The organism is Streptomyces sp. O3 (genome assembly GCF_054788135.1).
The window spans coordinates 1-48,551 of record NZ_JBTVYK010000055.1 but is presented as its reverse complement, the minus strand read 5'-3'; the positions used below and the strand labels follow the sequence as shown (position 1 = coordinate 48,551).

At 72.7% G+C, this 48,551-nt stretch carries 40 protein-coding genes and 1 pseudogene; 24 read left to right on the top strand and 17 right to left on the bottom strand.

Annotated elements, in window-relative coordinates; all coding sequences use genetic code 11:
- Window positions 1-173 precede the first annotated feature (173 nt).
- From ACX6XY_RS24365 to ACX6XY_RS24350, 4 genes are all read right to left on the bottom strand, one after another.
- Window positions 174-1,199, bottom strand: a complete 1,026-nt coding sequence (locus tag ACX6XY_RS24365) for a ketoacyl-ACP synthase III family protein (RefSeq protein WP_460334678.1) — start codon at window positions 1,197-1,199, stop codon at window positions 174-176.
- A 3-nt stretch (window positions 1,200-1,202) separates the two neighbouring features.
- Window positions 1,203-2,390 carry a cytochrome P450 gene (locus ACX6XY_RS24360; protein WP_460334675.1) on the bottom strand — a complete coding sequence of 396 codons (1,188 nt, stop codon included), beginning with the start codon at window positions 2,388-2,390 and terminating at the stop codon, window positions 1,203-1,205.
- A gap of 143 nt (window positions 2,391-2,533) precedes the next feature.
- Window positions 2,534-3,304, bottom strand: coding sequence for a thioesterase II family protein (locus ACX6XY_RS24355; protein ID WP_460334672.1), 771 nt, complete (start codon window positions 3,302-3,304; stop codon window positions 2,534-2,536).
- Between the two features lie 136 nt (window positions 3,305-3,440).
- A complete protein-coding gene (locus ACX6XY_RS24350; RefSeq protein WP_460334670.1) occupies window positions 3,441-3,929 on the bottom strand; it encodes a GbsR/MarR family transcriptional regulator in 489 nt (162 codons plus the stop codon).
- Between the two features lie 131 nt (window positions 3,930-4,060).
- Between ACX6XY_RS24350 and ACX6XY_RS24345 the strand changes: the two genes are divergently transcribed.
- From ACX6XY_RS24345 to ACX6XY_RS24325, 5 genes are all read left to right on the top strand, one after another.
- The gene (locus tag ACX6XY_RS24345; RefSeq protein ID WP_460334667.1) at window positions 4,061-4,990 is read left to right on the top strand and encodes an ABC transporter ATP-binding protein; all 930 of its coding nucleotides are present in this window, start codon (window positions 4,061-4,063) and stop codon (window positions 4,988-4,990) included.
- 105 nt (window positions 4,991-5,095) lie between these two features.
- Entirely contained in the window at window positions 5,096-5,866 is a 771-nt protein-coding gene (locus ACX6XY_RS24340; protein WP_460334664.1) for an ABC transporter permease subunit, read from the top strand.
- A gap of 103 nt (window positions 5,867-5,969) precedes the next feature.
- Window positions 5,970-7,016 carry a vWA domain-containing protein gene (locus ACX6XY_RS24335; protein WP_460334661.1) on the top strand — a complete coding sequence of 349 codons (1,047 nt, stop codon included), beginning with the start codon at window positions 5,970-5,972 and terminating at the stop codon, window positions 7,014-7,016.
- A gap of 171 nt (window positions 7,017-7,187) precedes the next feature.
- Window positions 7,188-8,009 carry a class I SAM-dependent methyltransferase gene (locus ACX6XY_RS24330; protein WP_460334659.1) on the top strand — a complete coding sequence of 274 codons (822 nt, stop codon included), beginning with the start codon at window positions 7,188-7,190 and terminating at the stop codon, window positions 8,007-8,009.
- Between the two features lie 105 nt (window positions 8,010-8,114).
- Window positions 8,115-8,690, top strand: coding sequence for an AMIN-like domain-containing (lipo)protein (locus ACX6XY_RS24325; protein ID WP_460334656.1), 576 nt, complete (start codon window positions 8,115-8,117; stop codon window positions 8,688-8,690).
- Window positions 8,691-8,757: 67 nt separating this feature from the next.
- Here ACX6XY_RS24325 and ACX6XY_RS24320 read toward each other — a convergent pair whose 3' ends face one another.
- A complete protein-coding gene (locus ACX6XY_RS24320; RefSeq protein ID WP_460334653.1) occupies window positions 8,758-9,696 on the bottom strand; it encodes a ScbA/BarX family gamma-butyrolactone biosynthesis protein in 939 nt (312 codons plus the stop codon).
- A 130-nt stretch (window positions 9,697-9,826) separates the two neighbouring features.
- Between ACX6XY_RS24320 and ACX6XY_RS24315 the strand changes: the two genes are divergently transcribed.
- The 9 genes and pseudogenes from ACX6XY_RS24315 to ACX6XY_RS24275 form a co-directional block, all read left to right on the top strand.
- Window positions 9,827-10,468, top strand: a complete 642-nt coding sequence (locus ACX6XY_RS24315) for a ScbR family autoregulator-binding transcription factor (protein WP_460334650.1) — start codon at window positions 9,827-9,829, stop codon at window positions 10,466-10,468.
- Entirely contained in the window at window positions 10,465-11,343 is an 879-nt protein-coding gene (locus ACX6XY_RS24310) for an NAD(P)H-binding protein (protein WP_460334647.1), read from the top strand. The genes ACX6XY_RS24315 and ACX6XY_RS24310 overlap by 4 nt, the downstream gene beginning before the upstream one ends.
- A gap of 129 nt (window positions 11,344-11,472) precedes the next feature.
- Entirely contained in the window at window positions 11,473-12,207 is a 735-nt protein-coding gene (locus ACX6XY_RS24305; RefSeq protein WP_460334681.1) for an SDR family NAD(P)-dependent oxidoreductase, read from the top strand.
- A 129-nt stretch (window positions 12,208-12,336) separates the two neighbouring features.
- Entirely contained in the window at window positions 12,337-13,188 is an 852-nt protein-coding gene (locus ACX6XY_RS24300) for an AfsR/SARP family transcriptional regulator (RefSeq protein WP_460334644.1), read from the top strand.
- A gap of 100 nt (window positions 13,189-13,288) precedes the next feature.
- On the top strand, window positions 13,289-13,912 hold the full coding sequence (locus ACX6XY_RS24295) for an isochorismatase family protein (RefSeq protein ID WP_460334641.1): 624 nt from the start codon (window positions 13,289-13,291) through the stop codon (window positions 13,910-13,912).
- Entirely contained in the window at window positions 13,909-15,843 is a 1,935-nt protein-coding gene (locus ACX6XY_RS24290; protein ID WP_460334638.1) for an anthranilate synthase family protein, read from the top strand. Before ACX6XY_RS24295 ends, ACX6XY_RS24290 begins: the two co-directional genes overlap by 4 nt.
- Window positions 15,825-16,118 carry a shikimate kinase gene (locus ACX6XY_RS24285; RefSeq protein ID WP_460334635.1) on the top strand — a complete coding sequence of 98 codons (294 nt, stop codon included), beginning with the start codon at window positions 15,825-15,827 and terminating at the stop codon, window positions 16,116-16,118. Before ACX6XY_RS24290 ends, ACX6XY_RS24285 begins: the two co-directional genes overlap by 19 nt.
- Before the next feature lie 7 nt (window positions 16,119-16,125).
- Window positions 16,126-16,608, top strand: a complete 483-nt coding sequence (locus ACX6XY_RS24280; RefSeq protein ID WP_460334632.1) for a transketolase-like TK C-terminal-containing protein — start codon at window positions 16,126-16,128, stop codon at window positions 16,606-16,608.
- Between the two features lie 168 nt (window positions 16,609-16,776).
- A pseudogene (locus ACX6XY_RS24275) lies at window positions 16,777-17,010 on the top strand (chorismate synthase); the annotation flags it as partial.
- Window positions 17,011-17,210: 200 nt separating this feature from the next.
- On the opposite strand, the gene pabB reads toward ACX6XY_RS24275, so the two are convergent.
- Entirely contained in the window at window positions 17,211-19,457 is a 2,247-nt protein-coding gene (pabB, locus tag ACX6XY_RS24270) for an aminodeoxychorismate synthase component I (protein ID WP_460334629.1), read from the bottom strand.
- 130 nt (window positions 19,458-19,587) lie between these two features.
- On the bottom strand, window positions 19,588-20,367 hold the full coding sequence (locus ACX6XY_RS24265) for a methyltransferase domain-containing protein (protein ID WP_460334627.1): 780 nt from the start codon (window positions 20,365-20,367) through the stop codon (window positions 19,588-19,590).
- Between the two features lie 229 nt (window positions 20,368-20,596).
- Here ACX6XY_RS24265 and ACX6XY_RS24260 point away from each other — a divergent pair, with 229 nt between their 5' ends.
- Window positions 20,597-22,558 (top strand): helix-turn-helix domain-containing protein, encoded by a 1,962-nt coding sequence (locus ACX6XY_RS24260; protein ID WP_460334624.1) that lies wholly within the window; start codon window positions 20,597-20,599, stop codon window positions 22,556-22,558.
- A gap of 15 nt (window positions 22,559-22,573) precedes the next feature.
- On the opposite strand, the gene ACX6XY_RS24255 is transcribed toward ACX6XY_RS24260, so the two are convergent.
- Window positions 22,574-23,806: an IS701 family transposase gene (locus ACX6XY_RS24255; RefSeq protein ID WP_460334621.1), complete on the bottom strand. Its 1,233-nt coding sequence runs from the start codon at window positions 23,804-23,806 to the stop codon at window positions 22,574-22,576.
- A gap of 358 nt (window positions 23,807-24,164) precedes the next feature.
- On the opposite strand from ACX6XY_RS24255, the gene ACX6XY_RS24250 reads away from it, so the two are divergent.
- The 5 genes from ACX6XY_RS24250 (at window position 24,165) to ACX6XY_RS24230 (ending at window position 29,204) form a co-directional block, all read left to right on the top strand.
- Window positions 24,165-24,950, top strand: a complete 786-nt coding sequence (locus tag ACX6XY_RS24250) for an SGNH/GDSL hydrolase family protein (RefSeq protein ID WP_460334618.1) — start codon at window positions 24,165-24,167, stop codon at window positions 24,948-24,950.
- Between the two features lie 212 nt (window positions 24,951-25,162).
- On the top strand, window positions 25,163-25,360 hold the full coding sequence (locus ACX6XY_RS24245; RefSeq protein ID WP_460334616.1) for a hypothetical protein: 198 nt from the start codon (window positions 25,163-25,165) through the stop codon (window positions 25,358-25,360).
- A gap of 364 nt (window positions 25,361-25,724) precedes the next feature.
- Window positions 25,725-27,119 (top strand): AMP-binding protein, encoded by a 1,395-nt coding sequence (locus ACX6XY_RS24240; RefSeq protein ID WP_460334613.1) that lies wholly within the window; start codon window positions 25,725-25,727, stop codon window positions 27,117-27,119.
- A gap of 80 nt (window positions 27,120-27,199) precedes the next feature.
- Window positions 27,200-28,369, top strand: a complete 1,170-nt coding sequence (locus ACX6XY_RS24235) for a 3-deoxy-7-phosphoheptulonate synthase (RefSeq protein ID WP_460334610.1) — start codon at window positions 27,200-27,202, stop codon at window positions 28,367-28,369.
- A 64-nt stretch (window positions 28,370-28,433) separates the two neighbouring features.
- Window positions 28,434-29,204 (top strand): 2,3-dihydro-2,3-dihydroxybenzoate dehydrogenase, encoded by a 771-nt coding sequence (locus tag ACX6XY_RS24230; protein ID WP_460334607.1) that lies wholly within the window; start codon window positions 28,434-28,436, stop codon window positions 29,202-29,204.
- Between the two features lie 93 nt (window positions 29,205-29,297).
- Here ACX6XY_RS24230 and ACX6XY_RS24225 read toward each other — a convergent pair whose 3' ends face one another.
- The 6 genes from ACX6XY_RS24225 to ACX6XY_RS24200 all read right to left on the bottom strand — a co-directional run bounded on the left by ACX6XY_RS24225 (window position 29,298) and on the right by ACX6XY_RS24200 (window position 39,011).
- On the bottom strand, window positions 29,298-30,521 hold the full coding sequence (locus ACX6XY_RS24225) for an NAD(P)/FAD-dependent oxidoreductase (protein ID WP_460334605.1): 1,224 nt from the start codon (window positions 30,519-30,521) through the stop codon (window positions 29,298-29,300).
- Window positions 30,518-31,927 (bottom strand): FAD-dependent oxidoreductase, encoded by a 1,410-nt coding sequence (locus tag ACX6XY_RS24220; protein WP_460334601.1) that lies wholly within the window; start codon window positions 31,925-31,927, stop codon window positions 30,518-30,520. Before ACX6XY_RS24220 ends, ACX6XY_RS24225 begins: the two co-directional genes overlap by 4 nt.
- Window positions 31,924-34,005, bottom strand: a complete 2,082-nt coding sequence (locus ACX6XY_RS24215; protein ID WP_460334598.1) for a molybdopterin oxidoreductase family protein — start codon at window positions 34,003-34,005, stop codon at window positions 31,924-31,926. The genes ACX6XY_RS24220 and ACX6XY_RS24215 overlap by 4 nt, the downstream gene beginning before the upstream one ends.
- A 196-nt stretch (window positions 34,006-34,201) precedes the next feature.
- On the bottom strand, window positions 34,202-35,599 hold the full coding sequence (locus ACX6XY_RS24210) for a nitrate/nitrite transporter (protein ID WP_460334595.1): 1,398 nt from the start codon (window positions 35,597-35,599) through the stop codon (window positions 34,202-34,204).
- Complete coding sequence (locus ACX6XY_RS24205) at window positions 35,593-37,035, bottom strand: nitrosuccinate lyase (RefSeq protein ID WP_460334592.1); 1,443 nt, start codon at window positions 37,033-37,035, stop codon at window positions 35,593-35,595. Before ACX6XY_RS24205 ends, ACX6XY_RS24210 begins: the two co-directional genes overlap by 7 nt.
- Window positions 37,032-39,011 carry an FAD/NAD(P)-binding protein gene (locus tag ACX6XY_RS24200; RefSeq protein WP_460334590.1) on the bottom strand — a complete coding sequence of 660 codons (1,980 nt, stop codon included), beginning with the start codon at window positions 39,009-39,011 and terminating at the stop codon, window positions 37,032-37,034. The genes ACX6XY_RS24205 and ACX6XY_RS24200 overlap by 4 nt, the downstream gene beginning before the upstream one ends.
- 311 nt (window positions 39,012-39,322) lie before the next feature.
- On the opposite strand from ACX6XY_RS24200, the gene wrbA reads away from it, so the two are divergent.
- On the top strand, window positions 39,323-39,940 hold the full coding sequence (gene wrbA, locus ACX6XY_RS24195) for an NAD(P)H:quinone oxidoreductase (protein WP_460334586.1): 618 nt from the start codon (window positions 39,323-39,325) through the stop codon (window positions 39,938-39,940).
- A 69-nt stretch (window positions 39,941-40,009) separates the two neighbouring features.
- Window positions 40,010-40,927 (top strand): arylamine N-acetyltransferase family protein, encoded by a 918-nt coding sequence (locus ACX6XY_RS24190; RefSeq protein ID WP_460334583.1) that lies wholly within the window; start codon window positions 40,010-40,012, stop codon window positions 40,925-40,927.
- 87 nt (window positions 40,928-41,014) lie between these two features.
- On the opposite strand, the gene ACX6XY_RS24185 is transcribed toward ACX6XY_RS24190, so the two are convergent.
- From ACX6XY_RS24185 to ACX6XY_RS24175, 3 genes are all read right to left on the bottom strand, one after another.
- Window positions 41,015-42,241: an MFS transporter gene (locus ACX6XY_RS24185; RefSeq protein ID WP_460334580.1), complete on the bottom strand. Its 1,227-nt coding sequence runs from the start codon at window positions 42,239-42,241 to the stop codon at window positions 41,015-41,017.
- A gap of 214 nt (window positions 42,242-42,455) precedes the next feature.
- Window positions 42,456-44,012: a class I adenylate-forming enzyme family protein gene (locus ACX6XY_RS24180; protein ID WP_460334577.1), complete on the bottom strand. Its 1,557-nt coding sequence runs from the start codon at window positions 44,010-44,012 to the stop codon at window positions 42,456-42,458.
- 78 nt (window positions 44,013-44,090) lie between these two features.
- Window positions 44,091-44,636 carry an SRPBCC family protein gene (locus tag ACX6XY_RS24175; protein ID WP_460334575.1) on the bottom strand — a complete coding sequence of 182 codons (546 nt, stop codon included), beginning with the start codon at window positions 44,634-44,636 and terminating at the stop codon, window positions 44,091-44,093.
- A gap of 206 nt (window positions 44,637-44,842) precedes the next feature.
- Between ACX6XY_RS24175 and ACX6XY_RS24170 the strand changes: the two genes are divergently transcribed.
- Window positions 44,843-46,516, top strand: coding sequence for a carboxylesterase/lipase family protein (locus ACX6XY_RS24170; RefSeq protein ID WP_460334572.1), 1,674 nt, complete (start codon window positions 44,843-44,845; stop codon window positions 46,514-46,516).
- 62 nt (window positions 46,517-46,578) lie between these two features.
- Window positions 46,579-48,435, top strand: a complete 1,857-nt coding sequence (gene asnB, locus ACX6XY_RS24165; protein WP_460334569.1) for an asparagine synthase (glutamine-hydrolyzing) — start codon at window positions 46,579-46,581, stop codon at window positions 48,433-48,435.
- Window positions 48,436-48,551 lie beyond the last annotated feature (116 nt).

Here is a 48,551-nt window from a genome sequence, read left to right as displayed (position 1 = left end):
CCCCCGTACCGCGCCGCCGTCCGGCCGCGTCCCCAGCGCCGCCGACGCCGCGGTCGCCGCCGGGTCCGCGGCGGGCGGCATGTCCTGGTACTACGACCGCTGACCCGCACCGCACGCGCACGGCATGACGAGGGGCCCGCCTGCCAGGCGGGCCCCTCGTCATGCCACCGGCGTCAGCTCCAGCGCGGCTGCTCCAGGATCCGCACCACCGCGCAGGACAGGCCCAGGCCCGAGCCCACCCCGAACATCAGGACGTGGTCACCGGCCTGGAGTTCCTTGTGCTCGACCAGGTGGTGGAACTCGGCGATGGCGTCGCTGGCCCCCAGGTGCCCGCTCTGGCGGCCGAACTCCAGGGTGCCCTGAGAGGCCTTGAGTCCCAGCGGCCCGAGGAAGTACTGGAGGTAGTCCTCGTTGCCCGCCGCGGGGTGCACCACGCGCGCGATGTCGCCGATGCCGACCCCCGCCTCGGCGAGCGTCCTCGTGGCCGTACGCGCCTGGGCCGCACCGGCGGTCTTCCCGGCGTCCGCCGGGGTCAGGCTGCCCTGGTAGTCAGCCGCGCGCCGCTCCAGGTCCATCTTGGCGCCGATCGTGCAGCCGGGCGGGAACAGCGGCTCGCCGCCGCGGCTCATCTCCTCGAGTTCCGGGGCGGAGACGGAGTTGAGGGCCAGCAGCTGGGCGAAACCCCCGCGCCGGGACAGCACCGTCGCCGTACCCGCGTCCCCGAGTACCAGGCCGTGATGGGAACGGAACCGGTCCACCAGCGGATGGCCGAAGTTGTCGGCACAGGTGATCAGGGCCGCCGTCCGCTCCGGCGACGCCAGCAGGAAGCACGCCGCCATCTCGGTGGCCGCGAGCATGCCCTCGCACCCCTGCCGCAGCCCGATGGCCGGGATCTCCCGGTTCACCGTGTGGCGCAGGATGTAGTGCTGGGGCGTCCAGGAGTCGGGCCCCTGGTGGCCCGCCGCGACATGGACCAGGACGCTGATGTCGTCGGCGGTGTGCCCGGACCGCTCAAGGGCCTGCTGTCCCGCCTCGACCGCCATCTCGGGAGCGGACACGTCACCGGCGACGAACGCGCCGACCCACCCCGTCCCGCGCTGCGACTCGTCGCAGTCACCGGCCGCGATGGCGTCCTCGATCGTGACCTGCTCGGGCAGATACGCGCCCACTCCGCTCAGGTACATCCCGTCGAACTTCACGGCTCAGCCAGCCCGCTCGACGGCCACGGTCACATGCCTGGGCGTGGCGAGCGCGTGCGTCTGGTACCACTCGCGCCCGGTCACGCGCAGCGTCGGATACCGGTCCAGCAGAGCGCCCAGCGCGACCTTCGCCTCCAGACGGGCCAGATGGGCGCCCAGGCAGATGTGGATGCCGTGGGTGAAGGCGAGCTGGTGGTTGGGCGTGCGGTGGATGTCGAAGCGGTCCGGGTCGGCGAAGGCGCGCTCGTCCCAGTTGGCCGACTGCAGCGAGATCATCACGAGCTGGTCGGCGGGGATGGTCGCGCCGCCGAGCGTCAGCTCCGTGTTCGTCACCCGGCCCGCGTCCGGCACCGGCGGCACGTACCGCAGGATCTCCTCGACGGCGCCCGGAATCAGGGAGCGGTCCGCCCTGATCTCCGCCAGGGCCTCGGGGTGCTCGTCGAGACAGCTCACCATGTTGCCCAGCAGGCCCATGGTCGTCAGATGGCCCGCGAGCAGCAGCAGGGCCGAGAAGTTGACGATCTCGTCCTCGCTGAGGCGGCGGCCGTCCACCTCCGCGTGCACGAGTCGGCTGATCATGTCGTCCCGCGCCTGGACGCGGCGCTTGTGGGCGTGCTCGCGCAGATAGCCGAGCAGCTCCTGCATGGCCTTCTCGCGGGCCGCCACGAACGCGGGGTTGGTGGGGTCCTCGGCGGCGAGGGCGAGCTGCGCGTCGGCGCACCGCTGGAGGACCGGCCGGTCCTCGCGCGGCACGCCCAGCAGCTCGGAGATGACGTTGAGCGGCAGCTGGTAGGCGAGGTCGGCGGCGATGTCGATCTCGTCCTGGTCCGCGACCCGGTCGAGCAGCTCGGCCACGAGCGCTTCGACGCGCGGCGTGAACTGGGTCAGCATCCGCGGTGTGAAGCCCTGGCTCAGCAGCCCGCGCAGATGCTTGTGGTCCGGCGGGTCGAGCGCGGAGAGGTTGCCGTCGATGAACTCCTGGGCCGGCACCACGCGGTTCATGTCGTTGGAGAACGCGGCCCAGTCCGAGAAGGCCTGCACCGCGTCCGCGTGCCGGAGTATGCGCCAGCACCCCATGGTCTCGTCGAAGAAGACCGGCTGATGGTCCCGCATGTACCGGGACCACGCGCGGAGCGACTTCCCGTCGTCCACGAAGTAGGGCTCGCGTGTCGGCGCGTCCTGGATGGTCATGCGGTGGTTCCCCCTCGACTCGGGACGGCATCACGGCTGGTCGCGACGCTAGGACCGCGGTAGGGGCGGAACAACCCCAGCCCTACCCCGGTCCTGGCGCACCCCGGCTTTCTGGGGTCGGCGGACCGGCGGCAAGGGGGGGCTCAGGGGACCAGGGACCGGAACAGATCGAGGGAGAGATCGGCCAGCAGGCGTTCGCGCTGGGCGGTGAGGAAGAAGTGCCCGCCGGGCAGCATGCGCAGCCGGAAGTCGCCCGTCGTCACCGCGCCCCACGCCGCCAGGTCATCCCGCGGGCAGTCCGCGTCCTCGGTGCCGCCGAACGCGGACACGGGGCACTCCAGCGGGGGGCCCGGACGGTACCGGTAGGTCTCCAGGACCGTGGTGTCGGCGCGCAGCACCGGCAGATACAGCGCCTTCATCTCGGGGGAGTCGCGGATCACCGGCGGGATCGCCTGGAAGCGGCGGTCCAGCACGTCGAGGAAGGTCTCGTCGGGCAGCGTGTGCATGGGAGGGTGCCGCACCGGCGTGTGCGGGGCGGGCCTGGCCGCCACGCCCAGGTGCGCGGCCCGCAGCCCGTGCCGCTCGCGCAGTTCCCGTACCAGCTCGAAGGCGATCCAGGCCCCCACGCTGTAGCCGAACACGGCGAACGGCTCGCGCAGTTCGGCCGCGATGGCCGCGGCGGCCTCCTGGACGATCGCGTCCACGCTGTACAGCAGCGGGTCGCTCAGCCGCGCCTCCCGGCCCGGCAGCCGCAGCAGCCACGGCTCCACGGCGTCGCCGAGCTCCCGGCTCCAGGCGTGGTACGCGGCGGGCCCGCCGCCCGCGTAGGGCACGCAGATCAGCCGCAGCGGGGCCCCGTGCCGGGCCTCGGGGCGCAGAATCCATCGGTCGAACGGGAGCGTGTCCGAGGTCATGCGGACCAGTCTGCGCGGTCGCGTCCCCAGGGCACCCCCAGGGCTGACCCGAGCAACACCCCAGCAACACCCCGGCCCGCGCGCGGGCGCCCTGGACGAGGGGTAGGACGTGGTGCAGCGCCCTCGCGCGACGGCGTCAGGACGGCGGGGACGCCACCCGCCCGGCGTCGTACCGCTCGCGCCACGTGGCGACGAGGGCGGACATCTCGCGCCGCATGAAGGAGTAGAAATCCCGCATCTCATCGAGCCGGTGTCCGGCTGTGCTGTCCGGGCCCGCGATCCGCAGTCCCTCGGACGCGGCGTCCTCCATGATCCCGAGCACCGCGTTCTGGTTGCCCATCATCGTCGCCCACGCGTGCTCCCGGAACCGGTAGTGGTCCCGCCGGCTGCCCGGCGCGGGCACCCGCTCGACGACGCCGATCCCGATGAGCTGCTTGACCGCGCCGGAGACGGCACCGGAGCTGATCTGGAGCTGTTCGCACAGGTCACCGGCGGTCATCGTGTCCTGCTGGGTGTACAGAAGCGCGGCCATCACCCGCGCCGGGGTCTTCTGCATGCCGCCCTCGGCGAGAGAGAGCGCCAGCCTCTCCGCGGTCGCGCGGAGCCCGGCCTCGTCGCGGTCCATCACGTGCTCCTTCGGTCGTGGTGTGGGGCTGAGGGAGGGGTCCTGGACTCCCTGACGCCCCTCCAGTGTATCGACAACTCTCAAAATTCCGAGTCTTTACAGATCTCTGAAACTTCGGTACGTTCGGAGGCATGATGAACGCGATCGAGCTCCGCGAGCTCACCAAGACCTACGGCGCCCGCCGCGGTCTGGCGGGCCTGACCCTGGACGTGCGCGCCGGAGAGGTCTTCGGCTTCCTCGGCCCCAACGGCGCGGGCAAGACCACCACCATCCGGCTCCTGCTCGACCTGATCCGGCCCACCTCGGGCGCCGCCGTCGTGCTGGGCCTCGACCCCCGCGCCGACGGCGTCGAACTCCGCCGCCGCGTCGGCTACCTCGCGGGCGACTTCGTCTGCGACGGCCGTCAGAACGTACGCGGCTACCTGCGCTTCCTCGCCGCGCTGCGCGGCGGCGTGCCGCAGGCGCGCATCGACGACCTCGCCGAACGCCTCGGCCTGGACCAGACCGCCAAGATCAAGAAACTCTCCAAGGGCAACCGGCAGAAGGTCGGCCTGGTCCAGGCCTTCATGCACCGGCCCGAACTGCTGATCCTGGACGAACCCACCTCAGGTCTGGACCCGCTCGTCCAGCACAGCTTCCTCCAGCTGGTCTCCGAAGCCGCCGCCAGCGGCCAGACCGTCCTGATGTCCAGCCACATCATGAGCGAGGTCGAGGCCGTCGCCGACCGCGTCGGCATCATCCGCGACGGCGCCCTCGTCGCCCTCGACAGCGTCGAGAGCCTGCGCGCCGACGCCGTACGCGACATCGAGATCACCCTCGGAACCCCCGTACCCGCCGATACCTTCACCCGCGTCCCCGGCGCGACCCGGCTGCGCCTCGACGCCACCGGCACCACCCTCACCGGCCAGTTCTCCGGCAGCCCCGACCCGCTCATCAAGGCACTCGCCGCCCACACCGTCACCGGCCTGCGCGCCACCGAACCGGCCCTGGAGGACCTCTTCCAGACCTACTACGAGGGCGCCGAGTCCGCCCCGCGCACCGAACCGGCCCCGGCCGCCTGACCCCCGCACCCACCCCGCCAGCGGCCCGCCCCACCCGTCAGCGGCCCCACTCGCCAGCGGCCCGCCCCGTCAGCGGCCCGCCCAGGACCGGAGAGGACCACCCCCATGCGCACCGCCCTGTTCACCAAATCCCTCGCCGACAACCGCCGTTCGATGATCGCGTGGGCCGTCGGCTGCGCCGTCGTCGGCATCGGATACGCCTCCACCTACCCGGACCAGAAGAACAACACCGACAACCTGCCCGAGGCGATGCGCGACGCCCTGCACATCGACGCCACCGCCGCCGGATACCTCCATGCCACCGTCTTCGGCCTGATCCTGCCGCTGCTCGCCCTGGTCTACGGCGTCGCCGCGGGCTCCCGCGCCACCGCCGCCGACGAGGAGTCGGGACAGCTGGACCTGGTGCTCGCCCACCCCGTCACCCGCACCAAACTGGTGCTCCAGCGCTTCGCGAGCGTGGCCGTCGGCGCCGCGGCGATCGCGTTCCTCGTCTGGCTGGCGCTGCTCTCCGTCCGCGACAGCGCGGAGCTCACCAGCATCACCCCTGGCGAGTTCCTCGCCCAGTGCGCGCACCTGTTCCTGCTCGCCATCACGTTCGCCGCGCTCGCCTTCGCGATCGGCGCCGCCTTCGGCAGCAAGGCCGCCGTCCTCGTCGGCGCCACCGTCGTCGGCGTACTCGGCTACATCGCGCACACCATGGCCGCGCAGATCGGGGCCGACTGGTTGGCCAACCTCTCCCCGTTCCACTACTACATCGGCGGCGAGCCCCTGCGAAACGGCTTCCAGTGGGGCGACGCGAGCGTGCTCCTCATCGCCTCCGCGCTCCTCCTCGCGGCGGGGACCTACCGCTTCAACCACCGCGACGCCAACAGCTGAACCACGATCAACTGAACCAAGATCAATTGTCAGTGGCGGGTGCCAAGATCGAAGCATCGAGTCGGACACACCGAGTCGAGGCCCGAACGGGGAGGGACCCGCCATGCCCAAAAACCAGAGCCAGAACTACATCAACCACGTCGCCCTCGTCCTGGACGCCAGCTCGTCCATGTCGCACCTGAGCCGCAAGGTCGTCGAGGTCGCCGACCAGCAGATCGCCTACCTGGCCCGCCGCTCACAGGAACTGGACCAGGAGACCCGCGTCACGGTGTACGTCTTCGCGGACCGCGTGTCCTGCGTCATCTACGACAAGGACGTGCTGCGCATGCCGTCCCTCCAGCAGATGTACCAGCCCGGCGGAATGACGGCACTGCTGGCGGCCACCCTCAAGTCCCAGCGGGAACTGGCGCAGACGGCCCAGCTGTACGGAGACCACAGCTTCCTGACGTTCGTCCTCACCGACGGCCAGGAGAACGCCAGCCACCGCTGCCCCGACGCCCCGGCCAAGAACCCGCGCGCCCTGGTCGAGGCCGTGGCCACGATGATCGAGACACAGCAGGACAACTGGACGCTGGCCGTCCTCGTACCCGACCAGGCGGGCAAGCGCGAAGCCACCCAATGCGGCTTCCCGCAGGACAACATCGCCATCTGGGACGCCACCAGCACCCGAGGCCTCCAGGAAGCCGGACAGGTCATCCAGGACGCCACCGAGAAGTTCATGGTCGGCCGCACCCAGGGCATCCGCGGCTCACGCGCCGTGTTCTCCACCGGCGCCGACACCGTCAACAAGGACACCATCAAGGCAGCGGGCCTCACCCCGGCCGACCCCGCCGCCTACGCACTGATCCCGGTGACCCGCGACGCCGCCATCCGCGACTGGGTCACCGAAAACGGCCACACCTACCGCACCGGCGGCGCGTTCTACCAGCTCAGCAAGTCCGAGAAGATCCAGGCACGCAAGCAGATCGCCGTCCTGGAAAAGAAGACCGACCGCGTCTATACCGGCCCCGAAGCCCGCGCCCTCCTCGGCCTCCCGGACACCGAAGCCCGCGTCAAGCCCGACCACAACGACGACTTCACCATCTTCGTCCAGAGCACCAGCGTCAACCGCAAACTCGTCCCGAGCACCCGCCTCCTCCTCATGCTCTGAACACCGAACGGGCCTCACGACGACGGGTACAGGGGGCGCTGAGCTGCGGTGGAGCCCCGCCGGAGCCGGTCGTGCCCCTCCCGCACGCTCGCTATCGTCACTCTGACGGGCCGGGGCGGTGCATCCTTCCCGCGCCGACACGGAAGGGGACCGGACGCCATGATCGAACAAATGGACGCTGTGGGGCGCACCGCGCTGATCACCGCGGCCATGAGAGCCATCGAGTACCGACGGACCGACCGGCTCCACGACGACCAGTACGCGGACCTGCTCAGCGGCGAACTGGGACCCGCGCTCCTCGACGAGCTGACCGCCGGCATGACCGAAGACCAGAAGCGCAGGCTGCTGAGCGTCTTCGACCTCAACGCCGTCCGCACCCGCTTCTTCGACGACTGCCTGCTGCACGAGGCCCGGACGGTCCCCCAGATCGTGTCGCTCGCCTCCGGCCTGGACTCCCGCGCCTACCGGCTCGACTGGCCCGCCCACACCCGCTACTTCGAGATAGACCGCCCCGCCGTCATGCGGTACAAGGCGGACCGCCTCGACGGCGTCCGTACCAGGACGGACCACCGGACGATCTCCGCCGACCTCACCGAAGACGGCTGGGACGAGCAGCTGCTGGCGGCGGGATACGACCCCGGCCAGCCGTCGGTCTGGCTGATGGAAGGCCTGCTCTACTACATCCCCGAGCCCGACGCACACCAGCTGCTCGACCGCGTCCAGGCCCGCACCGCCCCCGGCAGCGTACTGGCGGCGGACATCGCCGGGACCAAGGCCGTAGCGGGCCAGATCGACGCCTTCGCCCGCTGGGGCTGCCCCTGGGTGTTCGGCACGGACGAGCCCGCAGCGTTCCTGGACGCGCACGGCTTCACTCCGCAGGAGGTCACCGTCCCCGGCGAACACTCCACCGCCTACGGCCGCCTGACGGAGTCCGCGCCGCGCTCCGCGAGCGTCAACCGCCCGGTATTCCTCACGCGAGGAATACGCCGGTAGCGGCGACGGAGTGACAGAGCCCCAGACACGACGCCAAGCGTGCAACTTTCCGGCGCTCTGGACCGTCTCACGCAATACCAGAGTTACGCGACCTAGGGGGTCATAATGCGACGGATAGGAGCGATGGCGGCGGTGGCGGTACTCGCGGCCGCCACGCTGGGGACGGCGGCGGGCACCGCGGGCGCGGCGCCCGCCGAGAGCCCGCGCGCGGCGACGACCTGCCCGACGGGCTGGGGCAGCGGCGCCGAGGGCGGCGCGGCCGTGGGAGCCGACCACCTGGAGAACGTCAGGACCGGACAGCACCCGTGCTACGACCGCATCGTGTTCGACGTGCCCGGCGGCGGCGACCAGCTCGGCTACCACGTCCAGTACGTGGACCAGTTCTCCGCGGACCCCTCGGGCGAGCAGATACCGGTCGCCGGCGGCGCGATCCTCGACATCCGCGTCGGCGCGTGGAGCTACGACCTGGAGGCCGGCACGCCGACCTATCCGGGCCAGGTGGGCGAGCCGCTGCCCGGCGTGGACATCAGCGGGTACAGCACCTTCCGGGACACCCGGTTCGGCGGCACCTCCGAGGGCCAGACACAGGTCGGCCTCGGCGTCCGCGCCCGCCTGCCGTTCCGCGTGATCCAACTGAACGACCGGGTCGTGGTCGACGTGGCCCACAGCTGGACGAGCTGAGGACCGGACGCGGCGGCGGGCGGCGCGGCCGAAGAGCGCTTCGGACGCGCCGCCCGCCGCCGGAGGGTCAACGGGCCGGGTCCGGCTCCGAGATCACTGTGCAGGTGAAGGTGAGCCTCAAGTCCTGGACGGCGCTCACCTTGACGCACGGGCGGCCGTCCGGATCCGGCGCCATGCGCTCGGCGCTGAGCAGAACGGGCTGGTCGAACTCGACATACCGCAGGAACACGGTGTCGAAGGCGATCGGGACGACGGGCGTGTCGGCCTCAGCCTGGGCGATCTGGCCGACCGCCTCAAGGAGTGCCATGCCCGGTACATGGTCGTGCGGGTGGTCGAAGAGCACCGAGTGGCCGGTGTCGACGCGCAGTCGCCAGGTGTGGTCGGCATCCGTGGGCGACAGTACGACGTCCCGTTCGTCGCCGCGGCCCACCAGCGCGGCCGACACCGGTTCCGTGACCGGCAGGGCGCGGGCGAAGGCGGCGGGCGCGTCAGCGTAGGAGCCGCGCAGACGGTCGTAGATCGCCGGAGGGTGCGTGGTGTAGTTGAGCTTGGCGCCGCCGATGGTCCGGCCGTCGCGCAGGACGACCACCCGCGAGCACAGATGGACCGAGCCGAGCCGACGCCGGCTCACCGAGGTGTGGGCGACCAGCAGTTCCACCTCGACCGCGCCGTCCCCGACCCGCAGGCCGCGCGGGTCGACGGTGGACTCCAGAAGCTCCCAGCCGAGCCGGTGGTCGAGCGGGATTCCGTGCACGGTGTGCGTCAGCAGCGCCAGGGCCTGGCGGATGCTCTCGGTGACGAGGAGCGGGCTGTAGCGTCCGCCCAGCCGGTAGAAGGAGTGGTCGGCCGGCCATCGGACGACGACCCTCTGTTCGCGATCGGAGATCATCTCCCAGTCGATGACCAGGGCCTCGGCTGGGACGACCTTGCGTACGAGCCCTCTGTTCACCTCCGCCGTGGAGGGGCGGGGGGCGGTGCGGAGCGTGTCGGTGGTGCCAGTAGCCATACGTGTTCTCTCCCCTGGAACGACGTGACGTGCTGGGCGTGACATGCAGGAGGCTTCTTGATCTGTCGGGCTGCAGGCATAAAATAAAGAAGGTATTTCTTTTTGTCGAGTGCTTCGCGAGGTAGCAGCCATGAGTGTCCGGACCGTCAAACAGGAGAGGGCTGTCCGTACCCGTGCGGCTCTCGTGCGCGCAGCGGCCGAGGTCTTCGGTGAGAACGGGTTCGCCGGGGCGAGCATGACCCAGATCGTGGACCGGGCCGGGCTGACGCTCGGCGCCATGTACTTCCACTTCAGGTCGAAGGAGGAGCTGGCCCGCGAGATCGTCGCCAACCAACCCGACCTGGTCGTACCGCCGTTGGAGTCCACCGGGCTGCAGCAAGCCATCGACGTGACGCTGACCTGGGCGTACCAGCTGAGCAGCGACCGGATGCTGCTTGCCGGGGCGCGGCTCGTGACGGACCAGGACCAGTTCCTGGGGTCGTCGGAGAACTCCCACGAGCAGTGGACGAAGGTCGTCGCCGAGATCTTCCAGGACGCGAAGCGCCGGCGTGAGCTGAAAGCCGGAGTGGACGTGGAGGCGCTGGCCAGGCTGCTGGTCAACGCGTGCACGGGCGCGCAGATGCACGCGCGCCTGGCGAGCGGGTACCAGGACCTGCCTGCGCGGGTGGTGGAGATCTGGCAGTGCCTGTTGCCGGGCGTGGCGGTGCCGAGCGCCGTCAAACGCGTCGAGTTGGGTCTTGAGCGAGGTCAGAAGCGGAGCCAGGAGCGGTGAGCGCACCGGACGCGGCCGCCCCGCGGGTGGTGGTGACCGGCGCGACCGGCGCGGTCGGACGGCACGTGACCCGACTGCTCGCACGGCGCGGCGCCGTGCGGTCCCTGGTGCGGGACGCGGACAAGGCCGCGCGGCTCGGCCTGCCCGGCCGGATCGTCGTCGGCGACTACAGCCGACCGCAGGGCCTGGAGCCGGCGTTCGCGGGAGCCGACGCGGTCTTCGTGGTCACCGCCGACCCGCTGCGGCCCGAGCAGGACGCGCACATCCTGGACGCCGCGAAGGCCGCCGGGGTGCGTCGCGCCGTCAAGCTGTCCTGGCTCGCGGTGGCCGACCCGGACGCCGACGACCTGGTGGCCCGCTGGAACCGGGAGAGCGAGCGGTCGCTGCGCGCCTTCGGCCTGGACTGGACGGTGCTGCGGATCCGTACGCCGATGTCGAACGCGCTGTCCTGGGCCGCCTCGATCCGTGAGGAGTCCGTCGTCCGCGCCCTCGGCGGCCACGCGCGGACCGCGTGTGTGGACCCGCGGGACGTGGCCGAGGCGGCGGTGCGCGTGCTGACCGAGGAGGGGCACGCGGGCCGGACGTACGCGCTGACCGGGCCCGAGGCCGTCAGCGCGCGCGAGCAGACCGAGCAGCTCGGGCGGGCGCTCGGGCGGCCGTTGGGGTTCGAGGAGCTCACCGAGGAGCGGGCCCTGGAGCGCTGGTCGGCGCGGCTGCCGACGGCCCTGGCCGAGGCGCTCCTGCAGGCCGCGCGGCGGCGCGGGGCGGGGGAGTCCGGGGGAGTGACGGGGGACCTCGCCGAACTGCTCGGGCGTGCACCCGCTACCTTCGCTGCGTGGGCGGACGATCACGCGGCGGAGTTCGGCCGCGGGTAGTCCGCCCCGACCGGATGCACGGTGCCATGGAGATCGGCACGCCACGGCCGGGGGACGCCCGGTACGGGAGACGACGAGAGGCGGGGGAAAATGGTCGACGGACAAGGGCTGTTGGACGGCAGGACGGTCATGGTGACCGGAGCGTCCAGCGGCATCGGGAGGGCCGCGGCGCGGCAGTTCGCCGCGGAGGGGGCGGCGGTCGTGCTGATGGCGCGGCGGGCCGGGCGACTGTATGAACTCGCCGCTGAGATAGGGAAGTCAGGCGGCCGGGCCGTGGTGTCCGTCGGCGACGTGACCTCCGACGCCGACGTACGCGACGCCGTCGCCGCCGCCGTGGACGCCTTCGGCGGGCTGGACGCGGCGTTCAACAATGCGGGCTGGGGCACGATCGGGCCCGCGCTGCACGAGACGGACGACAAGCTGTACGACCAGATCATGGACGTCAACGTGCGCGGGGTGTGGAACTGCCTCAAGCGGCAGATCCCGGTGATGCTGGAGTGCGGCTCGGGCGGCTCGATCGTCAACACCTGTAGCACGGCAGGGTCGTTCGCGACCGGTGCGGTCGCGCCGTACGTCGCCGCGAAGCACGCCGTGCTCGGCCTCACGCGGGCGGCGGCCGCCGAGTACGGGGATCGCGGGATCCGGGTCAACGCCCTGATGGTGGGTGCCACGCACACCGAGCTGATCGAGCAGGCGATCGAGGAGAAGCCCGAACTGGCGGCGTCCGCAGGATCGCGGGCGGTCATCAAGCGGATGGCCGACCCGAGGGAGGTGGCCCACGCGGCCGTGTGGCTGTGCAGCGACCGGGCGTCGTTCGTCACCGGGGGAGCGGTCCCGGTGGACGGGGGATGCGACGCGGTCTGACCCCCCCCGCGGGGCACGGTCGGCGACTCCGGCTTTCCTAAAAACAAAAAGCCCACTATTATTTTGCTTACGGAGGAGGGCCGCCGCTCGCGTACGCCCGGCCCGAGTGTCGTCGCACGGAGGGGCATCATGGAGATCAAGGTCTTGGGCGCGCTGACCGTCACCGAGGGGGAGACGTCGATCGCCCCCACGGCCGCCGAGCCGCGCCGGGTGCTCGCCCTCCTCGGGGCGCTCGCCGGCCGGATCGTGCCGAGCGGACTCCTCGTAGAGGAGGCCTGGCCCGACGGGGCGCCACACCAGGCCAAGCACATGCTCCGGTCGTACGTAAGCCAGTTGCGGGAGCTGATCGCCGCCGCACTGTGCGAGCACGGGCACAGCGACGGGACCGGACACGAGCGCGGCCGACGGCGGGCCGTCGAGGTCCTCGCCGACCTGCCGGGCGGCTACCGGCTCGACGGCGGCCAGGACACCTGCGACGCCTGGGAGTTCGAGCGGGCCGTCGGCGCCGGATATCGCGCGATGGCCACCGGGGACCTCGACACCGCGGCGCGACGGCTGCGCGAGGCGCTCGGGCTGTGGCGCGGGGAGCCGCTCGCGGACGTCGTGCCCGGACCGCACCTCGCCGCGCAGATCGACCGGCTGATGCAGTCCCGCGACCGGGCGGCGGGGCAGTGGATCGAGGCGGAGCTGCGCAGCGGGCGGTACCGCGAACTGGCCGCCGACCTCCCGACGTTGCAGCTGGCCGCGTGGCTGCGGGAGCGGCTGCCGCCGGTGCTCAACCAGTGCGGAGATCCGGGAGAGGCGCTGGCGGCGTATCAGCGGCTGCTGCGCGAGGAGTCGAGGCCGTCCGGGGCGGGCGAGCCCCGGTCGGCGGTTCCCGGACGGGGAGCGGCTCGGATCCCACCGCCCTACGCCAGGGGCGTCCTGGGCCGAGAAGCCGCGGCTCCACCTGACGGACTGCGGGCAGCGGCGTTGGTGTGAGGGACGGGGATTCTCAGAATCGAGGACACAGCGCCGGGCGCTTGTCTGGAACGTGGGCTGCGCCCTGGGCACCTGGTCCACGTAAGACGAGAGGATCTCCATGGCCGGTCTGCCGTCCATCGACAGCTATCCGATACCGCTCGCCTCCGCCCTGCCCGCCAACGTGCCGCAGTGGTCCGTCGACCCCGGACGGGCGGTGCTGCTCGTCCACGACATGCAGCGCTACTTCCTGAAGCCGTTCCCCGAGCCGTTGCGCAGCCAACTCATCGCCAACGCCGCCGCGTTGCGGGAGCACTGCGCCGCGCAGGGCATTCCCGTCGCCTACACGGCGCAGCCCGGAGGGATGACGCCCGAGCAGCGGGGACTGCTGAAGGACCTGTGGGGGCCCGGCATGCGGACCGCGCCCGCCGACCGGGAAGTGGTCGACGAACTGGCGCCCGCGCCGGGGGACTGGCGGCTCACCAAGTGGCGCTACAGCGCGTTCTTCAAGAGCGATCTGCTGGAGCGGATGCGCCGCGCCGGCCGTGACCAGCTGATCGTCTGCGGGGTGTACGCGCACGTCGGCGTGCTCATGAGCGCCGTCGACGCGTTCACCAACGACATCGAGACCTTCCTCGTCGCCGACGCGGTCGCCGACTTCACCGAGCACGACCACTGGCTGGCCCTGAACTACGCGGCCCGTCGCTGTGCCGTCGTCACCACTGTCAAGGAGATCATCGGATGAGCGGCCGAGAGCGTGCGGCTTCCCTGGGCCCTGACCCGCTCGGCCGGGTGCTCGCGCCGAACCCGCCGGCGTTCGCCGTGCTGCACCGGCCCGAGACCACCGGCGATGACGCCGTCGACGTGCTGCTCGGGAAGGTGTCGCTGCCCCGTACCCTGGCCGACGTCCCCGTGCCCGAAACGGGAGCCGCGACCGGCGAGCCGTACCAGGAGGTGCTCGCCCTCGTACCGTACCGGCAGATCGCCGAGCGCGGCTTCGAGGCGCCGGACGACGAGGCGCCGCTGATCGCGCTCGCCGTCACCGAGCAGCAGCGGGCGCCGCTCGACGAGGTGCTGCGGCGCGTGCCCGACGCCGCCATCGAGCTGCGCGACGGCCGCTTCGACGTGGGCGACGCCGAGTACGCCGACACCGTCCGCCGGGTCGTCAAGGACGAGATCGGCGCCGGCAAGGGCGCCAACTTCGTCATCAAGCGCTCCTTCACCGCCGAGATCACCGACTACGGCGTGCATCTCGCTCTCGCGTTCTTCCGCCGTCTGCTGGAGCGCGAGCAGGGCGCGTACTGGACGTTCATCGTGCACACCGGCGACCGCGTCTTCGTCGGCGCCACCCCCGAGCGGCACGTCAGTCTCGCTGACGGCGTCGCCGTCATGAACCCCATCAGCGGCACCTACCGCTACCCGGCCTCCGGCCCCACCCTCGACGGCGTCATGGACTTCCTCGCCGACCGCAAGGAGGCCGAGGAGCTCTACATGGTGGTCGACGAGGAACTCAAGATGATGGCGCGGATCTGCGAACAGGGCGGTCGCGTCGTGGGCCCGTATCTCAAGGAGATGGCGCGGCTCGCGCACACCGAGTACTTCATCGACGGCCGCACCGACCGGGACCCGCGCGAGATCCTGCGCGAGACGATGTTCGCGCCGACCGTGACCGGCAGCCCGCTGGAGAGCGCCGCCCGCGTCATCGGCGCGTACGAGCCGCACGGCCGCGGCTACTACAGCGGCGTCGTGGCCCTCGTCGGACGCGACGCGCACGGCGGCCGCACCATGGACTCGTCCATCCTCATCCGCACCGCCGAGATCGAGGGCGACGGCCGCATCCGCATCGGCGTCGGCGCCACCCTCGTCCGCCACTCCGACCCGGACTCCGAGGTGGCCGAGACGCACGCCAAGGCCGCCGGGCTGGTCGCCGCGCTGGAGGACGGCGGGCCGACCCGGTTCGGCGGCCACCCGCGGGTGCGCGCCGCGCTCGCCGAACGCAACGGCCCCATCGCCGACTTCTGGCTCACCGAACACGGCGGACGCGCCCGCACCGAGCCGTCGCTCGCCGGGCGGCGGGTCCTCGTGGTGGACGCCGAGGACACCTTCACCTCCATGATCGAGCAGCAACTCCGAGCCATGGCCCTGGAGGTGACGGTCCGTCGCTTCGACGAGCGGTACTCCTTCGACGGCCATGACCTCGTCGTGATGGGGCCAGGACCGGGCGACCCGCGCGAGACCGACCACGCCAAGATCGCTCATCTGAACAGGGCGATCGGCGTGCTCCTCGACGAACGCAGGCCGTTCCTCGCGGTGTGCCTCAGCCATCAGGTGCTCAGCATGAACCTGGGGCTCGAACTGCGCCGCAGGGACGTGCCCAACCAGGGCGTGCAGCGGGAGATCGACCTGTTCGGCAGCCGCGAACGCGTCGGCTTCTACAACACGTTCGCCGCACACAGCCCCGGCGACAAGTTCGACGCCCCCGACGGCACCGTCGTCGAGGTCAGCCGCGACCCGAAGACGGGCGAGGTGCACGCGCTGCGCGCCCCGCACTTCACCTCGATGCAGTTCCACGCCGAGTCCGTGCTCACCCAGGACGGGCCGCGCATCGTCGCCTCCCGGCTGAGCGAACTCGCCAGGGGGACGCTCGCGGACACCCCGTGGTCTTCCTGTCGCTGACGGCACGGGAAGCGGCCGTACGGACCGGACTCGACACCGCCCGTCCGCTGCTCGCCGCCGACCCGCACCGGTGCTGGCGCGTGCTGACGGCGGCCCGACGACCGCTGTACGAGGAGGTCGCGCGGGCCGTCGTCCGGACTCGGGGACGCACGCGAGCCCAGGTCGCGCGAGCGGTGCTCGACGCGCTCGGGCGCAGCCGGACACCGCGGGCCAGCAGGCCGGGCGTCCGCCTACGCCCGTCCCTTACCGGATTCCTTCGGATTGAGGAGCTCTGAGCGCCCTGTGAACACCGTCCAGGTGACCGCCCCGCGGCGCGGGAAGGACAGTCCCACCCCGGCCGACGGGCCCACCCCGGCCGACGGGCCCGCGCACGGTGGTCATGTGCTCGCCGAGGCCGACGGCGAAAGCCCCGATGTCGTCCTCGTCGCCACCGGCGCCGAGGTCCAGGTCGCCCTCGCCGCCCGCGCGATACTCCAGCGGGAGGGCATCGCCACCCGTGTCGTCTCCATGCCGAGCGTCGAGCGCTTCCGGAAGCAGAGTCAGGAGTACCGGGAGGCGGTCCTGCCGCCCGGCGTGCGCGCCCGCGTCTCCGTTCAGGCGGGCGCCGCGCTCGGCTGGTACGCGCTGATCGGCGCGGCCGGGGAGAGCGTCGGCCTGGCGCAGTTCGGCGCCTTCGCCGCGTACCGCTCGCTCTACCGGCAGCCCGGACTCACCCCCGAGCGAGTGGCCGCCGCGGCGCGCGGCAGCCTGAAGCGGGCGAAGTGAGCGGCACGGGCGGCCTCGGCGCCGAGCGCCTGATCGCGTCCGGCGCCGTCAGCACCCTGCCCGAGTACATGCCGCGGCAGTCCCGCGCGCGTCCGCACCGGGCTGCCTGACACCGTGGCCCCGGCCCTGGAGACCCGCACATGACGACGACGATCTCGTCCTCGCCCCCGCGACCCCGGCCGCGCGGGCGGCGTGGAGGGCGGCATCACGACGGGCGAGCCGCTGCGGGTACGGGCCGCGATGAAGCCGATCGCGACGGTCGACGTACGCTCCGGCGAGCCTGCCAAGGCCCACCGCCAGCGCTCCGACGTGTGCGCGGTGCCCGCAGCCGGGATCGTCGCCGAGGCCATGGTCGCGCTGGTCCCCGCGGACGCGGTCGCGGAGAAGTGGGAACCTGACACACCACACGCCCCCGACTGGTCCGCCCCCGTGCGCTCCCGCACGATGCGGGTGCGGGGGAGACCACCGGCGTCGACACGGCTGCCGAGCAGCCCCCGCAGACGGCGTCGGCCGTGCCCCCTCTCCCCCGACGAGGGCACGGCCGACGCTTCCGCTGTACCGGGCCTGATCCGCTGTACCGGGGCCTGGTCCGCGGACAGCCCCTAGGCAGCCGCCGGGGCCTGCCTCCGGTCCTGGTCCCGGTCCTCGCCCTGCGCCGCCGACGGGGACGAGGACGGGGACGGCTGCCGCAGGGGCCGTACCGGGGCCGACCCGCCCCGCGGGAACGTGCTGCCGGTCAGGGCCAGCAGCGGGCGGGACTTGACGGCCGTCTCCTCGAACTCCGCCTCCGGCGAGGACAGGGCGATCACAGCGCCGCCCACCCCGTACCGCAGCCGTCCCGGAGTCAGCACCGCCGTGCGGATCACCACGCTGAGGTCGGCCGCGCCGGAGAGCGAGAAGTAGCCGATCGCGCCCGAGTACACGCCGCGCGGGCCCGCCTCCAGGCCGTCGATGATCTCCATGGTGCGGATCTTCGGCGCGCCCGTCATCGAGCCGGGCGGGAACGCCGCGCGCACGCAGTCCACCGGCGAGCTGTCCGCGCGCAGCCGCGCCCGGACCGTGCTGACCAGCTGGTGGACCGTCTCGTACGTCTCGACCTGGAACAGCTTCTCGGCCTCGACCGAGCCGGGTTCGGCGCAGCGGCCCAGGTCGTTGCGGACCAGGTCCACGACCATCAGGTTCTCCGCGCGGTCCTTCTCGTCCGTCATCAGCTCCGCGACCAGTACGGCGTCGTCCTCCGGGGTCGCCCCGCGCGGCCGGGTGCCCTTGATGGGCTTGGACTCCACCAGACCGTCGGCGGCCACCCGCACGAACCGCTCCGGGGAGGTGGACAGGACCGACAGTTCGCCGAAGCGCAGCAGCGCGCCGAACGGGGCGGGGCTGACGCGGCGGAGCACCCGGTAGCTCGCCCACGGGTCGAAGTCGCCGCGTGCCTCGGCCATGTTGGTCAGGCACACCTCGTAGCTCTCGCCTTCGGCGATCTTCGCCAACGCGGTGTCGACCAGGCCGAGATACTCGCCCCGGTCATGCCGCAGCGTCACCTCGGCGTCGGGCACGGCCAGCGGCTTTCTCGACATCGGTCGGCCAGCCAGGCGGTCGAGGACGCGGGCGGTGTCGCGCAGCCAGCGCCGCGCGGGTTCGGCGCGGTCGTCCTCCGCGAGCGCCAGGAGATACGTCATGCCCTTCGCATGGTCGAACACCACACCCCGGTCCGCGAACACCATCGCGGCGTCCGGCTCCTCGGAGCGGTGCGCGGCACTGCCGCCGCACTCGGCCTTCAGCTCGTAGCCGAGATAGCCGACCCAGCCGAGCGCGAAGTCGAAGGGCAGCTCAGGCACCGTCGTACGGAGGGCCGCCAGGTCGCGTTCCAGCCAGGTCAGGAAGTCGCCCGAGACCACCTCGGCGCCGGTGGCGGAGTGCACCGTGGCCGTGTTCGTCCACACGTCGGCCGTCACCACGCGGGCCAGCGGACCCGAGGCGTCGCCCATGAAGGAGAAGCGGCCGAGCCTGCCGCGCGAGGGTGCGCCCGTGCTGCTGTCCAGCCAGAACGACGTCCCGCTCGCGCCGAACAGCTCCTCGTACACGGCCTCCTCGCTCCAGTGGGTCCGCAACGTCTGGACGAGAACGCTGAGTTCGCGGGCGGGCGGCGTCGCGCGGGGCGGTGCGGGCTCCGGGTAGACAGGCTCCGGGCGGACAGGTTCTGGGCGGACAGGTTCTGGGCGGACAGGCTCCGGGAGCTCCAGTTCCGGGGCGTGCGCGGGACGCTCGGCGTGCCAACGGCGGGCTGACTCCACGAAGTTGGCGAGCAGGGTCCGGCCGTGCCGGGTCAGGACCGACTCCGGATGGAACTGCACCCCCCACATCGGCCGGGTGCGGTGCCGCAGCCCCATCAGGACGCCGTCCGGGGTCCACGCGGTGGCCTCCAGAACGTCCGGCAGATCGGTCACCGCGAGCGAGTGGTAGCGCACCGCCTCGAAGGGGGAAGGGATGCCGGTGAACAGGCCGTCCCCTTCGTGCAGTACCGGCGACAGCTGGCCGTGCCGGGGCTCCGGGGCTCGCGCGACCGTCGCGCCGTGGGCGTACGCCACGCCCTGGTGGCCCAGGCAGACCCCGAGCAGCGGGAGCTCGCAGTGCTCCACCAGCTCCCGGCAGATCCCGAAGTCGGCGGCGCGCTCCGGGGTTCCGGGGCCCGGCGACAGGACCACGGCGTCGACCTCGGCGAGGCGCCCGATGTGCCAGTCCGGGTCGTCGTTCCGTACGACGACCGGCTCCCGGCCGGTGATCTGGGCCAGGAGGTGGACGAGGTTATGGGTGAACGAGTCGTAGTTGTCGACAAGCAGGATGCGCACGTTGATTCCCGTATTCCCTCGTGAGTCGGCATGGGCAGTGCGGATGTCCGCGGTGCGGGTGTCCGCGGTGCGGATGTCGGCACGCGGTTCCGGCGGCGACAGTACGGACGCCGACCGGACCGGCGGTGGTTCAGGCGGCCCCGCGGGGTGCGGCCACGGCTCCGGGGCGCGCCCCGGAACGGCCGTGACCGAGGGCCGCGGGTGCCGCCGACACCCTGATCAGCATGTGCTCGACCAGCTCCCGGCCCTCCCGGATCCGGATGCTGTTCAGCACCTCCAGCGCGCGCCCGGACTCGTCGGCGATGGCGTACAGCCCGGCCAGGTCGCCCCGGTCGCTGAAGTGCAGCAGGGCCGTGCCGCCGGGCGTGGTCCACAGCGGGGCCTGCGCCAGATAGCGGCGGTGGGCGGCGTAGCCCGGATCGACGTACGCGCACTCGTGCATCGACTGGTAGCGGTAGTCGGCCGGCGCGAGCACGAAGTTGGAGTGCCAGTACACGGTGTCGAAGCGCTGGCCTGGGTCGAGCGCGTCGAACAGGTCGCTGTGCCGGGCCGCCACCCGGTCGGCGACGCCGTGCCGCCGCGCGTTCAGCGCCGCGTTCCGCACGGCGCGCGCGTTGACGTCGGTGGCGAGCACCCGGTCGCAGCCCGCGAGCGCGGCGCTCACCGCGATGACGCCGGTGCCGCAGCCGATCTCCAGGAACGAGCCCCGCCGCGGGACTTGGGCGCCCTCCACGAAGCCGAGCAACTCCATGGCCGCGTCCGTGGACGCCGAGTACGGCGGCGCGAACACGTCCGGGAGAAGCGTCCAGTCACGGCCTCGCAGGGTGAACACCCCCGGTCGCCCGTCGGCGGCGGCTGCCTCTCGGCTGCGCTCCAACGACCGTACATAGCTTCGGATCTGCAAGCTCACCACAGCCCCCTTCTGGGCGGAGCGGATCTGCTCCGGGCCCTGCGGCATGAGCTTCGGGCAGGGCGGCGCCCGGCAGGAAGGTGGTCTCAGGACACCGCGGAGCCTTCGCGGTGGTGCTCACAACACCGCCGCCATGCAACGCCCCTGGTCAACGTTGACGGCCCGAATGTCCGAGAACTATTTTCGGACGCGCCGGGCGGTGCCCGGCCCATAGGGCGGGGGATGCGATATGTCTGGCTATATCGGTGGCGATGACGCCGGGGGCGACGGGGACGATGTGGCGCTCTCCGTACTTGAACTGCTCGCGGAGGAAGCCGCGGTAGGCCGCTTCGACGCGCTGGTGCAGCGCGCGCGGCGGTCCGGATCCGACCCCGCGGCCCTCGCCCGCGCCGAACGGGCCGTGCGGCTCGCCCGAGACGTCCACGCCTCCTTTGAACGCGGCCGACAGCGCGAGGCGGGCTTCGCCGCGCTCGTCGACACCGCGCGTGACCTCACCCTCCCGTACGACCTGGAAACCCTGCTCAGCGTCATCACCCGCCGCGTCCGGCTGTTGCTGCACTTCGACATGGCGTACGTCGCCCTCCGCGACCCCAGCGGCGAGATGGTCGTCCACACATCAGAGGGCTCGACCACCGCGCTCAACACGGGACTTCGTCTGGAGGGCGGCAGCGGCCTCGGCCACCGGGCGCTGACCACCGGCGCCCCGCTGTGGACCGCCGACTACCTGAACGACGACGTGATTCCGCACTCCTCGGCCATCGACCGGGTCGTCGAGGCCGAGGGGCTGCGCGCCATCATGGCCGTGCCGCTGCGGCACGGCGACACCGCCGTGGGCGTGCTCTACGGCGCCGACCGCAAGGTACGCCACTACACCCCCGACGAGATCGGCCTGATCTGCTCACTCGCCGACCTCGCGGCCGTGGCCATCGAGAAGGCCGGGCTGCTGCAGCAGGCCCAGGACCAGGTCGCCGAGCTGGAACTCGACGGATTCCGTACCCGCACCAGCCTGGTCCGCCTCGAACAGCTCGGGGAGTCCTACAGCCGCATCATGGGCCTGCTCGTCGCGGGCGCCGACCTGACCTCCGTCGCCAAGGCCGCGGGCGACGCCCTCGACGGCACCCTGCAGATGCGCGACCCGGCCGGGCGCGTGGTGGCCGCGGGCGGAGAGATCCCCGACCTCGACGAGGACGCGGTCGCCAAGGCCGTCCTCGCCGCGCACGCCCAGCGCGGCCCGGTCCTCGCCGACGAGCGCACCTGGGTGACCCCCGTCGTCGCCGGTACGGAGGACCTCGGCGCCCTGGTGCTGCGGCCGGTCACCCGCCTCGTGGGGCAGGACAGCTGGCTGTTGCAGACCACCGCGCAGGCCTTCGCCGTGCACCTGCTGATGCAGCGCAGCGCGGCCGTCGCCGAAGGCCCCGTACGCGACGAACTCCTCGACGCGCTCCTGGACGCCTCGGCCGCCGCCCAGTCCCCGCACCAGATCGCCCAGCGGGCCCGCCGCCTCGACATCGACCTGGAGCGGCCGCACGTCCTCGTCGTCGCCCGGCCCGAGGGCGGCGGGCAGGGCCCGGCCGTGGTGTGGGCGTCGTCGTACGCGTACCGCATGTCCGGGCTCAAGACCGTGCAGAGCGGCTGCATCGTGCTGCTGTTGCCCGGCTCGGACGCCTCCGCGGCGGCCCGCACAGTCGCCGACGAACTCTCGCCGCTGCTCGGGCACCCGGTCTCGGTCGGCGCGGCCGGGCCCGACGGCTCGCCCGCCGAGGTCGCCCGGATGTACCGCGAGGCCATGCGCTGCCTGGACGCCCTCACCGCGCTCGGCGGCTCGGGCTGCGCGGCCGCCGCGCAGGACCTGGGCTTCCTCGGCCTGCTGCTCTCCGACGACTACGACGTCGAGGGCTTCATCGGGGCCGCCATCGGCCCGGTCCTGGAGTACGACGCGGAGCGCCTCACCGACCTCACCCGCACCCTGGAGGCCTACTTCGCCTCGGGCAGCAGCCCCACCAACGCGGCCGAGGCGCTGCACGTCCACCCCAACACCGTCTCGCGCCGACTGGAGCGGATCACCGAACTCCTCGGCGGCGACTGGCAGAAGCCGGGCCAGGCCCTGGAGGTGCAGCTGGCGCTGCGGCTGCAGCGGGCCAGGGGAGTGCTGCGCGGCCGTGGCGGGTACGACGCCCACGGCGCCGGGTGATACCGGGCCACCGGGTCAGGCGGCGTCCTCAAGGCCGCCAAGGGTGTCGGCGGTGTCGGCGGACAGCGCCCTCGCGGTGTGCGCCGCGGAGGCCAGGGTGATGTGGCGGTGCCAGCCGTGGAACGACCGTCCCACGAAGTCGCGCAGCCCGACCTTCTCGCCGATCTCGGCGAAGTCCCGCTCCACCCGCCGGGTCAGCTTCGTCAGCCGCAGCAGCGGCGCGACCGGCGCGGTCGTCAGGTCGGTCAGCCAGATCTGAACCGGCGGCCGCTGCGGCGCGTGCCACTCGCCGAGCAGCAGCATCGGGCGCTGCCGACCCGTCCGCGGGTCCAGCAGGGACACCCGTACGACCGAGGCGAGGGACGTACGGGACGTGTTCCCGGCAGCGGCGTCAAGCCAGTGCACCGGGCGGCGCAGCCCCTTCGTCGACTCCAGGATCTGCTGTGCGGGCAGCGGACCCGCGCCGAAACCCGGCAGGGCCCGGTCGGCCACCGTGAGTCGGCACGACGCCCCGATCCGGCCGACCACCGGCACCCGTGCCGCGGCGAGCCGCGCCAGGGTCGGACGGACCGCGCCGGTCCGCAGATCGAGCAGGACGGGACGGCGTGTGACCTCCCCGTTCGCTGCCGTCTCGACCGCTGCCGTGGCCGCGCACTCCTCCTGGGTCTCGCAGCCGAAGTTCTCCGGCACCTCCGCGCGCTCGCGCCGCTCGTGGTCGTTGATCCACTGCTCGGGCAGCAACAGTCGCCAGTTGACGGGAGCGCTCGTCTCCTCCGACGCGAACCACACGCCGAAGGCCTGCTGCCCCCGGAACATGCCGCCCAGCTGCGGGGCGAACAGCCGGTCCACGCCCACCGAGTGCTCCCCGGCCTTCGGGATGTGCAGCGAGCGCACCACCCAGGCCCGCGGCGTGCCGGACCGCTCCAGATACCCGGCGAGCGCGGCCCGCATGGGCTGCCAGTCCCAGGTGGAGCTGGAGATGAAGTGGTGCAGGCTCTGCTCGGCGGCCGCGCCGCCGACGTGCGCCGCGATGTTCCGGATCGACTTGCGGCCCTGGGCGAAAAGCAGGCCGCGCAGATACCGCTCGGCCTTGAGACGCTGGTCCTTCCTGCGGAACGCGGAGAACAAGGTGTCGCTGAGCTCCTCCACGACACCGTCGCGGCGTGCGGGACCGGTCGGCACGAGGGCCAGCGGACGCGGCGGGCCCGGTTCGGTGGGTGTCCTTCTCCTGAGCACGGATGTGTTCACAACGCTCCCCCAGACGGTTCGGCAGCCCCTCGGCCGCAGGTCAACCGTCGTCTCCAGGCCCGGTCTCGAACGAGGTGCGCCGCTCACCCACTTACCGCCCGCTCCGGTGCCCGGAGCACCAGCGGCCGCCCGGCGACCGGCCACAGCTGCCGCCCCAGGCCCCCACGGCGTACGAGAGGGTGTGGCCGGAGCACCAGGGGACGGCGTGGGGCGTCGCGCGCACGCCCGGCATCAGCGACCGGGGAGCCTTCTACCGGGGGAGCCTTCCAGGTGACACACTCCCGGCAGGCCCCTTGCACGCCGCCGCCATCCGGACCACCATCGCCGGACCTTGGCCCCGGAGTTGAGAAGTGCCGACGTGACCACAGCATCGAGAAGGGCAGCCGGGCATCCCGTCGAGTCGTACGCGGCCCTCGGGGACTGTCTCACCGCACACCGCGACGGCCCCGGCCGGACCGCCTCGTCCCTCGACTGGGCGGACCGGCTCGCCGTGTTGCTCGCCGAGGAACGGCCCGACGGCGTGCTCCACTACCGCAAGCCGTTCCCCGGACGGTCCCTGGACCACATCGTCGCCGAACAGTTCAGCGCCGTCCGGAAGTTCGCCCCCGACCTGGTCGCCCTGCACGCGGGCGGCCGCGACCTGCTGCGCCCCGACGGCGACCCCGACGCGCTCGCGCAACGCATGGAGACCGCGGTCGTCGAGCTGCGCGCACCCGCCCGTACCGTCCTGCTGTTCACCGGGACAGACCCGCGCCCGCTGCCGGTCCTGCGCCATGCGCGCGCCAAGGCCGCCACATACACGGCCCATGTACGGGGCATCGCGGACCGGCACGGCTGCCCGGTCGCCGACCTGTGGTCGCTGCGCGCGCTGCGCGAACGCCGCGCCTGGGACGAGGGCGGGCTGCGGCTCTCGGAGCTCGGCCACCGCTATATCGCCGCCGAGGCGGCCTGGGCGCTCGGCCTGCGGCACGCCTTCTCCGACGGCGAGCTGGTGCGTACGGGGCCTGACGGCTCGCGGTTCGAACTGCGCCGCCCGGACACCCCCTGGCTCCGCGAGTACCTCGCCCCCTGGCTAAGCCGCCCGCCGGGCCCGCGCACCGGCCCCCGAACCGGACCTCGCCGCGGCTGCGGGCCGCGGCCCTGAGATCCTGGGGCACATGGCGACACTCGACCCGGCACGGGTGCGGGAGCCGCTGCGCCGTGACCTGGCCGGGCAGGACGGGCCGTGCGTGCTGCGCGTGACCGTCTTCGACCCCAGCTCGACCTGGGGGACCCGGCCGCGCCCGCCCGGCCCCGGCCGCTGCTCACCCGCCGCCCGGCGGTCTCCCGCGCGGCCCGCCGCTGAGCGTCACGGTCGTGCGGTACGAACGCGACCTGCCCGCCGTCAAACACGTCGGCTTCGTCCGGAACGGACAGGTGCTCTGGCCACAGGCGGGCGTCCTGCCAGGTGTGACCATGGCACTCCTGCGCCGCCACGGCACGCACTCCCCGGACCGTCCGCTGCTCGGGACGCTGCGGGAGGCGTACACGGGCGTGGCGGCGGAGAGGCCGTAAAACCGGAGCGGAACGTCCTCTACCGGCACCCGGCCTGAACCGTTCCCTCCGCGGCCTTGCCCGCCGACGCCTCCGCACGGCATCGACCGCTCGTCGCCGCAGGCCGGGTCGACCTGACGTACTGGACGGGTGTTCGTTGCCGCTGTTGGCGTGAATCCACAGCATGGAACCGTCGTCACCCGACGTCCGAGCCGCCACCCGTGCGGTCCTCGGGCCTGGTACGACGCCGCAGCCTGCACACCCATGCACCTCCCCGGCGACTCAGCACGCCCCGACCGGGGGGCGCCGCCTCGGCCCTTCCCCACCTCGCCGTCCGCACCGCCCAGGCCGGAGCAGGCCCGGATCTCACCGAGAGAGGAACCCCATGCCCACGGACCCCGAAGACAGGACCGGTCTCTGGCTCGGCAGCATGGTCGAGGAGGCCGCCGCCGCACACCCCGAAGGGCTGCTCGTCGTCGACCACGACCTCGACGTCCTGCCGGACGAGGCATGGGCGTTCACCCTGGCCGAACTCGCCGGGCACATCGCCGACCTGTCGGCCCGGCTGTGGGCGGCGGGGGTGCGGACCGGCGACCACATCGCGCTGTACAAGAGCACCAACTTCGACCTCTGCCTGCTCGCCTGCGCCGCCGCCCGGATCGGCGCGGTCCCGGCGCTGCTCCCCCCGGCCCTCGACCCCGACACCGTCGAGCGCCTCCTGCGCCGCCTGGGCCGCCCGCACCTGCTGACCGACACCGGCAAGCTCACCGGCGACCTGGCCGGGCTGCCGCTGAACCAGCTCACCGGCCGTGTCGTCGTCACGTCCGGCGCGCACCAGGACGCCCTGTCCCTCGCGGACCTCGCGGACGCCCCCGCCGTACCCGCCGTACGCACCGCGCCGGACAGCCCGGCCCTGCTGACGCACACCTCCGGCAGCACCGGAACGCCCAGACTCGTGGTGCACACGGCGCGTTCGCTGCTCGGTCGGCTGCTCCCGCAGGAGCGGCTCGCGAACGCGGTCCGGGAGCCCGAACACGCCCTGGTCCACGTGCCGCTCACGCACTCCCGGCTGTTCCTGGCGCTCGCCGTGCTGCTGCCGCGCGGCATGCCCGCGATCGTGGCGCGCGAGGGCGACGCCGAGCACATCGCGGAGCTCTGCGCCGAACTGCGGCCCGGCCTGATCGAGGCGCACCCCGACAGCTTCACGGAGTGGGAGCCGCTGGCCTCTGACCCGCGCAGGCCGTTCGCCGGAGTCAAGTACTTCAGCAGCGTCTTCGACGCCGTCCACCCCGACACCGTCCAGCGCCTGCTCGCCGCATCGGACCGCCCCATGCCGCGCTTCTACCAGATCCACGGGCAGCGCGAGTGCGGCCCGGACGAGCCCTGGCGGGAGCAGCCCGACGACGGCTGGGGGCGCACGGGCGACGCCGGCTGTCTCGCCGAGCAGGACTGCGTCCGTCCGCCCGACCGCGAGGCCGACCCGATCCCCGCGCTGGGCTCCACCCCGGAAGCCGAGGGCACGGTCCTGGCCCGGCTGCCGGAGCTCACCGAACTCGTCTTCGTACCGGGGCGGCGGCAGGAGCCCGTCCCCGTCGTCTGCACCGTCGACGACCGGCCTCTGGACGCCGGGCGTTGGCGCGCCGCCGTGCGGGACCTGCCCGCCGTCCTGGCGTCGCCGGTGCAGATGAAGCTCGACGAGCTGCCGCGCACCGCGACGTCGTCGGTCGAGCGCCGTGAGCTGGCGGCACGCCTCCAGGACGCGTCGGCCGCTGTGCGGTGACCGTCTCGTCGAGCCCCGCCCGCCCCCACCTGACCGCACCCACCTGACCACACTCGCCTCGCACCCTTCGGAGACATTCTGTGGACAACACCCTGCCCGGCATACGCCTCAAATCGGCTCTCCAGCAACCCGACTGGGGCGACTACGAGCAGACCGAGCTGGTCCGAAAGGAGCTAGCCCAGCGCGCGCCGCTGGTGCACGCGGCGGACGTGCGCGTCCTGCGCGAGCAGCTCGCCCGTGTCGCCGCGGGCCAGGCCAACCTGGTGCAGTGCGGCGACTGCTCCGAGGACCCGAACGAGAGCACCCCGGAACATGTGCACCGCAAGGCCGCCGTGCTCGACCTCCTGGCCGGCGCCCTCAAGATGATCACCCGTAAGCCGGTGGTGCGCGTCGGACGGATGGCGGGCCAGTTCGGCAAGCCGCGCTCCAACGGCACCGAGACCGTCAACGGCGTCGAACTGCCCGTCTACCGGGGGCACATGGTCAACCTTCCCGCCCCGGACGCGGAGTCCCGCAGGCCCGACCCGCTGCGGATGCTCACCGGCTACATGGCGGCCAGCGAGATCACCCGCAACCTCGGCTGGGACGGCGCCCGCCGCGAGCACGCCGACCCGACGGTGTGGACCAGCCACGAGGCCCTGCTCCTGGACTACGAGGTGCCCATGGTCCGCGAGCAGGAGACGGGTGAACTCCTCCTCGCCTCCACACACTTCCCGTGGATCGGTGAGCGCACCCGGCAGGTCGACGGCGCCCATGTCGCCCTGCTGGCGAAGGTCGTCAACCCGGTCGCCTGCAAGATCGGCCCGAAGACGACCACGGACGAGCTGCGCGCCCTGTGCGAACGCCTCGACCCGCGGCGCGAGCCCGGCCGGCTCACCCTGATCGCGCGGATGGGCGCCGACGCCGTCGCCGAGCGGCTGCCCGCTCTGGTGGCGGCGGTCCGCGCCGCCGGGCACCCGGTCAGCTGGCTCACCGACCCCATGCACGGCAACACGTTCAGCTCCCCGGCGGGACACAAGACCCGGCTGGTGCCGGCCGTCGAGCGTGAGGTGCGTGCCTTCAAGTTCGCCGTCGAGTCGGCGGGCGGCGTCGCGGGCGGCCTCCACCTGGAGACCACCCCCGACGACGTCACCGAGTGCGTGCGCACCGAGGCCCACCTCGACCGGGTCGGGGTGCGCTACACGAGCCACTGCGATCCGCGTCTGACGCCCGCCCAGGCGCTGTCCGTCGTGACCGCGTGGGCGGGATGAGCCGCACGCGTCCGCACCGCACCTACCGGGGACGCGGGCCCGAGCGACGATGGAGGTCGTAGAAATGCATGGACAAGTCGCCCTCGTCACCGGCGCGGCCGGAGGCATCGGCGAGGCGGTCGCCAGGGAGCTGGCCAGCCGCGGCGCCGTCGTCGCGGCCCTCGACCGAGACGAGGGGCAACTCCTGGAGAACGTCGGCAAGTTGACGGCCGACGGCCTGGACGTGACGGCCTTCGTCACCGACGTCACCGACAGCGACCAGGTCGAGAAGACCGTCATCCGGGTCGAGGAACAGCTCGGACCGGTCGAGATGCTGGTCAACGCGGCGGGCGTGCTGCGCCTCGGCGAGGTCGTCTCGTACGCGGAGGCCGACTGGCGGGTGACCTTCGACGTCAACGTCAACGGCGTCTTCTATCTCTCCCGCGCCGTCGTCGGCCGCATGGTGTCCCGCACTCGGGGCGCGGTCGTGACGGTCGCCTCCAACGCGGCCGCCACCCCGCGTGCCGATATGGCCGCGTACGCCGCGTCCAAGGCGGCCGCGACGATGTTCACCAAATCCCTCGGCCTGGAGGTCGCCCGCCACGGCGTCCGCTGCAACGTGGTCGCCCCCGGCTCCACCGACACCCCGATGCTGCGCTCGATGTGGTCCGACGAGTCGAGCGCGCGGGGAACGATCGAGGGCGACCCCGGCACGTACCGCGTAGGCATCCCCACCGGCCGCCTCGCCCTCCCGACGGACGTCGCGGCGGCGGTGGCGTTCCTGCTGTCGGACGAGGCGAAGCAGATCACCCTGCATGTGCTGACGGTGGACGGAGGGGCGTCGCTGGGCTCCTGACCCGTTCACCCCAGACAGGCCACTGCCCGGCCCCGGTCTCACCGGGACCGGGCAGTGGCCTGTCTGTGCGCGCGTACGCCGACCGCGCCCGGTTCAGGACGCGCCGTGCAGCGCGTCCGGCGCTCCCGGCAGCCGGTGCCCGAGCAGCGAGCGAAGCCGTCCGTACCCGGACGTGTCACCGGCCAGCACGCCACCGAGCAGCGTGCCCGCCGCCGTGTCCAGCACCAGCTTCGCGTAGCGGTCCGTGGCGTGAGCGGTGTGGATGTACTCGACCGCGCCCGGTGTGCGGGCGTGCGCGTCACCGAAGCTGGCGACCTCCACGCCCAGAAGCTTCAGCTCGGTGGACAGGTCGGGCTCGGCGAACGGGGCCGACGCCGCGCCGGTCAGCTGTGCCGCCACCGACTCCGCCATCCGATAGCCCGGTGTCACCAGACCGTAGGTGCGACCGTCGACCGCCGCGCACTCGCCGACCGCCCAGATCCGGGCGTCCGCCGTACGGCAGCGGTCGTCCACGTGGAAGCCGCCGCGCTCGCCGGTCCGCAGGCCCGCGTCCGCGGCGAGTTCGTCGCGCGGGCGGACCCCCGTCGAGAACACGACGAGCGAGGCGTCCAAGGACGTGCCGTCGGCCAGCGTCACCGACCGGACCCCGCCGTCCGGGCCCGCGTCCACCGACGCGAGGCCGACCCCGCAGTGCGGCCGCACCCCGAGCGCCGTGACCAGCCGGGCGAGCACCGCGCCGCCGCCCTCGTCCAGCTGCAGCGGCATCAGCCACTCGGCGCCCTCCACGACGTGCGGGCGCATGCCGAGAGCCCGCAGCGCGCCCGCCGCCTCCAGGCCGAGCAGCCCGCCGCCGACGACCACCCCCGTGCGTCCGGGCCGCGCCGCCGCGCGGATCGCGGCCACGTCGGCGAGCGTGCGGTACACCTGGCAGCCCGGCAGGTCGTGGCCGGGCACAGGCGGTACGAAGGGGCGCGAGCCGGTGGCCAGGACCAGGGCGTCGTAGCCCACCCGTGTGCCGTCCGCGCAGAGCACCCGCGCCGCCTCGCGGTCGATGCGCACCGCCGGTGTCGCGAGGCGCAGCTCCACCCCGTCGTCGTCCGTGAAGTCCGCGTCCGGCAGGGCGAGCCGGGACCGCGGCGCGCCGCGCGCCCGCTCGGACAGACGCAGCCGGTCGTACGCGGGAACCGGCTCCTCGGCGAGGACGATCACCCGCCAGGCGTCGCCGGTGTCGCGGGCGCGCAGCTCCCTCACGAACCGGTGGCCGACCATGCCGTGGCCGATCACGACCAGGACGCGACGACGGGTCCCGATACTCATGCGGCTTCCTCTCGCCGTGCGAACTTCGTACACCAGCGGCGCAGTTCGTCGCCGCAGCTGCCGCAGCCCGTGCTCGCGCGGGTGGCGGCGCTCAGCGCGTCCGGGGTGTGGGCGCCGGCCCGCCACGCGGCTTCCAGATCGGTGCCCGTCACGTTGCCGCAATGGCACACCACGACATCGCCGGGCAGCTCCTCGCCCGCGTACTCGGGCGTCGCGCCGAGCAGCAGCGCGAGCCGGTCCGCCGCCACCGGCTCGCCGCGCTGGTACAGCCGCACCACCGCCGCGATAGCCCGGTCCAGGCCGAGCAGCACCGCGCCGCACACCCGGCCGGCGCGTAGCGACAGTCGCGCGTACCGGCCGCGTGCCACGTCGCTGAGCGCCACCGTCTCGTCCGCGCCGTCCGAAGAGCCGAGCCGTACGAGACTCAGCTCCGGTGCGCGCAGGCGCAGTACGGGCCTGCTCGCGACAGCGCGTTCCGCCCGGCCGGTCAGCTGTACGGCGAGCGCCTCGGCCTGCTCCCAGGCGGCCGTGTGTCCGCGGAAGGGCACGGCGACGCCCGCCGGGCGCGCGCAGTCGCCGATGGCGTGCACGCGCGGGTCGTCGGTGCGCAGCGCGTCGTCGACGAGGACGCCGCCGTCCACCGCGAGCCCCGCGGACCGGGCGAGCCCGTCGCGCGGGGTCACACCCGTGCACAGCAGTACATCGTGCGCGGCCACCTGCCGCCCGTCGTCCAGGCGCAGCTTGCCGTCCTCGTAGGCCCGCGTCGTCCGGCCGAGGCACAGATCGATGTCCAGGGCGCGCAGGCGGGCGGAGAGGAGCTCTCCGGCGCGCGGGTCGAGATGCCGGTCCAGGGGGTGCGGGCCGCGGTGTACCAGGGTCACGTCCCGGCCGGTGCGGCGCAGCGCGAGCGCCGCCTCGACGGCGAGCGGCCCGCCGCCGACAACGGCCACGGGTTCTGGCCCGGCGAGCGCCGCGCAGTCGTTGAGGGTACGCAACACCCCTACGCCGGACGGGAGTCGGCCGTCGGCGCCACGCAGCCACGGCAGGCTCGCCGGGCGCGGGGCGGCGCCGGTGGCGAGGACCAGGCGGTCGTACGGATGGCTGCGCCCGTCGTCGGAGCGCACCACGCGCCGCTCCCGGTCCACCGCCGCGGCCGTCACCCCGAGCAGCAGCCGGACGCCCTCGGGCGGGGCGGGCAGCCGCAGCGCCTCGGCGGTCAGCGTGCCGTCCACGACCGACGTCAACAGCGGCCTCTGGTAGGCGGGTTCGGGCTCGGCGCCGAGGACGGTGACCGTGCCGCGGTGGCCGTGCCGGGAGAGTCGTTCCACGAGCCGGTGCGCGGCCGGGCCGTACCCGACGACCACGACCCGCTCGGCTCCCGCTGACCTCAGGAGTGCTGTGCTCACGGGGCAGCCTCGATCCGTACCGCGCACACCTTGAACTCCGGCATCCCGCTGCGCGGGTCGAGGGCGGCGTGCGTGACCAGATTGGCGCGCCCCGCACCCGGAAAGTGGAACGGCACGAACACGGTGTCCGTGCGCAGCGCCGCCTCGCACCGCACCTTCGCCAGGACGGCGCCGCGCGCCGAACTCACCCGAGCGAGCTGCCCGTCGGCGAGCCCGGCGCGGGCCGCGGTGTCCGGATGAACCTCCACGTACGGCTCCGGCACGGCCCCGTTGAGCTCGGCGACACGGCGGGTCTGCGCGCCCGACTGGTACTGGGCCAGAGCCCTGCCCGTCGTCGCGTACAGCGGGAAGTCCGGCCCCGGCGGCTCCGCCGCGTCCCGGTGCTCCACGGGCTGGAAGCGGGCCCGGCCGCCGGGGCGCGCGAAGCCGTCGAGGAACAGCCGCGGCGTCCCGGAACTCCCTCGCGGGCAGGGCCAGTACAGCTCCTCACCGGAATCCAGCCGCTCGTAACTGACGCCCGAATAGTCGGCCGGGCCGCCCTCGGTCGCCGCGCGCAGCTCCTCGAACACCTCGCGCGGGCGGCACGGATACCGTGCGGCGGGCTCGCCGAGCCGGACCGCGAGACCGTGCAACACCTCCAGGTCGCCGCGCACACCGGGCGGCGGATCGAGCAGCCGGCGTCGGCGCAGCACCCGGCCCTCCAGGTTGGTGAGCGTGCCCTCCTCCTCGGCCCACTGCGTCACCGGCAGCACCACATCAGCCATCCGGGCCGTCTCGGACGGCACGAAGTCGGCGACCACCAACAGGTCGAGTGCGTCGAGCCGTTCGGTGATCCGGCCCGCGTCCGGCGCGGACACCACCGGGTTGGAGCCGAACACGAGCAGCGCCCGCGGCCCCCCGTCGGCGCCGAGCGCGTCCAGAAGCTCATACGCGCCGCGCCCCGGACCCGGCAGCCGGCCGGGCTCCACGCCCCACACCCGCGCCAGATGGGCGCGGGCCGCCGGGTCGGTCAAGGAGCGGTAGCCGGGCAGCTGGTCGGCCTTCTGGCCCAGCTCGCGCCCGCCCTGCCCGTTGCCCTGCCCGGTGAGCGTGCCGAAGCCGCTGCCCTCGCGGCCGGGCAGACCGAGGGCGAGCGCCAGGTTGATGAACGCCGCGACCGTGTCACTGCCCTTGCTGTGCTGCTCGGCGCCGCGCCCGGTGAGCACATACGCCCGTTCGGCCCGCGCCAACATCTCTACCGCTGCCCGAAGTTCGGACACCGCGACCCCCGTGACGGCCTCGATGCGCTCGGGCCACCAGGTGACCGCGCGCGCCCAGGCCTCGTCGAAGCCCTCGGTGCGCTCGTCCAGGTACGCCTTGTCGAGGTGACCGCCGGTGACCGTGAGGTGCAGCAGCCCCAAGGCCAGCGCGAGGTCCGTGCCCGGCGTCGGCTGCAGATGCAGGGCGGCGCGCTGGGCGGTGCGGGTGCGGCGGGGGTCGATGACGACCAGGGACGCCCCGTCGAGGTGGCGCAGGAGCGGAGGCATGGTCTCGGCCGGGTTGGCGCCGGCGAGCAGCACCACGTCGGCGCGGCCCAGGTCGGTGACCGGGAACGGCAGCCCCCGGTCCACGCCGAAGGCCGCGTTCTGGGCGGCGGCCGCCGAGGACATGCAGAACCGGCCGTTGTAGTCGATCTGGCTGGTGCCGAGCGCGACGCGGGCGAACTTGCCGAGCGCGTACGCCTTCTCGTTGGTGAGCCCGCCGCCGCCGAACACGGCCACCGCGTCCGGCCCGTGCTCGTACCGGATCGCGCGCAGCCGCCGCGCCACCAGGTCGAGGGCCGCTTCCCAGCCGGCCGGGGCGAGCCGGCCGCGGGCGTCGCGCACCAGCGGAGCGGTGAGCCGGTCCGGGACGTCGAGCACGGCCGGCGCGGTCCACCCCTTCTGGCACAGGCCGCCCTGGTTGACGGGGAAGTCCGGGTCAGGGGAGACGGACACGGCGCCGCGGCCGCCGCTGAGCAGAGTGCCGCACTGCAGGGCGCAGTACGGGCAGTGCGTCTTCGTGGCCGCGGGAGCGCCGCGGGAGCCAGACACGGTCACCGGACCGCTCCGAGCCCGCCGGGCGGGGCGGGGGCGGCCGGAGCGGTGCCGGGATTCGGTGGGCGCCGCTCAGCTGGGAGAGGGGCGCCGCGAAGATCGATGAGACTCAACTGTCAGTCCTCTCAAGTGGGTTGACGCTCGTAACGATGGAAGCGAGGCCGGTGTCGGACCGCCGTATGCTCACAGCCGGGCGGGGTCAGACCCGGCCCGCGGTCTTCGGTCGTACCGGTTCCACACCGGTGACGCCGACCTCGTCGCGGCGCAGATACACCGCCCACGTGACGGCGAGGCACACCGCGTAGAAGCCGAGGAACACGGCGAACGCGACGGTGCCGGAGCCGGAGGACCCGTACGACGCGCGGAACGCCAGGTTGATGGCGACGCCGCCGAGCCCGCCGACCGCGCCCGCGATCCCGATCAGCGCCCCGGAGAGCCTGCGGGACCGGGCGAACGCCGCGACGGCGTCCGCACCCGAGGAGATCGCGCGCTCCGCCTCGCGGGTGTGCACGGCGGGGATCAGCTTGTACGTCGACCCGTTGCCGATCCCGCTGAGCACGAACAGCACCGTGAACGACGCCACGAACCACGCGAACGATCCGGTGACGGACGCGGTGAGCAGCGCCGCCGTACCGGCGGCCATGGCCGCGAAGTTGACGAACGTGACCCGCGCCCCGCCCCACCGGTCGGCCAGCCTGCCGCCCACCGGGCGGGACAGCGAACCGAGCAGCGGACCGAGGAACGTGTACGAGGCCGCCTGGAGCGCGCTCGCCCCGAACTCGCTCTGCAGCACCAGGCCGAAGGCGAACCCGTAGCCGATGAACGAGCCGAACGTGCCGATGTAGAGCAGCGAGATCCACCAGGTGTGCCCATGCCGTGCGGCCTCCCGCAACGCGCCCGGCTCCCTGCGCGGCGACGGCAGGTTGTCCATGCGCAGCGCCGCGCACAGCGACACGAGCACGATCAGCGGGAGGTACACGGCCGCCACGTACGACGGATGGCTGTCGCCCGCCGTGGCGATGACGAGCAGGCCGAGCAGCTGCACCACGGCTACGCCGAGGTTGCCGCCGCCCGCGTTGAGACCGAGCGCCCAGCCCTGGTGCCGCTGCGGGTAGAAGCCGGCGATGTTCGTCATCGACGACGCGAAGTTGCCGCCGCCGACGCCCGCGAGTGCCCCGATCAGCAGGAACACCCACAGCGGTGTACCGGGCCGCTGCACGAAGAACGCCGCGAGACCGGCCGGGACCAGCAGCACCGCCGAGGCGAACACCGTCCAGTCGCGGCCGCCGAACCGCGCGACGGCCGCGCTGTACGGGAGCCGCAGCAGCGCTCCGACCAGTGTCGGCACCACCACGAGCAGGAACTTCTCGGAGGGCGTGAACGCGAAACCGATGTCCGGGGACATGAACAGGACCAGCACGGACCACAGGCTCCACACCGAGAACCCGATGTGCTCCGACATCACCGAGAGAACCAGATTGCGGCGCGCCACGAACCGTCCCTCGCGCTGCCAGAACTCCTCGTCCTCGGGATCCCAGTGCGCGATGTCCCGCCTGCCTCTCGCGCGGGACGCGCGTATGCCGCTGTGCCTCACCACGCCGCCCCGCGTCCCAGAGCCCTGTCGACCAGGTGACCCGCGCCGCCGGTGTAGCCCACCGGGTCGCACAGCTCGGCCAACTCGCTCTGAGTGAACCGGCCCTGGAGACCAGGGGAGGCGGCGAACACCTCCGCGAGCACCTCCGCGAGCGGCTCCCCGGTGCGCTGCGCCCGCTGCGCCGCCTCGGTGAGCAGCCGCCGCGCGGCCGCCTTGCCGAGCTCCGGCGTGAGGACGGCGGCGATCCGCTCCGAGACCAGCTGACTTCCCGTCAGCCCCAGGTTGGCGGCCATCCGATCCGGCCGTACGACGAGGCCGTCGGCGAGTTCGACGGCGGTGTGCGCGGCGCCGCCCGCGAGGCGCAGGCACTCGCGCAGCAGCAGCCACTCGGCGTGCCACACTCCGCCCGAGCGCTCGTCCTCGCTGGCCAGACACTGCGTCAACGCCCCCGCGAGAGCCGGGACCTGAAGGGTCGTGGCGCGTATCAGGGTGGAGAGGACCGGATTGCGCTTGTGCGGCATCGCCGATGAGCTGCCCCGGCCCGCCGCCGTCGGCTCGGTGACCTCGCCGGTCTCGGTCCGCGTCAGCGACTGCACGTCGACGGCGAGCTTGCCGAGCGCCCCGGCCGTGAACGCCAGGGCCGCGGCCAGATCGGCCATCGGCGTGCGCAGCGCGTGCCAGGGCAGCACCGGCCGCGCGAGGCCCGTCTCGACGGCGTACGCGTCGACGAGACGGTCCAGATACGCCCCCCGGTCGAGCGTGCCGTCCTCCCGGCGGTGCGCGTCGTCCTCGCCGTCCAGCGCCGCGTACTCCAGATAACCGGCCAGGGTCCCGGCGGCGCCGCCGAGCGACACCGGAAGGCCGGAGTCGAGAACCCGCGTCAGACGCCGCTCCGCGTCGAGGACCAGTTCACGCCAGCCCGCGGCCTTCAGCCCGAACGTCGTCGGCACCGCGTGCAGGGCCAGGGTGCGCCCGGCCGTCGGCGTGTCGCGATGCCTGCGGGCCAACGCGCCGAGCGCATCGGCCACCCGGCCCAGGTCGGACCGTACGATCCGCAGCGCACGGGCGGCCACCAGCATCGCACCGGTGTCGAACACGTCCTGGCTGGTGGAGCCCCGGTGCACATACTCCGCCGCCGCCGGGTCGCGCCGCGCGACCCGGTCCGTCAGCGCCCGTACCAGGCCCACCACGGGATTGGCGGTGTCCCGCGAGACGAGCGCCAGCTCCCGCACACCGAAGTCCTCGGCCCGCGCCGCCTCGGTGATCAGGTCGGCGACGTCCTTGGGCACCGTGCCGAGCCGCGCCTGCGCGCGGGCGAGGGCCGCCTCGGCGTCCAGCATGCCCTGCAGCCACGCCTCGTCGGACACGGCCGCCTCGACCGGGGTTCCGGCCCGTACCGGGGACAGCAGCCCCGAGTCGGACCCGGAGCGCGGGCTCACACGATCACCCCGCGCAGCTCCGCGTCCGACACCGTCGGCCGCAGCCCGGCCGGCACATGCGCCACCGGCGGCAGGGACAGCGCGGCGCGCGCGATCGCGTCGGAGTCGCCCAGCGTCACCGAGTCCACGCCCGGCCGGATCCCGGCGGCCGTGACCCAGTGCACCGATTCGGTCGGCACCCCGTACGCGAACCGCCGCGGGTGCGCGTGCCCCCGGCCGTCGATGAGCCGGTAGGGACGCTCCGTGACGGCCAGTCCGCCCGTCTCGTACGGCGTGCCGAGCGGGCTGTCGATGCGGTACGGCGCCGCCTGGTCCGTATTGAGCAGGTGCTGCAACAGCGGGTCGGCGGTGCGCCGCAGGTCGGGCTCCGGCAGCCGGGCCTCGATCAGGACCGTGGACGACACCGGCTCGCCCGGCACCGTCTGCGACTCGGCGACGAACCGCGGCGTCGTCGGGTCGACCCGCACCTGGGTGCCGGGACCGGTCAGCGTGAGCACCCCGGCCTCGATCAGCGCCCTCATCTCCTGGATGCGGGAGGCGGGCGGGCCGATCGACAGGAACGCGTTGAGCGGCGTGTACCAGCCCTCCAGGTCGTCGCGGTGCGAGTCGCCGTCCAGGCCGCCGTGATCGACGGCGAGACGGATCTCGTTGCGCAGATCCCGCAGCACGTCCAGGGCGGCCTTCAGCGGGCCGGTGACATTGCCCTGCCGGGCGGCGCGCACATCCTGGGCCAGATAGTCGAGCAGCCAGCGCTGGAAGTCGTCGCGGTCGGTGAACTCCCGCTCCCCGTACGGCCGAGAGAGCTTCTCCCAGTCCCAGCGGACGTCCTCGTCGAAACCGAACTCGTCGAGCAGGCCCGCGAGATCGCCGTCCGGCTCCAGGGCCAGATACCGCTCGGTGAACGCCTCGCGCAGGTCGCCGCGCCCGCGCTGGGCGAGCAGCGCGCCGTAGTAGACGCTCTCCACCTCACGCGAGATCAGCGGCCACAGGTCCTGGGTGAACGACACCCCGCCGCCCTGCGCGCCGCGCCGCCGCAGGCGCCGGATGAAGTCGGGCGTGAGCAGCTGCGGTGTGCATCGCCCGTGCGGGCCCTTCTCGTTCTCGCCGCGCGCGTGGTACGGGACGCCCCGCCGGGAGAACGCGTACAGCTTCGGCTCCCGGCCCGAAGGGCAGTACGTCAGCTTCTCGCCCTCGCGCACGAAGGCGCCGCCGCGGCCGGCGGTGAACAGGGCCATGTAGTCGAAGAAGTTGAGGCCGAGCCCGCGCAGCAGCACGTTCTGGCCCGGCAGGATCCCGGACAGCCCCACGTCGGCGGGGTTGACCGGAGTGATGTACGTCAGGTGGTGGATGCGGGCCAGCGTGGCCGCGCGCTCCTCGCGCGCCGACAGCCGGGCTGGCAGATGCCCCAACGCCAGGACGACGCCGTCGAGCTGGTTGAGCCGGGTGCCGTTCTCCAGGCGCACGCCCTGCGGACCGCCCGGCACACCGTGCACGTCGGACATCGCCACCGCCCGCGAACGGTGCACCCGCACCGTCACATGCTCGGGCGCCCGTTCGACCAGGCGCTGGAAGCAGTCGTGCAGGTACTCGCCGTAGAGGGCCCGCGTCGGATACGCGTCGGGGCCGAGCGCACGGGCCTCGCGCAGCGTCGCCGCGCTGTAGTCCCCGGCCGAGGCCAGCAGCGCCAGGGACTGGGCCCATTCGTGCAGGCTCGGGCCGTTCTCGATCGGACCCTCGATGCGCGACGAGTCGTCCGTGAACACGGTGATCTGCGAGGCGACGGTGTTCATCAGGAGCTGCCGCGACTGGTCGGCGCGCCATACCGCACCCGCGCCCGGTGCGTGGGGGTCCACCACATGCACCGTCAACGCCTGGTGTCGCTGCTCCTCGCGCTCGTTCGCCAAGAGCCGCTCCAGGACGGAGAGTCCACGCGGCCCGGCTCCGACGATGCACAGTTCGACATGACTATCACTCACGCGGACTCTCCGTTTCGTATCCGGTGTGATCCGGCCGCGGGCGTCACGGGCCCGACAGGACCAAAGAGACATCCCCTGCTGGGGGAGAGGTTCGTGGAGAGCCTGCTGAGGCTTCGGCGCGGCGGTCAAAGCGCTGCCGGAGCGTCCGTCAAGTCGTCGCGCGGACCTGACGGATCAGCGGACCTGACGGATTAGGGGAAGCGGCTTTGCCGGGGTGTCCGTTCCGTCCCGAGGATGAGGCCATCCGCCGCCGCCGGATCCGTGTCCCGCGCCGCGGCCGTCGTCCACCCAGCGAGGGAGCGTCAACCGACATGACCAATGTCGCCGTCATCTACTACTCGTCCACCGGCAACGTGCACCGGCTCGCCGAAACCGCTGCCGAGGCCGCCGAGAAGGCCGGCGCCGACGTGCGGCTCCGCAAGGTCGTCGAGCTGGCGCCGGAGTCGGCGATCGCGAAGAACGAGGGCTGGGCCGCGCACGCCGCCGCCACTCGGGACATCCCCGAGGCCACCCTGGAGGACATCGAGTGGGCGGACGCCATCATGTTCGGCACGCCGACCCGCTTCGGGCTGCCGACCGCCCAGCTCAAGCAGTTCATCGACACCACCGGCGGCCTGTGGTTCCAGGGCAAGCTGGTCAACAAGGTGGTCTCGTCGTTCACGTCGACCTCCAGCACTCACGGAGGCCAGGAGAGCACGATCCTCGCCCTGAACAACACCTTCTACCACTGGGGCGCGATCATCGTTCCGCCCGGCTTCGCCGACCCGGTCCAGTTCGAGGACGCCAACGGCAACCCGTACGGCGCGAGCAGCGTGTCCGCCAGCCAGGCCGACAACGTCCACCCGGACAACCTGTCCTCGATCGCGTACCAGGCCCGCCGCACCACGGCCATCGCGAGCGCCCTGCAGCGCGGCTTCCGGACGGCCTGACCGCCGATCCGGGCTCGTCCGGCGGTACGGGCCCCGTACCGCCGGGGCACGCACATGAAAGGTGACCGCATGCACCACGACCCGCCCGAGAAGCGCATCCGGGCCGGGGAGAGCTGGGACGTCGCGGCCCTCGAACTCGACGCCTACATGCGGCGTATCGGCTACGACGGGCCCCGCGCCGCCACCACGGACGTACTGCGCGCACTGCACCGCGCCCATATGTCGACGATGCGGTTCACCAACCTCGACCTGTTCATGGGCGCGGCCGTCCGGCTCGACGTACCGAGCCTGCAGAACAGGCTCGTCCACCGGCGACGCGGCGGCTACCGCCTGGAACAGAACATGCTCTTCGCGGCCGCCCTTGAGCGCGTCGGCTTCACCGTCGACCGCTACCTCGCCCGCATCCGCCGCGGCGACGACACCGTACGCGCCCGCGGGCACGCCGTCCTTGTCGTCCATGTCGAGGGACGACCCCTGCTGTGCGACGCCGGGTTCGGGGACGAAGGGCTGATCGAGCCGATCCCGCTGGCCGACGACGCCAGGCTGACCGTCGGCGAGTGGACCTGGCAGCTCGGACGCGACGAGGACGAGGACGAGTGGGTGCTGCGCTCGCAGCGGCCCGACGGCTGGTTCGACGTGTTCGGACTGCGCCTGGAACGCCACTACCCGATCGACTTCGAGACCTCGCACCACTTCATGTCCAGCCATCCGCGCTCGGAGTTCGTCGGACAGCTCATCGTCCAGCGCGGCGACGAGCACCTACGGCACTCCCTGCGGAATCTGCGGCTCACCACCCAGCACCCCGACGGCCGCCATGAGCACCGCCTGCTGACCCCCGAGGACGTGGCGCCCGTACTCGGGGAGATCTTCGGCCTCACGGTCACGGCGCACGAGGAGCCGCTGCTGCGGGCGGCCCTCGGCAACGCCGTCGACCTGGAGCGCCGCAAGGCCCTGAGAGCCGGGGCCGGAGCGCCGTCGGCAGGCTGAACCGGCCCGTTCACAAGGGCTGTCCCGCGAATCGCGGGACAGCCCTTGGCTTTGACCTCAGCCGGTCCGGCCGATGCCGCGAGCGCGTCAGCCGGTGGTGACCAGGGCCACGATCGCCGGGCCGAAGGCCGCGCCCAGCAGATAACACAGGTTGAACAGGCCGATGCCCGACGGGCGTTCCTCATCGGGCAGCGCGCCGGTGGCCTGCACGGCGAAGACACCCTGACCGGAGGCGGCCGCGATGGACGCGAGAGCCTGCGCCGCGAGCAGTACCAGGGACGTGGTCCCGAACCCGGTCACGAGGGGCGCCGAGACGCCGAGCAGCAGCAGTACGGCGATGATCGGGCCGCGACCGACGCGGCCCGAGGCGGCGACCACGAACCAGGACAGGGTCCCGCCGAGGAGCAGCGGCCACACCATGGCGACACCGATCTGACTCGTCGACCAGCTCGTGTGGTCGCCGAGCCGGTCCGGAATGGCGAACATCAGACCGAAGTTGACCACGGCGAGCAGGAAGGCGAGGACCGAGGCGAGCAGGAACACGCGCTGGCGGACCACCGCGGCGGGCACGAAGCCGCGCGGCCGGGACCGCAGATGCCTGACCAGCAGCGCCAGCGCGGCCACGGAGGCGAGCGACCCCGGCAGCGGGTAATGCGGGACGAAGACCAGCGCGGTCACCAGCGCCGTCAGCAGCAGCGCACCGGCCGTGTCGAACCGCTCGCGGGAGGCCTCGCCCGCCGCGCGGCGCAGCACCGCGGGGACGGCGAGGACGCTGAGCACCGGCAGGGCGAGCGTCAGTTTCCACGAGAGCACGTCGTTGGCGAGCGAACCGGCCAGCGGCGCGGTCGAGCCGACCACCGCGAGGGACGCGGTGACCAGACCCATGCGCAGCGGTGAGGAAGCCGCCAGGTGCATCGCGGTGGCGGTCAGGCCCGCGGTGCCCAGGGCCTGCAGGGCGCAGCCGACGATCAGCGCGGGCAGCGCGGGCACGGCGACCACCAGGGCGGCCCCGACGAGAACCAGCAGCGCGCAGAACGTCAGCGCGGCCCGCGCGCCCTTGTGCCGGAGCAGCCCCGCCATAAGCGGCGTACCGACCGCGATGCCCCAGCCGAACGCGGTGACCGTCCAGGTGACGGCGTCGGACGTGGTGCCCAGATCGCGGGCGATGGTGTCGAGCACCAGGGACGGCCCGGCGATGCCGAAGGAGAGCGGCCCGGCGATCAGAGCGAGCCACAGGGCGGGTACGGGGCGTGCGGCGGGCGGGCGCCCCTGGCTGGCAGGGGCACCCGCTGAAACGGTGGTTGAGTCACGCATCAGTTCTCCACAGATGGCAGTTCGATCGATGGACGGCGGCGGTGACACCGCCGTCCGGGAGGGCCAGCCGGTACGGGGCCCCTGCCCGCACCGGCGCCGCGCCGAGGGGCCCGCACCGGCGGCGTCCGGCGGCGGGCCGCACGGCAGCCGCACGGCGTGCGCCGCGCCCGAGTTCCGCGAGGGCGGCGCGGGCCCAGCCACCGGCTCTCAGCCGTCAGGCCTGAAGACGCCGGGCGAGTTCCAGCCGCTTGATCTTCGTCGTGGCGGTCTGCGGAAGCTCGTCGAGGCGCAGCTGCACCGGCTCGGCCAGCGGCGGCAGGTCCGTCACGGCCGACTTCCACGCGATCTCGTCGAGTGGCTCGTCGTCACGGGTGCACACCACGGGGACCGCGGCGCCGCCCTCACCAGGGATGATGATGACCTCGACCAGTTCGGGCAGCCGCGTGAAGAGCTTGTCCTCCAGCTCCAGCGTCGACTCGACGCCGGGAATCTCGTCGACCTCACGGTCGAGCAGGTGCAGACAGCCCCACTTCGTGCGGTAGCCGACATCCCCCATCCGCCACCAGCCGTCGTTGACCTGCTTCTCCCAGCGCGGGTGCTCCGCGAGGTACGTCACGATGCGGCCGTCGCTCTTGACCTCGATGTAGCCCGGATTCTGCTTGGTCGGCGTACGGCCGTCCCGGCTGACCACCCGGACGCCGGTCATGCCGGGGAACGGCGCGCCCACACAACGCCCGTTGAAGTCCGCGCCGTCCTTGAGGGAGTAGGTACGCCCGGCGATCGGACCGACCTCGCTCTGCCCGTACGCCTGGACGAACTTCGGACGCTTGCGGCCCGAGGCCTTCAGCATCGTGTTCACCGTACGCGGGTGGATGGCGTCGAACGTGGAACTGAAGAACTTCACCTTCGCCAGCGGCCGCCGCGGATCGTCCGCCAGGACCTCCCAGCGCAGGAACGTGTTGGGGTGCGCCTCGATGAAGCCGGGCGGCACCTGCGTGAACAGATCGCCGACGGACTGCGGGTCGTCGTCCCTGAGGATGATCAGCGGGTGGCCCTGGAGGATCGAGATGGGCATGGCCGTGAACATCCGGGAGTGCACGAACGACACATGCACGGCGACGGGTTCGCTGCGCCGCACACCCACCGACACCACCGTGCCCTGCGGGCGGTAACGGGACTGGAAGGTCCGGCCGGTGTGCACCGCCAGCTTGGGTGTGCCGGTGGTCCCCGACGTGTGGGTGATCAGCGTCGGGTGGTCCGGCGGCATCGTCACGGCAGGCACGCGCCGGACGTCGGCGAGCGAGGCGAACGGCGTCGCGCCCTCGTACTCGCCGGAGGCGAGCAGCACCCGGTGGGACAGGTCGAAGACCTCGGCCGGCAGCGAGGACTCCAACTTGGCCTGGTCGCTGACCAGATACGGCTGCCCGACCCGACGCAGCAGCTCGGCCACCGTCGCACCCTCAAGCTTAGGCGAGAGCAGTACGGGAACCGCGCCGATCCGGGCCACCGCGCAGGCGAGCAGGGAGATGTCGAAGCCGTCGCTCTTGTGCACCACGACATGGTCGCCAGGGCGGGCCCCGACCGACCACAGCCGGGAGGCGAAGTCGTCCACCAGGTCCGCCAGTTCGGTCAGCGACGCGCGGCGACCCAGGTGGGGGGCGATGTCGAGGTCGTGGTCCAGGACCACGAAGTTGGCGGGGTGCCGGGCGGCCGCTCGTTCGAACAGCGTGCCCAGACGAATGCCGTGGTTACCTATCCGCTGGAGAAACATCTCACCGCTTTCTCGTCCAGGAACTTGCGTGGCGGGTCGGTCCGCCCGCTGCTTCGCGCGGCCCGTCGCCGCGCGGCGTCACTGCTTTTCGATGAGGTTCCGGATACGTGCCAGGGTCTCGTCGAGGTCCTGCTCCAGCTTGGCCGTCCAGTCGGCGACGAACTTCTCGCGCTCCGGCTCCGACAGATCCGCGACGATCTTGTGAATGCCGGCGGTGGCCTTGCCCATGCGGAAGTGGTGGACGAGCACGGAACCCGCCTCGCCGTCGGGCTCGACGTCGAAACCCCAGACGCTCTCCTGGTCCTCCTGGGCGTGGCTGAGCATCATCCAGCGGAACGTACGGCCCGGCTCGGCGGCCACGATCCTGGCGTCGGTGTACCAGGTGCCGCGCACGAGCGGCGCCCACGCGACCACGTCCTCGCTGCGCAGGTTCTCGCCGCGGAAGACCGAGCCCACCTGGGAGGGCTCACCGGAGATCCACTCGCCGCCCACGCACTCGGGGCTCCACTCGGAGCTGCGCGGCAGATCGCTGACGACGGCGTAGACATCCTCGGGCAGAGCGGAGATCCGCACCTCGGCACGGAGTTCAAACAGGGGCGACTTCTCGATGATGGTGTTCGGCATGCCGACCACCCTGCTGACGCCGCGGACAGCCGGCAACGCGGGTCCACCGGATCCGTCAGGTCCGCGCACCGGCCCACGTCGGCCGCGCCCCAGCGGACTTGACGGAGACCGGCCCGGACCCTGGCCCCGCCCACCCCGAACGGCGACGATCACCCGGACCGAGGCCAAGAGCCAGACCGCCGAACCTCTGGGAGCCGGGAGTGCCGATGTTCGATACGCCGCCGACCGAACTGCGCCGACGGTCATTCATCACCGCGGCCACCGCGGCGGCCGGAGCCCTGGCCGTGCCGTCCTCGGCCTCCGCCCGTCCGTACTCACGAGGGGAACGGAGCAACCGTGTGATCGTCCGCACGACAGCCGGCCGTATTGCGGGAGAGCGCACCGACGACGTGACCGTGTTCCGCGGCGTACCGTACGCGGCGCCCCCCACCGGCCCCCTGCGCTTCGCCTCGCCCCGGCCGCCCGAGCCCTGGAAGGGGATCCGCGACGCCACCGCCTTCGGCGCGCCCGCCCTGCAGACCGACTACCTGCCCGACAGCAGCGAGGACTGCCTCTACGCCAACGTCTGGACGCCGGACGTCCGCGGCCGCCGCCCCGTCCTCGTCTACATCCACGGCGGCGGCTGGATGCTCGGCGCCGGCAGCGAACCCGACTACGACGGGGCCCGCCCCGCCGCCCACGGCGACATGGTCGTCGTCACCTTCAACTACCGTCTGGGCCTCCTGGGCTGGGGACTCCACGAGGCCTTCACCGACCAGCGGACCGGCTCCTGCGCCAACTGGGGCCTACAGGACCAGGCCATGCTGCTGCGCTGGGTGCAGCGCAACGCCGCCGCGTTCGGCGGCGACCCCGGCAACATCACCCTGGCCGGCACCTCCGCCGGCGGCTCCAGCACCTGGCAGCTGGCCCTGCTGCCACAACTGCGCGGCGTCATCAGGCGCGCCGTGCCGATCAGCGCCAAGCACGTCTGGAACCCGGCCAGTTCCACCAGCCCGGCCGAGTCCCGCGAAGTGTACGGTCTGCTGGCGAAGCGCCTCGGCACCACCGTGGAAGCGCTGCGCACCGTCCCCGGCGAGGCACTGAAAGGCGCCTGGGAGGACCTGTTCTCCGGCGCCCCGGACGCCCGCCCGGTGGACGGCTGGCGCGAGTACCGCGGCCCGGTGCCCGACGGGCGCTGGATGCACGGATACGACTACGAACTGCCCACCCCTCAGGTGCCGTTGATGCCGCTGTACTGCCGCACTGAAGGGTCGTTCTTCACCACGGGACCCGGCTACCCCTTCCCAGGACCGCACCCCGCCGACGACGCCGGACTGCGCGAAGCGGTGCGGGCGGTGCTGCTCAAGGGCGCCGTCCAGGTCACCGACGCCCAGGTCGCCGCGTGCGTGGACGTGTACCGCGCGGCCGCCAGGGCCGAGGGCAGGCCGCACGACCCGGTGGCCCTGTGGACCGAGATATGGGGCGACGGCCTGTTCCGCTACCAGATCGTGCGGCTGGCGGAGCGCCACGCCCGCGAGGGCCGCAGCCCGCAGTACCTCATGGAGTTCGCCCACCCGCTGCGCGAGCCGTACGCGGGCACCACCCCGCACGAGGCCACGTCGAAGTTCCTCTTCGGCTCCTACACGCGCGACGTCAACGCGCCCGCGTACGGCGACGGCCCCCTGGAGCGCACCGTCTCCGACACCCTGATCGACCTGGTGGCCTCGTTCGCCCGCGACGGCGTGCCACGCAGCGCCCGCGCACCCCGCTGGCCGGAGTTCAGCCCCGGCAGGCCCACCGTCATGACGGTCGGAGGCGAGGACGTCGCCGCCGTCGGCCCCCTCACCAAGGCCGCCCAGCTGCGGCACTGGGACGGCGCTGACTGGGCGCCCCGGCCCTGAGCCGCCGCCCCCACCGGCGCCACCCACCACCTACAACCCCTCACGAGAGGAACGACACTCCCATGTGCGGACTCGCAGGCTGGGTCGACTTCGACCGCAATCTGACCGGACTCAGCCAGACAGCGGCCGACATGACGGCCACACTGGCGTGCCGCGGCCCGGACGACCGGGGCCTGTGGGCCTCGCCGCACGCCGTGCTCGGCCACGCGCGGCTGTCGGTCATCGACCCTGAGGGCGGCCGCCAGCCCATGCACCCGGACGGCCCGGACGACGGCCAGCCGGTCATCGTCTACACCGGCGAGGTCTACAACTTCCTGGAGCTGAAGGAGGAGCTGACCGCCCTCGGCCACTCCTTCCGCACCTCCAGCGACACCGAAGTCGTCCTGCGCGCCTACCTGGAGTGGGGCGAGGCGTTCGCCGAGCGGCTCAACGGCATATACGCCCTGGCGATCTGGGACCCGCGCAGCGAAACGCTGCTGCTCGTCCGCGACCGTATGGGTGTGAAGCCGCTGTTCTACTACCCGACCCAGGGCGGCGTGCTGTTCGGCTCCGAGGCCAAGGCGATCCTCGCCCACCCGGAGGCCGAGGCCGTCGTGGACCGCGAGGGCCTCGCGGAGATCTTCGCCATCATCAACACACCCGGACACGCCGTCTTCAAGGGCATGCACGAGGTCGTCCCCGGCACCGTCGTCCGCTTCGACGGCGACGGCAGCACCACACGCACCTACTGGCAGCTCGCGGCGACGCCGCACGACGACGACCTCGACACCACCATCGACCACGTACGCACCCTGCTCGAGGACATCATCGAGCGCCAGCTCATCGCCGACGTCCCCGTCGGCACCCTGCTCTCCGGCGGCCTCGACTCCAGCGCCATCACCGCACTCGCCGCGAAGACCCTGCGCGAGCAGGGCTCGCCGGAGCGGATCAAGGCGTTCTCCATCGACTTCAAGGACAACGAGGAGACGTTCCGCGACAACGGCATCTGGATGGACCCGGACACCCCGTACGCGGTCGAGGTCGCCGAGCACTGCGGAGCCGAGCACATCGTCGTCGAGCTGGAGAACGCCGACGTCCTCGACGAGGAGGTGCGGGCACGGGTACTGCGCTGCCAGGACCTGCCGATCTCCACCGGCGACATGGAGCACTCGCTCTATCACCTGTGCAAGGAACTGAAGCGGCACGTCACCGTCGCGCTCTCCGGAGAGACCGCCGACGAACTCTTCGGCGGCTACAACTGGTTCTTCGACAAGGAGGCCGTCGAAGGCGACACCTTCCCCTGGTACGACGCCTGGCGCAGGCTCGGCGGCCTCGACGCCATCAAGGAGATCGGCCTGTGGGACCGCCTCGGCCTCGACGAGTACGTCGCCAAGCGGTACGCCGAGGCCCTCGCCGAAGTACCGCGGCTGGCCGGTGAGTCCCCGCGGGAGGCCAGGATGCGGGAGCTGACGTACCTCAACATCAGCCGCTGGGAGAACTTCCTCCTGGACCGCAAGGACCGCATCAGCATGGCCGCGAGCCTGGAGGTCCGCGTCCCCTTCACCGACCACCGCCTGGTCGAGTACGTGTTCAACGTGCCCTGGGAGATGAAGAACTTCGACGGCCGGGAGAAGAGCCTGCTGCGGGCGGCCACCGCCCACGTCCTGCCCGAGTCGGTGCTCCAGCGCAAGAAGAGTCCCTATCCCTCCACCCAGGACCTGGACTACGCGAAGGCCCTGCGCGCCAAGGTCGCCGACCTCCTCCACGAGGGCTCACCTGTCCTGCGACTGGTCCCCGCCGAGGGCATCCAGAAGCTCCTCGACAAGCCGGTCGAGTCCTATGCGGGCCTGGGCGGCCTGTGGGGGATGCGGGCCGTCATGGAGCGGCTGGTCGAGTTCAACACGTGGGTGACGGAGTACGGCGTCCGCGTCGAGGCCTGACGACGGATCCTGTGCGGCCGCCGGAGCACCCCCCCCCCCCGCCCCCCCCCCCCCCCCCCCCCCCCCCCCCCCCCCCCCCCCCCCCCCCCCCCCCCCCCCCCCCCCCCCCCCCCCCC

Excerpts from the sequence above, each read along its gene's own strand:
- ACX6XY_RS24360 (WP_460334675.1), bottom strand. The coding sequence starts at position 2,390 with ATGACCATCCAGGACGCGCCGACACGCGAGCCCTACTTCGTGGACGAC.
- ACX6XY_RS24355 (WP_460334672.1), bottom strand. The coding sequence starts at position 3,304 with ATGACCTCGGACACGCTCCCGTTCGACCGATGGATTCTGCGCCCCGAG.
- ACX6XY_RS24350 (WP_460334670.1), bottom strand. The coding sequence starts at position 3,929 with ATGGACCGCGACGAGGCCGGGCTCCGCGCGACCGCGGAGAGGCTGGCG.
- ACX6XY_RS24345 (WP_460334667.1), top strand. The coding sequence starts at position 4,061 with ATGATGAACGCGATCGAGCTCCGCGAGCTCACCAAGACCTACGGCGCC.
- ACX6XY_RS24340 (WP_460334664.1), top strand. The coding sequence starts at position 5,096 with ATGCGCACCGCCCTGTTCACCAAATCCCTCGCCGACAACCGCCGTTCG.
- ACX6XY_RS24335 (WP_460334661.1), top strand. The coding sequence starts at position 5,970 with ATGCCCAAAAACCAGAGCCAGAACTACATCAACCACGTCGCCCTCGTC.
- ACX6XY_RS24330 (WP_460334659.1), top strand. The coding sequence starts at position 7,188 with ATGGACGCTGTGGGGCGCACCGCGCTGATCACCGCGGCCATGAGAGCC.
- ACX6XY_RS24325 (WP_460334656.1), top strand. The coding sequence starts at position 8,115 with ATGCGACGGATAGGAGCGATGGCGGCGGTGGCGGTACTCGCGGCCGCC.
- ACX6XY_RS24320 (WP_460334653.1), bottom strand. The coding sequence starts at position 9,696 with ATGGCTACTGGCACCACCGACACGCTCCGCACCGCCCCCCGCCCCTCC.
- ACX6XY_RS24315 (WP_460334650.1), top strand. The coding sequence starts at position 9,827 with ATGAGTGTCCGGACCGTCAAACAGGAGAGGGCTGTCCGTACCCGTGCG.
- ACX6XY_RS24305 (WP_460334681.1), top strand. The coding sequence starts at position 11,473 with ATGGTGACCGGAGCGTCCAGCGGCATCGGGAGGGCCGCGGCGCGGCAG.
- ACX6XY_RS24300 (WP_460334644.1), top strand. The coding sequence starts at position 12,337 with ATGGAGATCAAGGTCTTGGGCGCGCTGACCGTCACCGAGGGGGAGACG.
- ACX6XY_RS24295 (WP_460334641.1), top strand. The coding sequence starts at position 13,289 with ATGGCCGGTCTGCCGTCCATCGACAGCTATCCGATACCGCTCGCCTCC.
- ACX6XY_RS24290 (WP_460334638.1), top strand. The coding sequence starts at position 13,909 with ATGAGCGGCCGAGAGCGTGCGGCTTCCCTGGGCCCTGACCCGCTCGGC.
- ACX6XY_RS24260 (WP_460334624.1), top strand. The coding sequence starts at position 20,597 with ATGTCTGGCTATATCGGTGGCGATGACGCCGGGGGCGACGGGGACGAT.
- ACX6XY_RS24240 (WP_460334613.1), top strand. The coding sequence starts at position 25,725 with ATGCCCACGGACCCCGAAGACAGGACCGGTCTCTGGCTCGGCAGCATG.
- ACX6XY_RS24230 (WP_460334607.1), top strand. The coding sequence starts at position 28,434 with ATGCATGGACAAGTCGCCCTCGTCACCGGCGCGGCCGGAGGCATCGGC.
- ACX6XY_RS24225 (WP_460334605.1), bottom strand. The coding sequence starts at position 30,521 with ATGAGTATCGGGACCCGTCGTCGCGTCCTGGTCGTGATCGGCCACGGC.
- wrbA (WP_460334586.1), top strand. The coding sequence starts at position 39,323 with ATGACCAATGTCGCCGTCATCTACTACTCGTCCACCGGCAACGTGCAC.
- ACX6XY_RS24190 (WP_460334583.1), top strand. The coding sequence starts at position 40,010 with ATGCACCACGACCCGCCCGAGAAGCGCATCCGGGCCGGGGAGAGCTGG.
- ACX6XY_RS24185 (WP_460334580.1), bottom strand. The coding sequence starts at position 42,241 with ATGCGTGACTCAACCACCGTTTCAGCGGGTGCCCCTGCCAGCCAGGGG.
- ACX6XY_RS24180 (WP_460334577.1), bottom strand. The coding sequence starts at position 44,012 with ATGTTTCTCCAGCGGATAGGTAACCACGGCATTCGTCTGGGCACGCTG.
- ACX6XY_RS24175 (WP_460334575.1), bottom strand. The coding sequence starts at position 44,636 with ATGCCGAACACCATCATCGAGAAGTCGCCCCTGTTTGAACTCCGTGCC.
- ACX6XY_RS24170 (WP_460334572.1), top strand. The coding sequence starts at position 44,843 with ATGTTCGATACGCCGCCGACCGAACTGCGCCGACGGTCATTCATCACC.
- asnB (WP_460334569.1), top strand. The coding sequence starts at position 46,579 with ATGTGCGGACTCGCAGGCTGGGTCGACTTCGACCGCAATCTGACCGGA.